The organism is Agarivorans sp. OAG1, assembly GCF_037076485.1.
GTDB classification, from domain to species: domain Bacteria; phylum Pseudomonadota; class Gammaproteobacteria; order Enterobacterales; family Celerinatantimonadaceae; genus Agarivorans; species Agarivorans albus.
In genome coordinates this window covers 320,858-378,528 of record NZ_AP028990.1, presented here as the reverse complement: position 1 = coordinate 378,528, position 57,671 = coordinate 320,858, and the positions used below count along the sequence as shown (strand labels likewise).

Below are 57,671 nucleotides of genomic sequence, written 5' to 3'. Positions count from 1 at the left end.
TTGAATCATTGCCAAACCAATGCATAACATGGTTGTAGTAACGACGAACGTGATAAGTCCACTCACCATAGTTTTCTTCCATCCAAGGAGAGTTAGCAACAATCTCTGGCATTTTCACGCTGTACTGAAGTTCGTCGGGAGACATACCCAAACCAATTGCTTTCTCGGTTTCAGAAATCAGTGCACGAGTTGCAATCAATTGATGCTCAAGTTGCTCTTTAAATATTTCACCTGATACCGGCTTACCATGAACTTTCAGGCTATGCTCTACATCTTTAGACAATAGCCACTCAATTGAAGATTCCATCAACCCAATATCGCGCCAGCGATCACCACGCAAAGTTGAGTAATTGAACAAGCCATGAGCCCAATAAGTATTGTCTACAGTGACCTTCTTCTCTGGAACATAAATGCTGAGGCCATCCATAGTATCGGTGTGCCCCATGTGGGTAACAAACTCCATACCATCAATTATGATAGAGGTCTCTTCATCACCCACTAGCATGGTAGGCGGCGTGTAAGCTTCCATGTCGTAGGCCGTAAAGCTAACTTTTGCCATTCCTGTTTTTGATGGCGAATCAGGTCCTTCCTCAGGAAGAAATGCACCTAACTGAATGCCCGCTCGCACTTGGCGCACTGTTGCCATTGGCGAATCGGTCGACAAAGCAGCACCAAACTCTTCTTTATGATTTTTATGGGCCACCACCACGGTGTCTTCACTTAGGTTCCACTCACCCGCACCCACAATGTAGTGCCAATGGGTATAAATAAGCCCAACTACGGGTTTCTTAGCTATGTTCTCTGGTAGCAGTGAGATGGCTTTTTTGGCATACGCTCGGTTCAATCCACCGTCAAATACAACAATGCCGTTTGCCGTCTCAATAACGTTTACATTGTCCATCCCCATACCAGTTAATGACCATACTCCAGGTGCAACCTGATAAGCACCGTCGGTATATTGAGCATCTTTATTGTTCAGGCTCTCAGCAATTACAGCACCCGAGGCGCTAATAACGCTCTTTTCTTCAACAACTAACGAGCTGTTGGCAAACACCGAACTAGTAGCAAACACTGCAACAAAAGCAGCAACTTTGGAAAACTTAGGCATACAGGATCTCACATGTTTATCGTTGATAAATGATGCCGGCTATCCTAATTGGCGAGAGCGTTTTAAAAATCGCAAGCTGCAACTTTGAGTGAATTTTTCACTGCTATCATTCGCGCGGTATTAAAAACTAAAAGATTAACAACAATGTTGCGTGAGAAAAAATTGTCAGTAATAGCGATTAGCATGATGCTATCGGGCGCAGCTGCTGCTTGCCCCTTACATTTTGGTGCAGAGCAAGGTGAACTAGATTTGCCCGGTGCATCACAACTGCTTATCAACTCGATATTTTTAGAGAAAAGTGATGATCTGCAAGCGCTTAAACCACTGCCACCAGCCGCTACCTTTCAACGTGCATCGTGGTGGTTAAGAATATTCGCAAAGTCCTTACATGAGCATCACATTGAAGACCTGCATATTGTATTAGCTGATATTCCATTGTGGTCACACCTTTTACCCAGTCCTTCACCGATAAGGATCGATGTAGAGAAGCCAGAACCAACCGCTAAGGTGGTGATGTTGACTCAGGTGGGCCTGCAAGCTCTGATTACTCGTTCAATAAGCATGCAACAAGCTCTTTCTCTTGGTTTAGTGCGTTTACATCAAGTAGATGACGAAACAAGATCTAAGCTAGAGCAATTAGCTATCTAAGAGTTTTACTGCGCCGTAGGTGTTAATTATCTTGCTGTCTTTTTCGAGCTCTTTAAGCACCCGATGAACCCGGTGTTTGCTTACGGCTAAATAAGCCGCTAGCTTTTCGGCAGTAATTAATACTTCGTCATCAAGTTGTTTAAGACTTTGTAAGCGCAATAGTACACGCTGTTTAAGTGGCATAAGCAAAGAGGTAGAAAGCAGCTGCTCGCTCATTCTATACAGCGCCGCAGCGCATAAACCGGAAAGCAATTTCGCTTCATGCTCCAAATTAGCTTCACTTCTTAACTTACTGTAAGCCAGAAATAGTACGGTACATTCCGACACCGCAACAACCGTTGCCGGCGAGGTTTTCCCATCAAGAAAAGAAACGGCATTTAGCAGGCTGCCAGAAACAAATTTTTCTGCAATTAACATTTCACCATCTACAGAGAGGATCTCAATCTCTGCTTCTCCTTCGGTTAAATAGCCTAGCCTATCAATCGCTTCATTTTGAAAAACGATAGTGTCGCCAGCCCGAAAAGTTTTACGAACGGCGCTGGTTTGCAAGGCAAGAGCTAAGAGCGGAAATTGTGCTTCGTCAAACAGTTTGTTAAACCCGTTTGCTTGATAATGTGCCGTTTCTTTCAAAGCTATGCTCCAACAGCAGTGGCGTAGTTCTCTCTATTATACTCCAGCATTTAATAGAGAAAACGTTGGCTTATCTATTTGTAGACCCGCGGCTATAACTGGTAGTTGAACTCGATGCGGTGGGCGCTTTCATTAAAGCGCTGATGCTGAGTCCAATTCGCAAAGTAGCGAAGGTTAAATCTTGGGTTAATTTGATAAGACGCCGCAAATTCGTGAGCAAACACCTGAGATTCACCACCAAAAGCACCGCTTTTATAATGGTTAGAACCCGACAGAGTGGTCATCCACATTGGATTGTAATTTAGCCAAATGTTCTCGGTAAGAGTGAGTTTGCTATAAGTACCAACAACCCCAAATGTTCCAGGTACCGAATAGCCACTAATCACTTCGCCGTTGTCTCCCATAATATTGTTGCCAAAGGCAAAACCTGCTCCAGCAAGAGGAAACAACTGTAACGGCCCTAAAGCAGGCAGCGATTGAATAATGCTATAGGAAATAGAACCAGACTCATTCTCAAAATCATAATTGCTATCTATTTGCGAACCACGCCCATTAGTAAGATCGGCCTCAAACTTTCTATAACGTAAACTTTGCACGCTATCTCTAGCGTTTTCATCACTACTCAAAGTGTCACCTAAAATGCCTTTTACCTCGAATACATGCATGCCCATGGTGGTGTCTTCACCAGTATCAAAGGTTTGCCCTAGCTTTAAGTTAAGCCCAGTATTGGTATAGCCAGCACCTACTTGAGTATACACCGCAAGAGGATCCGACATATCCTGCACCGAGTCAGTTTCCCCAGCTTGTGAATAGCCAGACAATAAACAGCTTACCAAGGCCACATTTGTTAACTTACCCATCGTTAGTTCTCTTAAAGGTTCGAAAAATCAACGACGGAAATTAGCAGCCAGCTAGAAAAGATTCTGCACAGAGAGTGCAGAGTAATAAATCAATCCATTTGAATTTCAGGCTATAGATGAACTGAAAAAGTAGCTCAGCAATAGCTATCACCTAGTACGAAATCTCTGAAGGAAGAGCAATAAAGGGCGGCTTTTGTACGATCAAAATCAAATAATTCGTACTTTAAGATAAATAAAAGCCGCTGGCCAATTGCTTAAAAAGTGACTGAGGTATATGCTTAGCCCCTATTAATAATACAATATGATTTACTGGAGTTGAAAATGACAAAACCTGTCATCGGTTTCATCGGCCTTGGTCTTATGGGCGGCAACATGGTTGAAAACCTGCAAAAGCGCGGTTACCAACTAAATGTAATGGACTTAAATAAAGAGGCTGTTGCAACGTGTGTTGCTCGTGGTGCTAAAGAAGCAAGCTCTGCAAAAGAACTAGCTGCAGCTAGTGACATTGTAATGCTTTGTTTAACCACTTCTGCAGTAGTTGAAAAACTTATCTACGCTGACGACGGCATTTTAGCTGGTATTAAAGAAGGCGCGGTATTAGTAGATTTTGGTACTTCTATCCCAGCCTCTACCCGTAAGATTGGTGAAGACCTAGCCGCTAAAGGCGCAGGCATGATTGACGCACCATTAGGTCGTACTCCTGCTCACGCTAAAGATGGTTTGCTAAACATTATGGCAGCTGGCGATATCGATACCTTTAACAAAGTTAAACCGGTATTAGACGAGCAAGGTGAAAATGTATTCCACCTAGGTGCTCTTGGCGCTGGTCACACTACTAAGTTAGTAAATAACTTTATGGGTATGACTACTGTTGTTGCTATGTCGCAAGCATTTGCTGTGGCCGATCGCGCTGGTGTAAACCGCCAACAGTTATTCGACATTATGTCAGCTGGCCCTTCTAACTCACCGTTCATGCAGTTTTGTAAAAATTACGCTGTAGATGGTGTTAGTGACTTAGGTTTCTCTATTGCTAACGCAAACAAAGACCTTGGCTACTTCTTAGAAATGGTTAAAGACTTAGGCACAGAATCTAAAATCGCTGAAGGTTCTTCTGCTAACTTAGCCGCTGCACTAGATGCAGGCCTAGGCAACGGCAATGTACCAGAGATTTTCGATTACTTTCTTAAACTAGAAAAGTAACTCGAGCTCTTAATGACAAGGGTGTAACAGTTAAGCTGTTACACCCTTGTTTGTTTTAAAGCCAGCATTTCTCCAAGCTAGCATCAACAGAATACTGGCAAACAACCCTGCCGACAGCGGCTCACTAACTCTGGTAGCCTCTGCCACAATCAGCACCGGATTAATGTCTATCCAATAGTAATCTTCATCACCTTGCACTAAGGGGCTGTTAAAAATACGCTCAACCTCATCAGGCGTAATCAGGGTTTGATTGTTCAAAGATGGGTTCATCAAAAACGCACCATTCATATGAGGCAAACCTAAATTATGGCCGAGTTCATGTGCTAATAGCTCTCCACCAAAAGATCCTGCAGCATAGGAAGACTCAACCACAAAATCGTTACCAAAGTACTCACCACAACCAACAATCCCCGTAAGCACAAAGCTACCACAGGCACTAATGGTATCGATAAAATAGAAGTTAACTACATTTGCTGGGCCAACGTGCTGATTAAATAACTGGGTAACTTCTGCGCTAGTGGTTATATCAAGCAGTTCAGGAAACACTAACTCGCTGGCCGTACCAATACGAATATCGATGATATTTTGGCCAAAGCTAGCTTGCGAATATATTTCATCCATTGCCGCTTCATTGGTGGTAATAAAAGCCGCCTGAACCATTGATGAAACAAATAGCAATAAGGCGAATACTGAGCTCTTTGTGGGCAGGGTCATAACACATTCCTTAGCGTGGTAAGCCTAATGAAAATTCTTAGCAACATATTATTAACAATAGCATCCACAACTAAATAAACGAATTTTTGCAGCAAGAATAACCTACCCAGAGTAACTCTTGAGCCTTATTTCAGTTATTTATCTAGATCCTGAATTATTTAAGATATTGCATCAAATCAAAGCCAAATTTAGATAAGTCTGCTACCCTATGCCCTGTATCAATTCACCACTATAAGCTCTTGAGATGTTACATTTACCCTCTCCAGTTTTAGCCGTTTTGCGAGCAATAATTGGCTTTTTTACTCGCGGAAAATTTGTCCCAGACAATCCCATCACTGAGTTCAATTTAGATTTAACTCAGCCGATTATTTATGTGATCCCTAGTCATTCATTGGCCGATGTATTAACTCTGCAACTCGCCTGTAAAGAACTTGGCTTACCCGATCCCTTTGAACCGGTAATGTTTGCTGGCGAAGCGCATAAACGGGTAGCTTTTTTAGTTGATGGCAACGGCGAAACCCTAGAGCAAACCATTGAGCAGTTTACCTCTGCCTTGGCCATTCACCGTAGTGACGAAAGTCACAACGCGCAGTTGGTGCCAGTTAAGTTATTTTGGGACCGTTACCCGGGGCGCGAAAGCGTGGATGACTTAATGGGCGGCAAGCCAGAACGCCCAGCCGGGGTGTTAAAGAAAACCTGGCAGGTTATCTTTAAAGGCCGCGAAAACTTAGTCCGTTTTAGTCCACCGGTTTCGCTTAAAGACATGGCACAACGCCAAGGCTCAGACAAACGTATTGGCCACAAACTGGCACGTGTTGCCCGAATTCACTTTAGCCGCATGCAAATGATCGCAACCGGCCCCAAGTTACCAAACCGTCGCCACATGTTTGAGCAGCTACTGGCTTCGGCAACCATTCGTGAAGCGATTAATGAAGAAGCAAAAGCCAAGAACATCGACAAGGCTGCCGCTCGCCAAGCCGCCTTAAAATATTTAGAAGAAATTGCTGCCGACTTCTCCTACCGTAACTTACGCATGGCCGACGCGGTACTCAGTTGGGTTTGGAACAAAATCTATTCAGGCATTGAAGTAAACCACGCAGAAAAAGTGCGTAAACTGGCCCAAGAAGGCCATGAAATAGTTTACGCACCTTGTCATCGTAGCCACATGGACTACCTACTGCTGTCTTATGTTTTATACCACCAAGGCATGGTGCCGCCGCACATTGCAGCTGGGGTAAACTTAAACTTCTGGCCTGCCGGTCCGTTCTTTCGCCGCTCTGGCGCGTTTTTTATTCGCCGCAGTTTCAAAGGTAACAAACTCTACTCCACCGTATTTAGAGAGTACTTAGGGCAGCTATTCAGCCGCGGTTATTCAGTAGAGTACTTTACCGAGGGCGGTCGCAGCCGCACAGGGCGTTTATTGCCACCTAAAACCGGCATGTTAGCCATGACCGTTCAAGCGATGCTAAAAGGCTTAGAGCGTCCGGTAACTATTGTTCCCGTGTACTTTGGTTACGAACACGTAATGGAAGTAGGCACTTACTACAAAGAGTTAAAAGGAAAATCTAAAGATAAAGAATCGTTATTCTCGCTGTTTGGCATGCTGCGTAAATTGCGCAACTTTGGCCACGGCTATGTAAACTTTGGCGAGCCGATTAACGTAAACCAAAGCTTAAACAAACTAGCGCCGGAGTGGCGAGAACACCCAGAAGAAGGTTTAAAACCCAACTGGTTGGTGCCTGCGGTTAACGATATTTCCAACCAATTAATGGTGAATATTAACAGCGCCGCTGCGGTAAATGGTTTGTGTTTAAGCGCCACTATTTTATTGGCTGCCGAGAACCGAGCCCTGCCGCGCAAGCAACTGGTTAAGCAGATAAGTTTATACACATCTTTAATCGAAAATGTGCCTTATAGTGACCATGTAACGCTACCGGAAGTAGATGCAGAAACTCTGCTGGATCAGGCTATTAGCCTCGACAAGTTTGAAATTCGCAGCGACTACTTAGGCGAAATTATTGGCCTAGATGAAAAACAGCAGGTACTGCTTAATTTCTATCGCAATAACATTATCCATTTGCTAATTATTCCAGCCTTTATCGCCACCGCGTTATTGCAACATCGTAGCCTGTGCCGTAGCCAATTGGTCGCCTTACTTGAGCAGCTTTATCCTTTGCTAAAAGGTGAATTGTTCCTGCGTTATCAAGTAAGTGACATGAGCGATCTTGCTGACCGCTACTTAGAAGAATTTGCCACGCTAAAACTAATCAGTGATCAAGGCGATTGCTTTAACATTGACAGCCAACGTCGTGGGCGTTTGTTGCTGCTAGCCCAAGTGGCTCAAGAAAGCTTGCACCGCTACGCCATTGTTGCGGCGTTGTTGGCCAAGCGTCCTCACCTAGAGCGTGCAGAGTTGGAACAGCAAGCATTGGCCGGCGCACAACGTTTAGCGCAATTGCACAATATCGACGCGCCGGAATATTACGACAAACGCATTACCACTAACTTACTCTCACTAATCCGCGAGCAGGGCTTAAGCGACAGTCAATCGGCAGAGGGTTTGTTTAAACAACTCTCGCCACTGCTGGCCGATGGGGTGTACCAATCGATCAGTGAATTGTTAGATTTAGAAGCTTAAGCCGCACTAATAGCCAGCCATGCATAATGGCTGGCTATGCCTATAAACACCGCCAAACCTACATAGTTGTTGTTTAAAAAAGCTTGGAAACACGCTTCTCGCTCACGATACCTAATCAATTTTTGCTGATAGACAAACAATACCGCTGCAGCGAGCAAACCAAGATCAAAGATAAAACCTAATTGCTTCACATGACCTAAAAGCGCCAAGCACAGCAAACTGGCAGCCTGCAACAGCGCCACAATGAGTTTATCGAAACGGCCAAATAAGATGGCGGTAGACTTAATGCCCACTTTTAAGTCGTCATCACGATCAACCATTGCATACTTGGTATCGTAGGCCACTGTCCAACACACATTAGCCACTAATAGCAACCACGCTTCGGCAGGCACAGCGTTGGTTTGCGCCGCGTAAGCCATGGGAATACACCAACTAAAAGCCAAGCCAAGAAACAACTGCGGTAAATGGGTATAGCGTTTCATAAACGGATAAATTGCCGCCAATACAAGGGCTGCAAAAGATAGCAAAATAGTAAGGGTGTTTTGACTTAGTACCAACAGAAACGACAACACCACCAAGCCAAAAAATAGGGTGAGCGCTTCACGCTCGCTGACCACTCCAGTGGCCAACGGACGCTGAGCAGTGCGTTTCACATGGGCATCCACTTTACGATCGGCAAAATCATTGATCACACAGCCAGCCGAGCGCATGAAAAACACCCCTAATACAAACACCAACAAAACAGAAAAATCAGGTAATCCTTCGGCGGCTAACCAAAGTGCCCACAAAGCCGGCCACAGCAACAATAAAGTGCCAATGGGTTTGTCCGCCCGCATTAACTGCCAATAGGGTTTTGCGTTAGCTAGCTGCAACACCACTTTCTCCTTGATAGGCAATACAAGATGGCAAAAAAATCTCAGAAACCAACAATGGTGCCGAGGCTAATAAGAAACGTGAACGTCGCCCCCACAAAGGCTGCGGGTCTGTAACATACTGGTAAATTGCCGAGTTTTGGTCAACTTGGGCTAACTCTAAAGTTTGTCGTTGGCCTTTATCAGTAAACAGTAACTCACCTAGTGGTTTATTAGCGAGTCGGCTCACCTCGGCGGCATCGCCTTCTAAGGAGCTTTTAGGTATCACGCTACGCGCAAATACCCACGGCTCGCCATCACAGCATAGCAGTACTTCACGCACCCAATAGGGTCCTGCGCAGGCCAAGGTCTTAAGCTCATGATTGGCTATCTCGGCGTACCCCTCAAACAACACTTGAATAGAGAACTGCTGGCAATGTTGGCGTAAGCGCGCGGTTAACGAACCTGGGTACTCTAGCCAGTCACGCAACTGTAGTGCTGTCATGCTTAGTTGTTGTGGCAATTGCCACTTACCATCGGCCCCGCAAGGCTGCTGTTGATTTGGTTTCACGCGATCACATTGCAAAGAATTAGACTGGCATTATCCAGTAAACAACGGTTTAAAGTAAACTCTACTTTGCGCGAATGCTTCGCTGATTTGCCTTACATTTATCAGCATAATTTGTGGGGTTAAGCTAAGTTACCAAACTGCTTTACTAGGGGTTTCTGTCTTTCGCGGTTAAATTTTGTTCGAGAGAAAATCGTTTTAAGCGCGGAAGACCTGTGCAGCCTAGCAGGCTAGGTAAACACTAGAGCCGCTACCTTGTATAAACAAGCCATAAATTACTGCAAAATCAGCTGGAAAGGCCAACAGCCCTTAACAAGTCTTGTATTATTTTCCATCACCAGCTTGACCTAGTGCCCGCTAACAGAAACAATAAAGCTAGGACTACCAAGGAAACACACCGCCGCATGAAATTTGTTCACAGCTTGCTGTTATGTTGCAGCTTATTCTTCTCCTCGCTGGCCTACAGCCAAGAAGCAGGAAACTCTAGTTATGCATATTTTGGCTTCGAACCCGATATCATTACTAACTACATTAGCACCGGCAAGAAGCTTGGTTATGTGCGTATTACTGCCGAAGTAATGGTCGAGAACCAAAGTGCTTTAAGCAGCATTGAGCACCACGCACCACTCATTCGCGACGCAATTATCGAGATACTGGGTCATCAACGTGAAGAAGACATTAAGTCTTTAAAAGGCCGCGAAGAAATTCGCATTTTATGCCAAGAAGCGGTCAACGATTTATTAGTACAAGAAACCGGTAAAAAGCTAGTGAGCAAATTGCTGTTCACTAAGTACTTATACCAATAAAGCTCGTTGATAGATTAAACCCAAAAAGCCCATCGTCGATGGGCTTTTTGCTTATTAACAACTGATGTTAATTGGGCTGCTGCTTGTCGAAAAATTTATCTAACAGCGCCTGAGCACAGCCAACAAACAAACCAAATAAGTGGGCCAAGTTAGCAGTAGAAGGCCCCACCACGTCCATAAAACCAATGACCAGCCAGACTAACATAAAGCCAACAATAGCCGGGCTAAGCTGTAAGCCAGCCTGCGGGCGTAACCAGCCGGTAAACCAACAGTACCCCAGTAAGGCGTACACTACCCCCGACAAACCGCCAAAGTAGGGGCCAGTTGCCAGCAGTTGTGCCACGTTAGGTATCACCGCAGCCACAAGGGTAATCAGCAACAATTTAGAGCTACCCAGCTGGCGTTCAATTTCGCCCCCCAACTGCCACCACCACAAGCCGTTAAAGACAATATGGATCACCGAGAAGTGCAGAAAGATAGGTGTTATCACTCGCCAAAACTGATCTGAGGCTAACATACTCAACTGTGGCGTAATGGTAAGGTTGAGCATCAAATAACGCTCAAAACCAATGTTCATAAACAAATAAACCACGGCGGAAATCAGCAAAACCGCCAAAGTAACTGGGCCGGCATGTGCAAAAAAAGCACTTTTAACCAGCCCCTTTCCACCATAAGAGAATTTGGCTTTACGGCTATCGGCCACAGTCCAAGAAGCTGCTAGGTATTTTTCGTCGTTAGGGTTTTCAATAAACTGCTTGAGTTCATATTCAGCTTTATCTAGATGTTGCTCATCAATTAAGAAAACCGCCACACCTTGATCAGCGGGTGCCAATTGGCATTCAATCTTAAGCACCGCCATATAATCTACAAAAGCTTGGGCGACCCGAGGGTTACCCATTACGATTAATTGCTTCACTCAGCATCACCTGATTCAAAAGGAGCAACTTGGCGCCAGGCTTCAAAGCCACCTTGCAGGCTATATACTTCTTCAAAGCCTTGGTGAATCAAATACTGTGCAGCACCTTGGCTAGAAATACCGTGGTAACACATTACGATAAGTGGCGTATCAAACTCGGTTTCCGAAATAAGCTGATTTAAGCTGCCATCGCTTAAGTGAAAGGCATTAACAGGATGAGCTTGAGAAAAAGACTGCGGGTCACGCATATCTAGCAATACCGCGCCTTCTGCAGCGAGCTTTTGCTGAGCGCCATTTACATCAATTTGTTCAAACTGTTCCATCATCTTTTTCACCGCCGTAATTTTTGTTTCACTTTAACTGGTTTAAGGACAAAGAAAAAGCCACAAACCATAAGGAGATTACTAGGGTCTGTTGATCTTTGGTGTTGAAATTTTGTTCAAGATAAGCGGGCTTTAATCGCGGCGAGCACTTAGAAGCCTAGTGGGCTAAGCAAGAAGTGCTTAACAAAGAGTAAAGTTCGCTTATCCGAACCCTTCAGGCAGCATTTCTTAGCCATTTATTCAGCGTTAGCGAGTGATTATTAAGACCACTTAACTGCACACTCACTGCCTTGCCTAAATGGCTAATAAATTGCTGCAAAATCCATCAGCAAAGTTCAACAGACCCTAGCTGTAAGCATAAAAAAAGCAAGCCGAAGCTTGCTTAAATTAGTTCTGGAAAAGGATTTAGGCGCCAAGATAGGCTTTACGCACATCCTCGTTCACTAGCAAGTTATCACCTGTGTCTTCAAGAACAATCCTGCCATTTTCCAGAACATAACCGCGGTCGGCTAAGCGTAACGCTTGGTTAGCATTCTGTTCTACTAAAAACACCGTCATTCCACGTTGGCGCAACTGCTCCACAATATCAAAAATCTGCTGAATGATAATTGGCGCTAAACCAAGCGAAGGTTCATCTAATAGCAGCAAACGAGGGTTGCTCATTAAGGCGCGGCCAATGGCTAACATTTGTTGCTCACCACCAGACATCGTACCCGCACGCTGACTCACCCGTTCTAACAAGCGCGGGAACAAGCTATATACTTCTTCAATGCGCTCGGCGGTTTCTTGCTTCGTCGCAAAAAACGCGCCCATGTGCAGGTTTTCTTCAACGGTTAAACGCGAGAAAATCCGGCGGCCCTCTGGTACCACAGCAATGTCGCCACGCATAATGTCGTGGGTTTGACTATTGGTAATGTCTTTACCGTCAAACAAAACTTGGCCACTGCTGGCTCGCGGGTCGCCACACAAAGTCATTAGCAAAGTGGTTTTACCGGCGCCATTGGCACCAATTAAACTCACAATCTCGCCTTGGTTCACTTTTACACTTACATCGTGTAGAGCTTGAATTGGGCCGTAGTGGGTTGAAACATTTTTTAACTCTAACATTGTTATTTTCTACCTCAGCCTAAAACTCGCCCAAGTAGGCTTTAATCACCTCGGGGTTATTGCGAATTTCTTCTGGCGTACCATTGGCTAAAGGACAGCCTTGGTTAACCACGTATATACGATCTGATATGCCCATCACCAACTTCATATCGTGCTCAATCAGCAATACCGATACATTTTCGTTGTCACGCAAGTCCATAATCAAGCGATCTAGATCGTCGGTTTCCTTAGGGTTTAAACCAGCGGCAGGCTCATCAAGCATCAAAATTTCTGGACGCGTTACCATGCAACGGGCAATCTCTAAACGGCGCTGCTGACCATAAGCCAAATTGCCGGCTTTGCGATTAGCAAACTCTTTTAGATCAACCTTATCAAGCCAATATTCAGCAAAGGCTAAGGCATCTGCCTCACTCTTTTTAAAACTTGGCGTTTTTAGTAAACCCGCTAAGAAGTTGGTATTTAAATGGCGATGCTGTGCTACTAATAGGTTTTCGACCACGCTCATATCTTTAAACAAACGAACATGTTGGAAGGTACGAACAACGCCTTTGCGAGCAATTTGATGACCCGCCAAACCTTGAAGTGCTTCGCCCCGGTAAAGAATTTGCCCGGCGGTAGGTTTATAAAAGCCTGTTAAGCAGTTAAATACCGTGGTTTTACCCGCTCCATTTGGGCCAATTACCGACACCACTTCTTTCTCGTTTAGCTTAAGGGCAACATTGTTTACCGCCAATAAGCCACCAAAACGCATGGTAAGGCCATTTACATCTAATAAAGCACTCATGCCTTGGCCTCCTCTTTTAACTCAATATGAGGACGAGACATTGGCAATAAGCCCTGTGGTCGCCAAACCATCATAAATACCATCATCAAACCAAACATCAACATGCGATATTCATTAAATTCACGCGCCATCTCTGGCAATACCGTCATAATAATTGCCGCTAGAACAACACCAATTTGCGAGCCCATACCACCCAGTACCACAATCGCCAAAATAATTGCCGATTCAATAAAGGTGAAAGATTCGGGGCTAATAAAACCCTGACGTGCAGCAAAAAAGCTACCGGCAAAACCCGCAAACGCAGCACCAATAGTAAAGGCACTCAACTTAACCACAGTAGGGTTTAAGCCTAATGAGCGACAGGCAATTTCGTCCTCACGTAGTGCTTCCCATGCACGGCCAATTGGCATTCTTAATAAACGGTTAATCACAATTACCGTTAGCACCACCAATAACAAGGCCATTAAATACAAGAAAATCACTTTGTATTGCGAGTTGTAGCTAATACCAAAAAAGTTGTGGAAGGTATCAAAACCCTCGCCTTTCAAGCGGCGGTTAAACTCCAAACCAAACAAGGTAGGTTTAGGAATACCACTAATCCCGTTTGGGCCACCGGTAAGGTGAGTTAAGTTATTCAGCAATAGGCGAATAATTTCACCAAAACCTAGCGTTACAATAGCTAAGTAATCACCCCGTAGGCGCAATACTGGGAACCCCAATAAAAAGCCAAACAAGGCCGCCATAGCGCCAGCAATAGGCAAACAAAGCCAAAAACCAAAGCCGTCGGCACTTAGCAGCGCATAAGTGTATGCACCTACCGCATAAAAGCCTACATAACCTAAATCCAGCAAGCCGGCTAAACCAACCACCACATTAAGGCCCAAGCCTAGCATCACGTATATAAGCGTGAGCGTTGCCAAATCCACCGAGCCACGGCTTACCATAAAGGGCCAAATGATTGCGCCAGCTAAGGCAAAAGACACCAGCAAGCGATAAGCCTTTGGGTTTTGCTCAGGACTAGGCAGCTTAAAGTTAAAACCCTTGCTTGGGGCTTTTCCGGCTTTTTTCTTAAATAACAGCGGATGAAGTAACTGGCTAACAAATACTGCCGCCATGCCAATAAATAACCATTTTAGATGACCTTCATCGGCCAAAGCCAAATTTAAACCACTGCTGCTTGGCTCCATACGAATGCCCAATAGCCAGCCGGCCAACAGCATAAAAGTGATGGTAGAAATTAACGCACCAGAGAGATTGAGCTTACTCATACTTTCTCAACCTCCGGCTTACCTAACAAACCTGTAGGCATAAATAACAATACAAAACACAACAAACCAAACGACACTACGTCTTTGTATTCAGTACTAAAGTAACCCGCGGTAATTGCCTCGGTAATGCCTAGCAACAAACCACCTACCACTGCACCAGGAATAGAACCAATACCGCCCAATACCGCTGCAGTAAAGGCTTTTAAGCCTGCCATAAAGCCAATGTAAGGGTTGATTACACCGTAATAAATACCCAAAAGCACACCCGCTACTGCCGCTAATGCAGCACCAATCACAAAGGTGAGAGAGATAACTTTATTGGTATCGATACCCAATAGGTTGGCCATACCGATATCTTCAGAACATGCGCGGCAGGCACGTCCCATACGCGAGTGAGTAATAAAGGTTGTTAGTGCAATCATGGTGACAAAGGTCACTACAAAAATAACTAACTGCATGTAGGAAATAGTTAGGTTAAAGCCGTCTTCTGGACCAAATGTCCAACCGCCAGTAATTAAACTGGGCATGGCAATGTCTCGGCTGCCCTGCGACAGTCGCACCAAGTTCTGCAAGAAGATAGACATACCAATGGCCGAAATGAGCGCAATTAGGCGATTACCGCCGCGCACTGGCCGATAGGCGATCTTTTCAATGGTCCAGCCGTAGGCGCTGGTAATAATGATGCTTATTGCAAACGCACCAAATAACAAAATAGGTAAGGAGTCTAGGCCCATTAAGGCCAATGCAGCTAACACGATAAACGCGACGTAACTACCGATCATATACACTTCACCATGAGCGAAGTTAATCATACCGATAATGCCGTACACCATAGTGTACCCAATGGCGATAAGTGCGTAGGTGCTACCAATGGTTAAACCATTAACTAGCTGCTGAAAGAAATAGAAAAATTGCTCAGACATAACTGCCCCAATCTAGTGGCCAACGCCACCTATACCGGCAAGTAAGTGTATTCAGTGTTGCGGCCCAAACCGCTGATAACCTTGTTACCCAGCTGACTTATCTTGTTTGGTATATTTAGTGTCTTAAAAACAGAAACACCGACTAACTTATCGTTAGCCGGTGTGGTATTACGCGCTTACTTAGCTGCTGAAGAAGAACCGTCAGCGTGCCAAGTGAATACACCAAAGTCGAAGCCTTTAAGGTCGCCTTTAGCGTCCCACTGTAGTGGGCCCATAACCGTTTCAACGGTGTTACCACGTAGGAACTCGGCTACAGCTTCTGGATCATCACCCGCAGCATTTACGCCAGCAACAATACTTTGCATGGCAGCAAAGGCTGTCCATACGAATGGGCCAGTAGGATCGTCGCCATTTTTAACTAGAGCATCTACCACCGGTTTGTTGGCAGGATCTAAGTCGTATTTCTTAGGAAGCGTAACCAATAAACCTTCTGAAGCTGCACCAGCAATCGCAGAAATGTCTTTGTTACCCACACCTTCCGGCCCCATAAAGGTGGCTTTTAAGCCTTTTTCTGAAGATTGACGAAGAATCAAACCTAGCTCTGGGTGGTAACCACCGTAGTAAACAAAATCTACGTTTTCTTTCTTCAATTTAGCAATTAGTGCTGAGAAGTCTTTATCACCGGCTGTTACACCTTCAAAAGCCACAACTTTAGTGCCAGCAGCTTCTAGCTCATTTTTCACAGAAGTAGCAATACCTTCACCGTATTGTTGCTTATCGTGAATCACCGCTACACGCTCAGGTTTAACCTTTTCAATAATATAACGTGCGGCAGTTGGGCCCTGGTCGCTGTCTAGACCAATGGTGCGGAAAATAAGTTGGTAATCACGGGTAGTGATGTCTGGGTTAGTTGAAGCAGGCGTAATCATCAATACACCTTCATCTTCATATACGTCTGACGCTGGCTGAGTTGCACCTGAACAAAGGTGACCAATTACGTATTTAACGCCGTCGTTAATGATTTTGTTGGCTACGGCCACGGCTTGCTTTGGCTCACAAGCGTCATCGTAAACAACTGCTTCAATTTGTTTGCCAGATAGTGCGCCAGCTTGGTTAAGCAATTCTACTGCAATGCCGCCACCAGCAAATTGCATGTCACCGTATTGCGCAACCGGACCAGTTACTGGGCCAGCAATTGCTACTTTAATTGTGTCTGCTGCTTGTGCAAAAGTAGCAGCGCCAAATAGAGCTAGCGATACCGCTACCCCTGAAGCTGATTTTGTCCATTTAGTCATTGATAACTCCATGTTAGCTTTTTGTTATATTGAGTGTGTTTGCAGAAGTGCCGCATTAAACCATAATGCAGATTTCACCCCATTGGCTGTTGTTTTACCCTAAGTTTGCAGTGTTTCACAAGTCGGCCTCCTGAAGCTGGCACTATCACATAGGGTTTTAACAACTTATTTATCTAGACTAAAAACAATACACCGATCACATACAGCAACATATTTCGCACAACTAAACTTTTAAGCTACAAATAGATCTAAATCCAAAATTTAAACCTTATTTATCTCAAATATGCTACTGCTCTGCTGAATTACTAAATTTTGATAAGGTTAAATTAAATTTTACAGGATAAAAATAAAGCCATTTGGCCTAAAGCCATAAGAATAGGCTAAAATCACCAGTAAGTTTTTGAGGTTTTACGCTTAAACAAAGAATAAATATGCAGGGGTTAATAGACGACTATAAGCTTTAGCAGAAACAGCACCGCTGCTGTTTCTGCTCTTTTGATTATGCTTCTAGATCTGCTGGGCTAGGGTTTAAATGAAGAGTACGAGTAGGGAAGGCAAACTCGGCACCGTTAGCTTCCACAATCTCTACGATCTTATTCAACACATCTTGCTTCACTTCGTGATATTTCACCCAGTTGGTGGTTTTAGTAAAGGTGTAGATAAAGAAGTCCAGTGACGAAGCATTAAAGCTATCAAAATTTACCATCAAGGTTTGGCTGGTATCTATCTCGGGATGATTACGTAGCATTTGCTCTACTTCAGCCACCACCTTACTCATCTTGCTCGCGTCATCATAACGAATACCAATGGTTTCTTTGATTCTCCGATGGCTCATTCGACTGGGGTTTTCTACGGCAATGCTAGAAAAAATAGAGTTAGGCACGTACAAAGGGCGTTTGTCGAAGGTGCGAATTTTAGTGACTCGCCAGCCTATGTTTTCAACCGTGCCTTCAATGCTGCGATCGGGCGAGCGGATCCAATCACCCACCTTAAAGGGTTTATCAAAGTAGACCAACAGAGCACCAAAAAAGTTAGCCAACAGATCTTTCGCGGCCATACCAACAATTAATCCGCCCATACCGCCAAAGGCTAATACGCCAGAAATACTAAAGCCTAAAGTTTGAAACACCGCTAACAAAAACAAAATGATTACAGCAGCTCGGCATAACTTAGCCACTGCCTGCACGGTAGTTTTATCTTTACCCACTACTATCAGCTGCTCTTCGGCTCTGCGTACAAAGCGCATGGCCGCCCAAGCAAACATGAACACAACCATCACTTGGCGAATAATTGGGATGTAAGGCTTAAAGTCTGAATCCAAGGCATTAGCAAAGGCAACCGCCACTAATGACAAACCCACTACCGCAATCATCCAGTTAATCGGTTTCCAAAGCGAAAACCAAATAGCGTCATCCCATACGGTTTTGGTTTTCTCGGTTAGGCGGCTCATGCGTGAGGCTAAAATACGCCAAACCAAAAAGGCCACCAGAGTGATGCTTAACACGACAAATACATCGAATAACCAATTAGACGTGGCTAGTTGAGCTTGCTCCTGCTCTAACCACTGGGCAAATTCTTCAAACATTAATCCATCTCTTTATTTGATAACTAGATAAGCTTAACTCAACATCCACCGATTTTGGCTAACAGTTTGGCCAAGTTTACATAAACAAAACGCGGCTTTAGCCGCGTTTTAATTGATCTTTTACCCGCAAAATTAGGCAGCAATGCCAGAGTGACGCAACAGAGCATCAACTTTAGGCTCACGCCCCCTAAAGGCTTTAAACAACTCCATAGGTTCTTGCGAGCCACCTTTCTCAAGAATATTGCTCAAGAAGTGCAGGCCAGTTTCAGGGTTGAAAATGCCCTCGTCCTCAAATTTGGAGAAGGCATCTGCCGACAATACTTCAGCCCATTTGTAGCTGTAGTAGCCTGCACTGTAGCCACCAGCAAAAATATGGCTAAAGCTGTTCTGAAAACGGTTAAAGCTAGGTGGCTTAATTACCGATACCTGTGCACGCACTTCGTTTAATAGATCCAATACACTGCGGCCATTGGCTGGCTCGTGGTGTAAGCGGAAATCAAATAGCGAAAACTCTAATTGGCGCACCATAGTCATCGCCGATTGGAAGTTGCGAGCCGCTAGCATTTTGTCTAACAAAGCTTGTGGCAGTGGCTCACCCGTTTCGTAGTGGCCAGAAATAAAGGCCAAAGCATCACTTTGCCAACACCAGTTTTCTAAAAACTGGCTAGGTAGCTCTACAGCGTCCCAAGCCACACCGTTTATGCCAGAAACCGCCGCTTCATCCACTTTGGTAAGCATATGGTGAATACCGTGGCCAAACTCATGGAACAAGGTAATCACTTCATCATGAGTGAATAGCGCTGGTTTATCACCTACCGGTTTATTGAAGTTACAGGTTAGGTAAGCAACAGGTTTAATCAGTTCACCCTTGGCATCGACACGACGGTCAATACAACCATCCATCCAAGCGCCACCACGTTTATGTTCGCGGGCATACAAATCTAGATAAAACGAGCCGCGCAACTCTCCACTTTGGTCGCTAATTTCAAAAAAGCGTACGTCAGAATGCCAGGTATCTACGTTTTGCTTCTCGCTTACCTCAACCTTAAATAGGCGTTTAACCACTTCGAACAAACCGCCAAGTACCTTGTCTTCTGGGAAGTAAGGGCGTAACTGTTCATCGGAAATAGCGTAAGTATGTTGTTTTAGTTTCTCAGAGTAATAGGCCATATCCCAAGCAGCTAAGTCAGATACCTGATGCTGCTCTTTGGCAAAGGCTTCTAGCTCGGCTAACTCGCGCTCGGCTTGCGGCTTAGAGCGCGCAGCAAGGTCATTTAAAAAACCTAAAACTTGAGAGGGTGACTCTGCCATTTTAGTGGCTAACGATTTATCGGCGTAACTATCAAAACCCAGTAGTTTTGCTAGCTCGCTACGCAGCTCTAGTTCTTCATCAATAATCGCGGTGTTATCGAACTTTTCATCGGTACTTGCTTGCTCAGAGGCGCGGGTGCTAAAAGCGCGGTACATTTCTTCACGCAGCTCACGCTTGTCGGCATAGGTCATCACCGGCAAGTAACTTGGAAACTCTAAGGTTAGTAAGTAGCCATCAAGTTCTTTGGCTTCTGCGGCTTGTTTAGCGGCAGCTAAAGCAGACTCTGGCAGACCGGCGAGATCATTTACATCGGTAATCTGTTTTTGCCAAGCTAAAGTGGCATCCAATACATTATTAGAAAACTGCGAAGATAGCTCAGATAAGCGCTTCACAATCTCACCATAACGGCTTTGCTGCTCGGCTTCTAAACCAATGCCCGACAATTCAAAGTCACGTAATGCGTCACTAATCGATTTTTGCTGGGCTAGATTATAACTGACGAAGGCGTCGCTATCGGCGAGTTGTTTGTAGGCTTGATACAAACCTTTATGTTGGCCAACAAAGGTGCTGTATTCAGACAATAGCGGTAAACAAGCTTCATAAGCTTCGCGCAACTCCTGGCTATTTACCACCGAGTTACAGTGGCTCACTGGTGACCACAAACGGCTTAAGCGATCGTTCACTTCATCCAAAGGCAAGATAAAGTTTTGCCAAGTTGGCGTAGCGTGCTTAAGCACCTCATCAATGGTGGTGCGGCATTCCTCAATCACTTGCTCTACTGCAGGCTGCACATGTTCAGGTTTAATTTTGCTAAACGGAGGTAATCCAGGTAAATCAAGTAAAGGGTTACTCATAGGGGATCCTTAAAGATTGAGAAATGTCAGGGTCTGTTGACCTTTCGCGGTTAAATTTTGTTCGAGATCAAATCGTTTTAGGCGCGGCAAGGCGTGTGTCGCCTAGTTGTTCTAGGTAAATACGCCTTAACAAAGCATAAAACGATTTTAGCCGAACCCTTCGGGCAGCGTTTGTGGATTATTTCTACTGCGTTATCGGCTTCTCCTGTAGGCAAGCTACACATCAAAGCCTCTGCCTTGTATAAATAATCCACAACAGCTGCAAAAATCAGCTCGAAAGATCAACAAACCCTAGCTATGAATAGCTTAATCTGGGGCTAAAAATTTGTAAATCAACCCACGTTTAGTGATTTGGACAGTTTACATAGCTTTGAATTAGACTATGATTTCCTTAGGGATTATTTTGGTTTCTTGGTTTATCAATAACCTAGACCAACAGGACTCATCGATTAATGGACAATAATAACAATACTCCAAGAGTTGAAAACTCAGGGCTGTGGCAAAAACTAGCCTTAAATAAAGGCACTAACAGCCTATCATTACGGATGCTGTCCTACATCCTTATCTGTTCTACCCTGCTTGCTCTTATCATCACTCTTATCCAACTTCGCTACGACTACAAACAAGACGTTCAAGTTATCGAAGAAAGCATTGATCAAATTGAAGTAAGTTTTTTGCAACCCATCGCCGCCAGTTTATGGAACTTAGACGAAGAGCAAGTTGAAGTACAAATTGAGGGCATTATGAATTTGCCCAATATGCAGTATGTGTTGGTAAAAGAAATCTTGGGATCTTCTGAAGTGCCTTTGCTTGCGCGCGGCCGCTCTGCTGATCGTTACGACTTATCCCAAGAATTTGAACTTATCTATCAAGGTGAAATGGTCGGTAAACTGTTTGTGGCCGCCTCACTTGAGCAGGTTTATGAGCGCTTGTGGCAAAAAGCCATGCTGATTTTAATCAGCCAAACCGTGAAAACCTTAGTAGTTTCTATTGGTATTTTGTTCATCATTTATTACGTGATTGTGCGCCACCTAAATACCATTGTGGAGTACACCCGCAACCTTGACCTAGATAACTTAGGCGCACCGTTAAAAATTGATACTGGCAATAAAACGCGTAACGATGAGCTAGGAGAACTGGTTAATACCCTTAACCAAATGACCCAAAAGATCGACCATGAATTTGATCAAAAACTCAAGGCTACTGAACAGCTGGCACATGAGCGCGATTTCTCTGCCACAGTAATTAACGCGAGTAACGCGGTTATTGTCACCCTCGATAATCAGCTAAATGTGCTCACCGCTAACCCTGCTGGGGTAATGCTCACAGGATTCCACCAAGAAGAATTAGAAGGGCAAAATTGGCTAAGCGTATTTATTGATAATGACATGCGCGAGAAAATTGAAACCGATTTACGCCAACTGCGGGTTATTCAAGACCAAGAGTTAACCCTTACGGATCAAGCCAACAATCAATACACCCTGCTGTGGACCTTTGTGCCTTTTTACGAGGGCAACCATGTATCACGAATGATTGCCTTTGGGTACGACGTAACCCCTCTCAAACGCGTTGAGAAAGAGATTAAAGAGCTCAACGATGAGCTTGAGCAAAAAGTGCAATCTCGTACCGAGCGACTAGAAGAAAGTAATCTGCAATTAGCCAGTGCCTTCGACAAGCTTAAAAACGCACAGCAATCTCTGGTTGAAGCCGAAAAAATGGCATCGCTGGGTGGCTTAGTGGCCGGCGTTGCCCACGAGATTAATACGCCAATTGGCATTAGTGTAACAGCCGCCTCTTACTTGCAAGAGCAAGGTAACCAGCTAGAGAAGAATATTGAGAGCGGAAAACTAAGCCGCAAATTTATGGAAGAGTTAATTCAAAACCTCAACCAATCTACCGAATTACTGCTAAACAATTTACGCCGTGCATCCGATCTTATCAGCAGCTTCAAACAAGTGGCGGTAGACCAAAGCTCCGAGGCTTGCTACACCTTTAACCTTAACGAAAATGTTAACCAAGTAATCACTTCTTTAGGCCACAAAATTAGACGTTCGGGTTGTGAGATAGTCGTTGATTGTGATGACGACTTAGAGCTTTACAGTTTCCCTGGGAGCTTTACTCAAATTTATTCCAACTTGATTTTAAACTCGGTTAAACACGGTTTTGAAGGCTGGGAAGGTGATAAACGTATCGACATTTCCATTCACCGAGAAGACGACCAACTGCACATCGACTACCGCGACTCGGGACGCGGCGTAGATAGCAACATTGCTCAAAGAATTTTTGACCCCTTCGTTACCTCAAAACGAGGCCAAGGCGGCAGTGGTTTAGGCACACACATTGTCTACAACCTAGTGGTTCAGCTACTTAAAGGGCACATTGCTTTTGATAGCAAACCTGATGAAGGAGTGCACTTTTCTATCCGCTTACCTTACCAAGCGCAAAAAGCTGATTAACATCTGTCTTTAGTACAGGCTATACTGCTGCAAGTTTTCGGCCCCTATTCGGAGTACCTTAATGAGAGAATTCGACTACCTATGCATTGGTGCAGGCAGTGGCGGTATCGCCTCGGCAAATCGTGCCTCTATGTACGGACAAAAAGTTGCCTTAGTTGAAGCCCGCCACGTTGGCGGCACCTGTGTAAATGTGGGTTGTGTACCCAAAAAAGCCATGTGGTTCGGCGCTCAAGTTGCAGAAGCCATTCACCGCTACGCTCCAGACTATGGCTTTGATGTTCAGGTAAATAAGTTCGAATGGTCAACCCTAGTGGCAAGCCGCGAAGCCTACATTAAGCGTATCCATGGCTCTTACGACCGCGTGTTAGGCAATAATGGCGTGACCGTTATCAACGGCTTTGCCAAGTTTGTCGATGCTAATACTGTTGAAGTAAATGGCGAACAAATCCGCGCAAAACATATTCTTATTGCTACTGGTGGCCGCCCGACGATTCCTAATATTCCTGGCGCCGAGCTGGGCATTGATTCCGACGGTTTCTTTGCTCTGACCGAGCAACCCAAGCGAGTATTGGTGCTAGGTGCTGGTTATATCGCGGTTGAGCTCGCTGGCGTATTGCACTCGCTAGGCAGCGAAACGCATTTAGCCGTTCGCAAGCATGCTCCACTGCGTAACTTTGATCCTATGCTAAGCGAAACCTTAGTAGAGATAATGGCCGAAGACGGGCCAACATTACATACCAATAGCACTCCTAAAGCCATTGAAAAACAAGCTGACGACAGCCTAGTTGTTAGCTTTGAAAATGGTAATAGCTTGCAAGTAGATAGCGTAATTTGGGCAATTGGCCGTGAACCCGCCAATGACAAAATTAACCTAGAAGGCATTGGTGTTGAAACCGATGACTACGGTTACATTAAGGTTGATGAGTACTCAAATACCAACGTTGCTGGTGTTTATGCAGTGGGTGACAACATCGGTAAGGTTGAGTTGACTCCTGTGGCAGTAAAAGCCGGCCGTTTATTGTCTGAGCGGTTATTTAATGGCCAAACTAACGCACAAATGGATTATGACTTAATTCCTACCGTAGTATTCAGTCACCCGGCCATTGGTACCATTGGTTTAACCGAGCCGGAAGCTATTGCTCAATACGGTGAAGATAACGTGAAAGTGTATAACTCTAGCTTTGGAGCCATGTACACCGCCGTTACCCAACACCGCCAAGTAACCAAGATGAAACTAATCTGTGCTGGCGACGAGCAAAAAGTAGTAGGCCTTCACGGCATTGGCTTAGGCATGGATGAGATCTTACAGGGCTTTGGTGTAGCCATGAAAATGGGCGCAACTAAGGCTGATTTTGACGCTTGTGTCGCGATTCACCCCACTAGCGCAGAAGAGTTTGTAACTCTTCGCTAGTACATAAAAGGCTAAGCATAATAATGCTTAGCCTTATTTTTGCCGCTGATTTGTTCTGAACCCTCGCTTTAGCCTTCCGATTTACCTTAATCCTTCAGCAATTGTTAACAATAAAATCCTCACACATAGCAAACCGCCAACTACACTAAATAAATAGGTCGATTTCTTTGTAAGGCTTTGAATGTATGGACACTGTTTATTCAGTTGGAGAACTGGAATCTTTTCTTGTGGCCCTTACCGTATTGTTTATCGGGCGCATTATTTGCCACTATGTGGCCATCCTTAAAAAGTACAACATTCCAGAGCCAATTGTGGGCGGCTTAGTGGTAGCCATTGTAATAACTGTACTTAAAATGCGCGGTATTGAGCTTAGTTTTGCGCTGCCCTTGCAAGACACCCTAATGCTAATGTTCTTCGCAACCATTGGCCTCGCCGCCAACTACAAATTATTGATTAAAGGCGGCAGGAAAGTCTTTGTTTTCTTGGCAATTGCTTCACTGTATATCGTGCTGCAAAACGGCTTAGGTGTAGTACTAGCCACTTTGCTAGGTTTAGAGCCTATGATGGGTTTGTTCGCCGGTTCAATTACGCTCTCAGGCGGGCACGGAACAGGGGCTGCATGGTCCCAGATCTTTGCCGATGAATACAATATTCAAACCTTAGAGTTTGCCATGGCCGCCGCTACATTTGGATTAGTGATGGGCGGAATTATCGGTGGCCCTGTTGGTCAACGGCTAATTAACAAAAAAAACCTAGAGTCCCCCTTTTCTAAGGGAAAAAGCCATCACAAAACCCACCCTGATTTAGTCACTTATAGCCGCAAAGAAGAAGATTTAGTTACCCCAACATCAGTGATCGAAGTGCTATTTTTGTTACTGGTTTGCGTGGTAATGGCCAAGATAGCCAAAGGTCTGGAAACCGAACTTGCCCTCTCTTGGCTGAAAATGCCTGATTTTGTATACGCTTTATTTTTTGGGGTACTGATAGCCAACGCCAGCGAGTTTAGTGGCCGCTATGAAATTAACCACGAATGCGTCGACTTACTTGGCACTCTCTCTTTATCGCTGTTTTTGTCGATGGCTTTAATGAGCTTAAGGCTCTGGGAGATTTTTGATTTAGCCTTACCACTACTGATTATCTTGCTCTGCCAAACCATTATGATCGCGCTGTTTGCTAGCTATGTTAGCTATCGGTTTATGGGAGGAGGTTATGACTCTGCAGTAATTGCTGGCGGGCATTGTGGCTTTGGCTTAGGTGCGACCCCTACGGCAGTGATGAACATGAGTGCGCTAGTGTCTCGCAATGGGCCTTCACCACCAGCATTTATGGTAGTGCCTATTGTCGGCGCTTTCTTCATCGACATTGTGAATCTGATCGTGCTACAAACTTATATTAGCTTTCTTAGCTAAGAAATTAGCCAAACAGGCAATAAAAAGGAGCTCTATTGAGCTCCTTTTTATTTTGATGTTTACTAGCTTGTTTTACGTCTAATCCACGCTAAACCCGCTAATGACAACAACGTAATAAGCAAGGTTTGCGGCTCTGCAACTGTGGCATTAATCACCTGCATGGAAGTACGCGCTAGCACCTCATCTTGCGGCCCAAAAGCGGTTAATACAAAATCAAATATACCTACTTCTGTAGAAACAAAATCGATAGGGGCAAACTCCATGTTCCATGAGTTTTGCGCCAAGTTATACACACTGAGAAAACTAGCGTAATTAGTTGGGTCTACCAAGCCTCCACCATTGCCAGTGCTGTTATCGCCTAAAGCGTTGTCAGAGTTCGATACATTGACCGGATCGAAGCCAATAAAGTTAGTGGCCGCGCTAGGGTCAAAATCAATTTCTAACAAATATGAAAGGCTATCTAAGGTGCCACCGCTACCATCAAAGTTGCTGTTTATCGACCATTCAAAATTCCAAATGGCGGTAGCCAGAGAACCCGGTGCAAAACCAAAGCCTGTAGGAGGTGCAATGTTGTCGAATTGGTAAGTACCATCACCGTTGCTATTAAAAATATTCTGCGGGTTATTAAACTCGTCAAAACGTAGCTTTGCTCTTAAGCCCAACTCGATGCCATTTTGTCGATCAACAGTAAAAGCACCGTTAGCATTACCACTTCCAAATATCACATCGTTAGTTACGTTTTGGTCATACATCACTGTAGCTGTCGCCGTTTGCGTTAAAAGCAAAAGACCGAAGCCAATACTAACCATGCTTGTTTTTATTATTCTCATTTAGCACTCCATGCGGTTTGTTAGATGTTCTGTTACATGAGCTTTGCATGCATAAATTGCTCCCACGAAAGGAACTACATACTTTTCATGGAGTTAGATTTAACGTCATTATTTATTTACAAATCAAACAGTTATATTTGTATAGATATTTGACAAACATTAGATAGATGCTTAGTGAGCTTGCTCACAATTTGATGGCCTATCAATGAACAAAGCCGAGAAAAGATGATTGGTGTGATGATTTATCGCAAGTAAACAGTGTAAAAAAAGCCGACAAGCACCCAGCTACTAGCCAGGTGCTCATAGTCTATTTAAAGCTTGGCTAGAGTTTGCTTTATTGGGAATAATACATCGCAACCTAGCTGCATTGCGCGCTCCGGCGACCAGCCAAAGGCTTCGTCGGGCATGTCGGCATTGTCTTTAAAAGGCATTTCGATGGTGTAAGACAGGGTTTTAAACTGTTCGCCTAACCAAGCCGCCGCAATAGTTAAGTTAGCCTGTCCAGGCTCGTCTTTAGCATAACCATGGGTATCTTGAAAATCAGGAGATATTGCCATAAACGCCTCTTTAAAGGTGTCTTCGAGCAGTTTATGGCGCTCATTGTAAGAAGGAATACCTTCACATCCCGCTACAAAGTTATAGGGTAAATCTTCATCGCCATGAATATCTAAAAACAAGTCTCCACCTAGCTCGAGCATTTTCTCTCTCACTAGAAACACTTCGGGGCTGCGCTCCATAGTAGGATTCTGCCATTCTCGGTTTAGGTTAGCCCCCACAGCGTTGGTTCTTAAATGCCCACGAACCGAACCATCGGGGTTCATATTAGGCACCACATAAAACACGGTGTCTTCTAACAGCTTCATTGCTAGGGGATTGTCTTGGTCCAGCAAATTGCCTAACAAGCCTTCAACAAACCATTCGGCCATGGTTTCACCCGGGTGCTGACGGGCAATCACCCAAACTTTATGTTTAGCGTTCTCAGCATCGCCTACACTAAGCAAACTCATATCTCGGCCATCTAAGGTTTGCCCTAAGGTTGTGAGGTTTACCCGATAATCCTGCTGCATGGTATGCAGTAAATCCTGATGGCGCTCATAACTGTAAGGCGCGAAGTAGGCAAAATAAACGCTAGGCTGCTCCAATAGCAAAGAGAAGTGTAATTGCTCGCCATCAAAGTCGGTATCAATTCTAAACCACTCTTCACGGTCGTAAGAGGCGACAACTTGATAACCTTGCCAGCCTTTAGCGTAGGCAGATTGGCCCGCGTTGAGCAGAGAAAAACGATATTGTTGCTCCAACGGCCCTTCAAAACGAAAGTGAAACCACTGGAAGAACTCAGATTGATTATCGTGCTTTATCTCTAGTTGAATATTTTGAGGATCATTGAGCTCTACAACACGAATATTGCCACTATCAAATTTATCGCTGATATACATACTTGCCCTCACAGCAAAGTTAATCGATTTGCTGGCAGTATAGCGCTTAATAGGCAACAAAAAAGGAGCATTAAGCTCCTCTTATTAACTCGGCCAGCTAACGGCCTATTCTTCAGTCAGTTCAACAATTCTAAAGTAACGAACATCTAAATTTTTATCTAGATTGATAGTGCTTTCCACAGTTAAAGACTCACCTTGCTTCGGAGGCACTTCCCCAAAATCAATAGTATGTTGGAAAACTTGCTGACCAGTTTGATCAATAAGCACTAGTGCTAAAGCCTGCTCAAGGGGGCCTTCGGCCAATAACTGATAACTAATTGCCACTTTTTTACCCATATCGTCAGAGGCTTCAAAAAAAGCCGAGCGTATATTGCTTTGGTCAGTGGCAATCAGCGTATTAAAGGCGAAAATTCGTAGCTCTGGATGATTCTCTTTATTCAAATCAAAGTTATTGCGGCGCTCAATCAACAAAGCTTCCTTGAGCTGGCGATTTTGATCTTCAATGATTTTGAGCTCGGCCAAACTATCGTCATAATCATTTTTTACTTCATTGTAAGTGGGTAACACTGCCATCAAAGAGAATACTGCACTAAAACTCACAATGCCTAAACCAAGGCTAATCCAACGATAGCGGCGAAGGTGTTTGTAGCCTTTTTTATAATGCTTATGACGAGCTTTATGATGCTCATAGCGAGCTTGTAAGCTGATGCCGGAACGATGATTGGCAGATGTTTGCTGCTCCACCGGCTGCTGAAGTTCCAAATCAATATCACTAGGTAGTTCACTGCTAGACATTATCTCTTCCCTAAGATTGTCCTTTTACACTGCTAGCGATAACAAACCAGCAGTTGAATTAATCGATGCTAAAACCATAGCAGCTAGTTGCAAAGAATACTGAAAGATTTTATCTATCCGCTTAATAAATGTACTGAAATAGAGCCATATGAACTAATAGTTCGATCACAAAGCGCTACACTTTAACAATTTAGCAAGTACAATGAGCGCCAATTACGCAGTTGAGGTGGGATAAAATGGCTATTCAATGGTATCCAGGGCATATGCACAAGGCCCAAAAACAAATTAAAGAAGTGATGCCTAAAATCGATTTAATCATCGAAGTATTGGATGCGCGTATTCCCTACAGCAGCGAAAACCCAATGGTAGCTAGCCTGCGTGGCGACAAGCCTTGTATAAAGGTTCTGAATAAAAGCGACTTAGCCGACCCCAAAACTACTGCCCTTTGGCAAGAATACTTTGAACAAGAGCAAGGTGTAAAAGCGATCCCTCTATGCACCATTCAAGGTAATCAAACCCAAGACTTACTTAAGCTGTGCCGAAGCATGTTGCCTAACAAAGGCGGCGTAGATAAACCTATTCACACCATGATATGTGGTATTCCTAACGTTGGTAAGTCTACCTTAATTAATGCCTTAGCCGGCCGCCAAATAGCCAAAACCGGCAACGAGCCAGCTGTAACTAAGGCGCAACAGCGGATCCGCTTAGATGGCAATATTATCCTCTCGGATACACCGGGTATTTTGTGGCCAAAGTTCGATAACGTAGCCAGCGGTTACCGCTTAGCAGCCACCGGTGCAGTTAAAGACACCGCTATGGAATACGATGATGTTGCCGCCTTCGCCTGTGAGTACTTGTTACAAGCCTACCCAGAGCAGCTTAAGGCACGTTATAAACTCGAAGAACTACCTGAATCTGAAGTTGTATTAATGGAAGAGATTGGTCGTAAACGAGGCTGTTTAGTGCGCGGCGGACAAGTTGATTATGTTAAAGCAGCCACCATTATTCTTAATGAATTACGCGATGCCACCATTGGTCGTATCACCCTAGAAACGCCTGAAATGATTGCGGTAGAGAAAGTAGAAACCGCTAAAATTGTGGCAGAAAAAGAAGAGCGTAAAAAGATGGTGGAAGAGTTGCAAAAAGCTAAGAAGCGCCAACGCCGCCGAAAAAACAGTTAAGCACTTAAGCAGCTATCATTTTGCAGTACAAACAAAAACACCACGCAATGCGTGGTGTTTTTTGATTTAAGCGTTCGCTTACTCAATCATGTAAGCAATAGCCGCTTTAATTTCATCTTCGCTACAGTCGCCACAAGTACCTTTTGCTGGCATTGCGTTAAAGCCCTTCCAAGCATGGTCGAACATAGTTTGATCGCCTTGGGCAATACGTGGCGCCCAAGCAGCGCTATCGCCTTTCTTCGGTGCGCCCGCTGCGCCAGTACTGTGACAGGCAGTACAGAAAGTGTTGTATACCGCGTCGCCAGCACGAGGGCCGCTTGAAGCAGCAGGTGCTTTGGCAACTTCTAACTCGCCATCGAGATAAACTTCACCCACTGGCTTAATACGCTCGGCAATCGCCTCATCAGACATATCAGCCGCAAAAGCATTCGGCACAATTGTTAAGCAAATAGATAGTACCAGTGTTTTCCAGTTCAAAAGCTTCACCCTTATCTCTCCTCATCGTGCCTACTGACCGCAGTATTAGGCATCCTTGTCATTATTGGCAAAATTATACCCGCTATTACCTTGAGGTTAAACCATTGTAAAAACGAATATTAGCCAGATGTGTCCGAGTTGTTAGCTAAACGAGTTTAAAGCGGCCAAGGCTTGCTTGTTTAGCTTTGTGCCCACTAACTGGGATTTTTTAATATGTCGCGCCACGGTAATTGTGGATCGCCCAAAGAGATAAAGTTAGGGTTTTCTAAAGATTCTCTTTGGTTGTAGCTTAGCTCGCGTAGATGCAAATCTAACAAGGTACCGCCTGCTTCTTGCAAAATAACCTGCGGGGCACCAGTATCCCACTCGCCGGTTGGCCCTACCCGTATATAACAATCGGCTGCACCTTCCGCCACCATGCAACTTTTTAAACTGGCACTGCCTAGTGGGTACAACTTGTAATGATAGTTACAGTTTAATATTGCCTGCAGTAAAGCTGGACGCTGAACGCGGCTCGTCGCTACTCGAATATGCTCCGGCTTATCAGGGTAATGGCGACTTTTTATTGAAGTACGTGTACCGTTTTGCTCCTTAAAGGCGCCGTGGCCTTTTACCGCAGCATACAAGATTTGCACAATGGGTCCGTACACCACGCCAAGCACTGGTTGGTTATTTTGGACTAAGGCAATCTCGGTGGCAAAATCGCCACTACCAGAAACAAACTCTTGAGTACCATCAAGCGGGTCAACTAACCAATAACATTGCCAAGCTTCTCTGTCCGCTAAGCTAATATCGGCTTGTTCTTCAGATAAAATCGGGATCTCTGGGGTAAGCTTGCTAAGTGCGTCCATAATGAAATGATGCGCAGCATAATCCGCCGAGGTTACCGGCGTAGCATCATCTTTTACTTCGCTAACAAAATCACCTTCTTCATAGATTTTACGAATAATTTCGCCAGCACCACGAGCAATTTCAATCACCTCTGACAACACACTAGCAGGGTCTATCATCCTATATACTTCTCACCTTGTTCTGCTTTAACCATTTCTCAAGGAGTAGCAATGACGCAACACTACGCGCTTCAGAAAAGGCCGGATTTGCGTACAAATTATCTATCTCATCAAGTGGTAGCTTTATCACTTCTAAGGGTTCTGGCTCATCGCCTTCCAACACACTGGGCTGCAAACCCTGCGCTACATACACCGACATATGACTAGAGAAATATCCCGGTGCTACCGATAACTCGGTGAGTAGTTGCAAATCTTGTGCTTTAAATCCCACTTCTTCTTGTAATTCACGATTAGCGGCATCAATAGCAGCTTCACCACGATCGACCAAGCCTTTAACAAAGCCTAGTTCATAACGCTCTGTTCCGGCGGCATATTCACTAATTAGCAGCAGTTCATTTTGTTCGGTAATTGGCAATACCATTACCGCACCCTGCCCTGATCCCACTAAGCGTTCATAAATCCGTCGTTCGCCGTTGCTAAACTCGAGGTGTAATTCTTCAATTTTGAAGAAACGACTTTCGGCAGCAATGGCGCTGTCTAATAATCGAGGCGGATGATGCTTGCTCATCTATCTTCCTGCTATCATTAACTTAATGTCATTGTTACATTGCTGTTAGAAGCACTCAAGGATTAGCGACTAAGAATGTTTGACTGGACTAAAATCGATACCGTTTTATTAGATATGGATGGCACTTTATTAGATCTGCATTACGATAATTACTTCTGGATGCACTATCTGCCTATCTCCTTCGCTCACCAAAATAACCTGAGTTTAGACGAGGCGCGCGAGCGTTTGTTCGCCGACTACGAAACCGTATCCGGCACTCTAGATTGGTATTGCTTCGATTATTGGAGCAATAAAACCAATATTGATATTCGCAACTTGAAAACAGAAGTTGAGCATAAAATTCAGTGGCGAGACGATGTAAAACCCTTTTTAGAAGCACTAGCTACAACTGGAAAAAAACGGATATTGCTAACTAACTGTCACCCCGACGGACTAACTACCAAAATTAAAGTAACCGGCCTAGACCAATACCTTGATACCTTGTTTAGTGCCCACCAGTTTGGTTATCCCAAAGAAGATCCCAAGCTTTGGCAGGCTTTAATAGAGCACCACCCCTTTGACCCAGAACGTACTTTGTTTATTGACGACAACGAGACCGTGCTCGATCAAGCCAGCAAGTTTGGCATTAAATATCTGTTGGGGATCAATAATCCAGACTCGAAGCAAGCCAGTAAAGAATTTACCCACTTTCCGTCTATTGATGACTACCATCACTTTACTAAAGAGCTATTAGGCTAGCAGGATTAAGCAAACAAAAAAGCTAGCTCTAAGAGCTAGCTTTTACTTTAGCGAGGCAGGCGGCCTTGTTGCTTAAAGCGATAAAAGCCTTGGGGGTCTGGGCGGCCTATGTACTTAAGGTTACCACTCATGGTTTGGGGCATTTCCGCACCCGCTTTAATTTTGCCTTCGGCCAACCAATTAGGCTGTCCAACAGAGGCTAGCAATTCCAGCTCAAGCTGAGGGTCGCTATGGTTGAGCTGAATAGTAGGTTGCCCTTCATTACAGCTTAGTTCTGCATTTGCGTTATCTAAGCGTAATTCACCTAATGGGGTACCAATTAACGGCCCTAGCCAAAACAGTTGCCCTGCTAATTGCTCACACCAGGGGCTGCCTTGGCTAGCTTCGGCAAGGTTTAATTGAATATCACCTTCAATAGATAAGGGCAGCGGCATTGGCACCTGTTCAACCACCCAACTGGCAGGGGCTTCTAATTGCCAATCTTTGGCATACCAACCGGAAAAGCTCAAACCTACTTGCCCTTCTCCATGTAGCTCTTGGCCATTACCAAGCTGCACGTCAGCAGCAATTCGCCCCAACAACAAGGCGCTTGGTTTCAACTGCCAATTTACTTGGTTTAGGCTTAAGTTTGGCGTATCAACACTGATTAACTTGCCATTCCATATGCTACCGCTGGGGTGGTTAAGCGCAATGCCCTTTGGTAACGGTGCATAATTTAGTACCACAGCCAGGGGCGTGGTAGCTACCAAACTAACCAAATACACCAATATAAGTAATAGCGCTAAAGCGAGGTACTTCTTCATTCAGCTTTTCCTAAACGTAAACGTCGAACACCAACAATGCCCTCTTGTTTACCTTCATCTAAATCTACGTTTTCAACAATAATGCCATAGCGTTGGCTCAGCATTTTTAACCAAGTCATTAATTGATTAAACGGCACACTTTCAATCCACACCTCTACCTCATCACCTTTAGGTTGAATGCGGCTGATAGTAATGCGCTGCTGGCGAGCCGAACTACTCACGGCCTGGCTTACTTTTACTTCACTGCTAGTTTGTTGAGGACGACCATTAGCAATAATCACGGAGCCTTGCTGCTGGGCCCACTCTAAAGTTTGCTGCTGGCTAGCCAAGCGCTGTTTAGCTTGAGCATTAGCACCGGCTATTGGTGACCAAATGCCCCAATACAAAACGGCTATCGCCACTAATACCGCGGCAGCCGTAACCAGGTTTTGTTCACGCTTATTTAAACTTTGCCACCACTGCTTCATGACGCGTTCCTTATGACTAAAGTGCCGACCACCGCACCCGCTTTGTTGCTCAAGGTACCTTGCTCACTCTCAAAAGGTTTAACCGACTGACGAAACTGCTCAAAGGTTTGGAAGTTTTTAGCTTGCGCCTGCAAGCGTATTTCACCCTTTTTATGGTCATAGCGCAGGCTAATCGGATTAAGATCTTTGTTTTTATCAAAAGCAGTAGACAGATGAATCATCATCTTCAAAAAGTCTTGCTCTGGGGCCTCGCCAATTCCTGCAAGTGCTTTACGAAAGTCACTACGGATACGGCTATCACGAACGCGTGAAACCTCAGGAAATACCCTTTTGTAAACGGTTCGAATGTTTTCATCTACACTGGCTATTTGTTGTTCTGTTTTGTGGGTATCAATAAGCTGATAGGCCAAGGCCAATACAAAACACACTCCTGCAGCAATGGCCACTTTTCGCCATTGCAACCAAAGTTGAGCAAGAGGGTTAGCCGCAGCATACGGCCCTTGTAACAAATTAAGCTTGGCTTTTTTAGCACCATCACTTAATAGCTTCATCGGCAGTTCCGGTGCTCGAGCCTGCCATTCAACGGTATCATTTTCGAGCTTAGCAGCCGGGCTGTAATGCTGAATGACAAGTTCGGGATACTGCTTTGCAATAAGTGGGAAAGCAGTGGCGAACCACGCTTCATCTATGCTCATTACTCGGCCATCAAAGAAGCGCAACAACCATTGTTGGTTAAGCTGAATGGCTGTTGCTTGGCCTTCTTCGGCTTCAGGTAAACATAGAGCATCAACACACCAGGTTTGGCTTTCTATGCCAGCAGTTTCAAGCATGTCTAGCCAGCTTTCCATTTGCTGATGGCTTACGCAGGCAACATCAATGCTATCTTTGCCTTTTTCGAGCAAGCAAATATGTAGACTGTCGGGATCTTGTGCCAACTGCTCTTCGAGCATAAAAGGCGCAACCTGCTGCCATGAGCGCTGTGCCGACTTAGGTAAATCTAAGCGGTGCTGGCTAATATCACTGGCCGGAATTAATACGATAACTCGGCGCTGTTCGGCCTTTTCCTGAAGTAAACCTAACTCGGCGCTACTGGCCAATTCACCGGCAGCAATAAGCTCCTGCTCGCTGTCGGACCAAACCATCCAGTTGATAACTTCTTTGCCGGTGCTCGGCAGGCGAATGATGAGTTGTTCGTTCACAGTTGGTCTCCGTAAGAGCGTCTAATCACTTTAAGATCAGAAGTACCACTGCGCTGAATAACACTGGTCATTTGTGCTTGTCCTTGTTCATTTTCCACTAACAATTGCGCCTTAAAGTAGTTCGATTGCAAGGCCAATGTTTGCTGTAAACCCGGCTGGGTAAGCGGGATCCCCGCTAACGCTGGATGAGTCATCATCTCATCCAAGGTACGATACCCCTCATCGGGACGGTCATTCAAGACCTGCAGTGCGCCGGTGTTATCCAGATCAGGATAAAATAGCGCTTCTAAAAGTTGCGGCTGGTCGGCAGCTACAGTATTCACATTTACCGCTAACCCAGTTTCAGGTATCGCACAGATAAAAGGTGCAACCCGGCGATATATTCCTGCAGTAACACCATAAACCGCTCTAAACTCACTTTTATCTACCATCGGCATATTCGCTGGCAGGTAAGACGGGTTTAAACCTTCATATACACCGTCTTCTGCACCTTGTGGCAGCGGTATAGTATCTGCGTCAATCCAATCCCTAGTTGCATCAGTTATTTGCTCGGCGCTATAGGCATCAACACCAACTGCCACCAACAAGCCAATAAACTGATCAGCCACTTTAGGCGGTTGCCCGTCAGTTTTATTCGGTTGCCCTAGAGCATTTAGATTAAAACAGGCCTGCATATCAACAATGTGACCTTTAATCACCGAATCTTCAACCGGGAACACCATGCCTTCGGTGGCCCAATATTGGCCAAGGTGCACCCGATCATCATCTTCTAAATCTTGCTTTATCACCTTTAAGGCAAAAGCTTCGGCGCCTGATAGCATCCAGTTTGAGCGCAGCGAATGCTGCAAGTTAGTCGCTCTAGCTAAATCGAGTTGTAGGCGCTGACTAAACTGCGCAGCCACCACAACCATTACCGCCAAAATTAGCATTACGGTAAGCAGTGCTACGCCACGTTGGCGCTGAGGGCAAGCATGAATACTCTGCATCATGAGCCGTCCGGATCAGGTTGGCTGCCAGAGTTATTGTTGCCATTATTGGTGCCCGAATCACTACCACCTTGGTTGGTGTTACGATTGGCGTCTTCTTGAGCCTGACTGGCAACCGCCGCGCGGCTGCCTTCTGGGCTTAAAAACACCCTGCGTAATTCACCATAATCTTTATGCCGCAAGGTCACTTCTACCGCACGCGGCAGTTGGTTGCTATCTGACACCTGCTGGCTCCAACCACTGGAACCATGAAAACGGAAATTGAGTTCTTCAACATCGCTAAGCAACACCATCTCGCGTGGTTCGTAACCCACAACGGCATCTGGATGGTTGTAAAAGCGTTTAATCAGTTTTTCGTCTTTTAGTAAATAAGCTACGCGTTGCAGTTGCGAACGACGAATCACCGACTGCGGATTACGCCAGCCTAACACCAGCATTTCTATGCCCATGTCATCGCTTTCTAACAAATACTTCTCAGCTATGATTAAGGGGCGCTGTTCTTCGGTTTCATCTCTCACCGAACGCGGTGCCAGCTGAGTAAAATCGCGCTGCATAAAAAACATCGCGCGTTGCAAGGCTTGTAGGCTCTCGCCATGGCGCTGCGAAATCTCATCGCTACGCATAACCCCTTGCAAAACTTGGTAAGCAGCCATAGTAAGCAAAGCAAAAATAACAATTGCCACCAGCATTTCTAATAAAGTAAAACCGCGCTGCTTCATCAACGGCTCACATAACTGGTTATTTCGGCCAAGGCAGCTTTTTCCTCGGCATTGCGATAAACCGAAATAGTCACTGCCACAAAATTAGGATCGCCAGTGGCTACCCCTTGAGAGCGCCAATGCCAATCAGTATCGCCAAATTTGGTGGTTCCTTTTCGACTAGACGTGCCGGGCCAGGTCTTACTGAGCTTAAGCTCGGCCATTTGATTGTCGGCAATCCATAGGGCAAAGGTTTTATCTTGAATGTAAGATAAACTGCGCAAGTTTTCTGAGGCACTTTTCATAACAGCCGTACCAGCAATGGCTAGCACCGCTAAGGCCACCATCACTTCTAGTAAGGTCATACCCCGTTGCTTGTTCATTGCTCTTGATCTCGAGCGATGGTGAGCTGACCTAAATCATCACTGCTTACTTGCCAGCGATTAAGGCTATCTTCATAAGCAAACACCAGTTTAAAGGGCGTCACTTCACCACTACTTAACAGCAGTACTTGCGGCACTATGGTTTGTTCAACTTCCTCGGTGATGAAGTCTTTTTCAAACAAACCATCACCTTCAAAACCTAAGGTTCCACTGCCATAACCTTGTTCTTCGAGCTCCACATTTTCTAGGCTTAACTCTAGAAAATACGGTTCTTCAAATACTTTTTCTTTAAATATTCGGTCATTAAGTTTTACCCAGCGTTGTTTCTCCATCCGCACAAACTGGTACTTTTCGGCATCACTGTAAACGCCATAATCATAGCCAGTAAGCAGCGCCTGCTCTTGGGCATATTGAACAAGAGCGGCTAAACGCTTGGCTTGCTGCTCTACAATTTTTTGCTCGCTCGAACCCGATACTGACATAACAACCGAATAGATACCCATCGACATTAATAGCAATACCAAAATAACCTCCAGCAAAGTAAAACCTTGCTGGCGATTGTGATGAGTTAAGCGAGGCCTCATCAATTTACTGATCTAAGTTCCAGTTACCAATATCGTCATTGGTACCTTCTTCACCGTCTAAGCCGGCGCTGAAAATATCAATACGGCCCTTTTCGCCTGGGCTAATTAGAATGTAGTCATTACCCCATGGGTCTTTTTGTAGACGACGTAAGTAGCCATCTTCTGGGTAGTTACGTGGCTCTGGGCTAGAGCTTGGTTTAGTCACCAAGGCTTCTAGGCCTTGCTCTGTAGTGGGGTAACGCGAGTTATCCAAGCGGTACATGTCTAAGGCATTTTCTAGAGCGATAATATCGGTTTTTGCCTTTTGAATATCGGCTTTTTCTTTGTTACCTAATAAGTTAGGAACAACTAAACCGGCCAAAATACCTAGAATTACAATCACCACCATCACTTCTAGCAAGGTAAAACCTCGGCTAGTTGCTTGAGTGTGCATCGACTTTTGCATGTTACTTACTCCGAAATACCGGTAGGTGCTATAGCCCCACCATGTTATTAAGTTCCAAAATCGGCAATAGAATTGCCATTACGATAAATAGCACGATACCCGCCATGGTGACGATCAAGGCAGGCTCGAATATCCCTAATGCTATGTTCACTTGCGTTTCGAACTGACGGTCTTGGTTGTCGGCCGCGCGTTCTAACATTCCTTCCAATTCCCCAGAACGCTCACCACTGGCGATCATATGTAGCATCATCGGTGGGAACAATTTGGTGGCTTCGAGTGAAGAGTGCAAACTGCCGCCTTCGCGTACTTTAGAGGCGGCATCCAATACTTGGGCACGTGCATAATCATTGGTGAGTACTTCACCGGCAATGCCCATACCTTCTAACAAAGGCACGGCACTGGCATTCAAAATACTTAAGGTTCTAGCAAAGCGCGCGGTATTAAGCCCTTTGCTCACTTTACCAACCACTGGCATGCCTAAAATTCGCTGGTGCCATTTCATTCTTATGCTGTCTTTCTGTAACAAACGCTGCCAAACCACCATCGCCAGCATGCCGCCAATTAAGAAGAACAGCCCATAATCACTCACTAGTTCACTTACATAAATCAAAAACTTGGTGGCGTTAGGCAACTCTTGCCCCATATGTTCAAACTGAGCCACTACCTTAGGTACTACCGACACCAACAAAATCGCAATAACACCTAAACACACAAAGGTAAGCACTGCTGGGTAGATTAAGGCTTGCATGGTTTTCATGCGCATCGCTTGGCGCTGCTCGGTGTAATCAGCTAAGCGATCAAGCACTTTGTCTAGGTGGCCTGATTTTTCGCCTGCAGCCACCATGGCGCAATACAGTTTTTCGAATACGTCGGGGAATTCGGCCATGCTATCGGCCAAGCTGTAACCTTCTACAACTTTGGAGCGCACGCCAAGAATAATGCTTTTGAGTTTAGGTTTATCACACTGCTGAGCTACCGCCTTAAGCGACTCTTCAATGGGCATAGCTGCTGCAACTAAGGTTGCTAGCTGGCGAGTTAATAGGGCTAAATCTGAGGTGCTCACTTTGCTTCGTAAGCGAAAACCAGCGCTGGCTTTTTGCGCACGCTCCGCCACTTGTTCAATTTTAAGTGGCGTTAAGCCTTGCTCACGCAGATGAGCGCGAACCTGACGCGCCGATTCCGCTTCATGAACTCCGTTAGATTTTTTGCCCTTTTTATTAAAGGCTTGATACTCAAATGCCGGCATTACACTAACTATCCTTCGCGGGTGACTCGCAATACTTCTTCTAGGCTAGTAATGCCCTTCAGCACTTTATTTACCCCATCTTGTCGGATGCTTGGGCAACTAGAGCGCACTGCATTCTCAATTTCTTGTTCGCTGCTACCAGAATGAATCATATCGCGCACTTCATCGGTAACCGGCAATAACTCATGAATACCGGTTCGGCCACGATAGCCAGTATTGTTGCAGCTTTCACAGCCTACAGGGCGATACACCGTAGCATCTTTAGCAATGCCTAATAGCTGGTGTTCGTGCTCACTTACCAGATGAGCTTCGCAGCAATCTTGGCATAAAGTACGTACTAAACGCTGCGCTAACACCGCCAATAAACTCGATGATAATAAAAACGGTTCAACCCCCATATCGCGCAAACGGGTTACCGATCCTATCGCAGTATTGGTGTGCAGAGTAGATAATACTAAGTGACCGGTTAAACTGGCTTGCACCGCAATTTGTGCGGTTTCTAAGTCACGGATCTCACCAATCATTACTACGTCGGGGTCTTGGCGAAGAATCGCCCGCAGGCCGCGCGCAAAAGTCATATCAACTTTGGTATTAACTTGGGTTTGACCGATGCCTTCAATATTAAATTCCACCGGATCTTCTACAGTGAGAATGTTCCGATCTTTAGTATTAATGTCGTTAAGGCCTGCATACAAGGTAGTACTTTTACCCGAGCCAGTCGGTCCGGTAACTAAGATAATACCGTGTGGTTTTTTCAGAAGTTCGCTAATCACTTCGCGGTAGTTTTCTGCCAAACCTAGACTTTCGAGCTTCAAGCGAGAATTGTTTTTATCTAATAAACGCAGTACAACCCGCTCGCCATGACTTGATGGCATAGTTGAAACCCGCACATCTACAGCACGGCCGGCAATACGCAAGGAAATACGACCATCTTGCGGTACCCGTTTCTCAGCAATATCCAAACGCGCCATTACTTTAATACGCGAAACTAACAAAGCGGCAAGCTTGCGGTGCGGGCGTAAAATTTCACGCAATACGCCGTCAATACGAAAACGAATCACTAAGGCCGCTTCAAAGGTTTCAATGTGAATATCACTGGCCCCTTCTTTAATTGCTTCACCTAACATGGCGTTAATCAATTTAATGATTGGCGCATCGTCTTCGGTTTCTAATAAGTCTTCGTTTTCTGGGAGCTCTTCGGCCAAGGTATAGAAGTCCATATCGTTGCCGATATCTTCCATTAACTGACGAGCTTGCGATGAATCTCGCTGATAACCTTCGGTAAGGCGCTGTTCAAACTCTTCATCAGACAGTTCTTCGCAAGAGAATGTTTGCTGTAGTACTCGACGAATTTCTAATAAGGCTTCTAACTCCACCTTAGAGTTATGATAGACCTGCCAAGCGTCTTGCTTTTTCTCTAGCATTACGCCGTAAGTTTTGGCAAACATGTAAGGTAACTGCCAACCTTCTACCCCTTCCATGTGCGGGGTGTCAGACACTAAGGCCTTCTCATCTTCTAATACGTTTAGCTCAGCATCTAAGTCCATTACTCGGCACTCACTTGCTCTTTATTGGCAGCTGCCGCTTCGGCTTCTTTTGCCGCTTTTTCAGCTTCTTCTTTCTTTAAGCGTTCATTCTTTTCTTTTAGGTAATCGATGTACTCTTGAACTTCAGGCGATACATCGTCTACCGAGTTGAACTCTGGCAATACTGGCACTTTAGTATCTGGCATTAATACAACGCCTAACTCTTCACGCAACAGTTGCTGAGCACGGATTTGGCTGTACTTACGCGAGCTCACGCTTTGCATGGTTACCGAGTCACGAATAATGGTGGGGCGAATGAAGATCATCAAATTACGTTTAACTTTCTTCGAATTGGTCGAACGGAACAAATGCCCTAATACCGGGATGTCGCCTAGTAGCGGTACTTTAGATTCACTCTCTTCAATTTGATCGTCTAACAAACCGCCTAAAATAATAGTATCGCCGCTGTCTACTAACACCGTGGTTTGCAATTGGCGCTTAGCAAATACAACGTCTACCGACGTTTGACCTTGTACCTTAGACACTTCTTGTTCGATGGTTAGCTGAACTGCATCACCCTCGTTAATTTGTGGTGTTACTTTTAGCTTGATACCCACTTCTTTACGGTCAACCGTAGTAAATGGATTATCGTTGCTGCTACTCGATGCTGAGCCAGTTAGTACCGGTACTTCTTCACCTACAGTAAAGAAGGCTTCTTTATTATCAAGAGTGGTGATAGACGGTGTTGCTAATAAGTTTGAGCGAGAGTCATTAGCCGCAGCCTGCACCAACACGCCCCAATCAGCACCATAAAAACCAAAAGCGGCACCAGAAATCTTAGCCAAAGCGCTGGCTAAACCAGAGATATCGCCCGGGGTGTCTGGGTTTTGTACTGATGACCCGTCGGTGTTGGTAACCAACGAACCTTCGGTGGGTTGAGCATCGTAGATACCTGCACCAATCTCACTAATTGATACACCGGCATCGTTAAACTGCGTACCACCAGCCTTAGTGGCCCACTGAACGCCTAGGCTAATACCGTCACCTTCGGCCACTTCAACAATGATCGCTTCCACGTTTACTTGGGCACGGCGAATATCTAGTTGGTTAATTACCCCTTCTAAGGTGCGCATATTGTCTGGCTGAGCAGTAATTACCAAGGTATTGGTGTCTTCGTGGGCTTCAATAGAGAAGTTACCACGTGAGTTGCTAGTATTGGTTTTCTTACTACCACCAGCGGCTTCTGCCGCTACCGTTTCGCTTACACCTTTAAGTACATCAACTAAGTCACCTGCTTTGGCATACTTTAGGTAGAAAACACGGGTATTGCCGTAGGTTTCTAATTCACTATCAAGTTTTGCAACCAAGCGAACAATTCGCGCTCGAGCGCTAGGTTCACCCGATACCACGATACTATTGGTACGCTCATCGGCAACCACTTTAGGAATTAACAAACTGGCTGCCGCACCTTTACCACCCGTACTGGCGGTAAGCGATTCAATAATTCGCACCAATTCACCAGCTGAAGCAAATTTAAGGCGAATAATATCTACCTCTTGGTCACCGGCTTTATCCACTCGGCGGATAATTTCGACCAAACGATTCACCACTGCAGCGCGACCAGTAAGCATAATTACGTTTGATGGATCATAGTGCACTACGTTACCGCCACCGGCATTATCATTTAGCTGGCGTAACAAAGGCGCTAGTTCACGTACCGATACGTTTAGTACGGGAACCACTCGGGTAACCATTTCATCGCCAAAGGCTTGCTCATCGCGGTCCACCACCGGAATGGCTCCTGCTTTCGCATCTTTAGCGCGAACAACTTTAGTTACACCGTTTGGCATATCAATAACCGCAAAGCCGTAAACATCTAACACACTTAAGAAGAACTGATAGTACTGCTCTTCGGTAAGCAAATCGTAACTACGCACATTAACTTTACCGCGCACTGCGGGGTCTACGATGATAGTTTTATTGAGATTACGACCAACCGTGGTGATGAACTCACTAATGTCAGCACCTTTAAAATTGGCTGAAAACTCGGTGGCACTCACGACTCCACAAAGGCCTAATCCAATTAGGCCAACAAGGCTGTGGCGAACCAAGCGTAAGGCTTGCAACTTCATGTTAAATAAATCTCCGGTACTATTCATCTGGCAGGCTGAACAACACATCCTGCAACTGGCCATTGCGCTCAACGGTAACTGTAATATCCGTTAGCTCTGCCATCTCTTGCATCACTTGCATTGCTTGCGCGTTGTCGCGCAGGTCATATCCATTAAGAGCTACAGCTAAGTCATTAGCTTTCAAGCCCACTTGTTTAAATAAGGCGGCGTTTTTACCGGGGTTAATCCGATAACCACTTAAGGCTCCATCTTTACGAACCGGCGAAATACGAATGTAATCGGTTAGTTTTGAAGGGTCTTTTAATACTTCTTTTACGTCTACTTGAGCCGAACGGCTATTACTAGACGCTTGGGTATTGCGCTTAGCAGTATTTGAACTCGCCCGAGACTGTGAGTTTTTGTCTTCTGGGTCTAGCAATAAGCTTTCGTAAACACCGCGATGCAATAAAATCACCCGGTCAGTTTGAATCTCTTTTATGACAGCTTGAGTACCATTAATCGATTCATCTACACCGTAGGTTTGTTGCTTGCCTCGGTGTTCGATAATGGCCAATGCTTTCGTTTGGTCACTACTCGCTACCAAACCAGACAGAGTTAGCTTTAATGAGGTTTTCGGTGCATCAGTTGACGAAGGCGCTTGAACAACTGGTTTAGCCTTTTTGGCTTGATACTCACCGAACAAATGCAGTTTGGTAAGGCTAGATAAATCAACTTGAGCCGCTTTATTACTAGATTGCACCTGCTGGGGAACCCAGCGAAAAGCTTGTGAAGGCGTTGGCACTAATAACCAAGTAATAGACGCCAACTGATAAGCGGCAAAACACATCAATAGTAATGTGATTAATACGCTGCTCTTTTGCGAAGGAACGTAACGAGCAAGTTGAGTAGAAAAAGATTTAATATCCATTTATTCGTTATAATACATCTGTCATCGTTAACCGATTCTCGATCATCCTTATGAAAAAACTATGGCAAAGCGCCTCATATAGAGGGTTCTTCATTCTAAAGGGACTTAGGCGTAGAACAAGAGCTGCAAGTGTAAATTTTGCATTTAATTGGACTTTTATCAGTTTTCTGCTGGATAACGCACTAATCCAGGCCATAGCTAGCACGCATAAAACTGATATAATTTAATAGATAATATATAAGCCAGCCAAGACTTAGCATGAATTCACAAAACTCTAACAACTCTGCACCACGCATTGACAAGTGGTTGTGGGCAGCACGATTTTATAAAACCCGCGGCTTAGCTCGAGATATGGTTATGGGCGGTAAAGTGCACTATAACCAGCAGCGTTGTAAGCCAAGTAGAAATGTAGAAGTGGGTGCTACTATTAGTTTGTGGCAAGGCCAACAACAAATAGAAGTGGTTGTGCAGCAGCTAAGTGATAAACGAGGCCCTGCACCTCAAGCACAACTACTATACCAAGAGACAGAACAAAGCCTTAAAAAGCGCGAGCAATACGCAATGCAACGCAAGCTCATGGCACAAAGCGCCAGCCCAGAACGTCGACCCGATAAAAAGCAACGTCGGCAAATTATTCAGTTTAAACAACAATAGTCAGGCCTAAACATGAAGCAAGACATTCTAAATCGTTACTTATTCGAAGATTACAATCTACGGGGCGAGTTGGTGCAATTGCAGCAAAGCTACCAAGAGATCATCGATCAACAAAATTACCCTGCGCCTGTACAAACCTTGCTGGGCGAAATGCTAGCAGCAACCTGTTTGCTTACTGCAACCTTAAAGTTTGAAGGCGACATTACTGTGCAGCTGCAAGGTAATGGCCCACTAAGTGTGGTGGCGGTAAGTGGTACCGACCAACAGCAGATGCGCGGCATTGCGCGTTACGAAGGCGCTATTGATCCTAATATCGACTTTGCTGAACTGGTGGGTCAAGGCCACATAGTCATTACCATTACGCCTACTCAAGGCGAGCGTTACCAAGGCATAGTAGAGATCAATCCACAAGGCGTTGCTGCCAGCATCGAAGCCTACTTCCAGCAATCTGAGCAACTAAATACCAAACTATGGTTATTCACAGGCATGTTTGAAGGTCGCCCCCACGCCAGCGGCTTATTCTTACAAGCATTACCTGCCAGTAAAGATGAGGACGCGGAACATTTTGAGTTGATCTCCACCTTAAGTGAAACAACCACCGCTCAAGAGAGTTTTGAGTTAGACGCTGAACAACTGCTATTTCGTTTGTATCACGAACATAAAGTGCGTGTTTACGAGCCACAAGAAGTTTGCTTTAAATGTACTTGCTCGAAAGAACGTTGTGAAACCGCCTTAGCCAATATCGACCACAAAGAATTGCTCGAAATTTGCCACGAGAGAGGCCATATTTCGATGCATTGTGACTACTGTGGACACGACTATAAATTTAACGAAGCCGACGTTGAAAACATTTTCACGCGTAATATATCGACAAACCCTGCCAAAATTCATTAAACTGACCTCAGGAAATGCGGTGCGAATCGCATTTCCTAGATAGACCCCTAATAACCATAAAAAAAGTGCTGGTAATTTGACACCCCTCTCTTTTTGGTACCACTAAAGGGATAGAATCAGAGCCAACACCAAATAAAAAAACAATATAAATCTTACCTCTCTACCTACAGGAGACTGCTATGCTTGACGTTGCAGAAAAAGATCAGGTTATCGACCTGGCTCAATACGGCATCAAAGATGTGTCGGACGTGGTGTACAACCCCTCATACGAAGAACTATTCAAGGAAGAAACTCGACCAGAGCTCACGGGCTACGAACGCGGCATTGTTACCAAAACCGGTGCTGTTGCAGTAGATACTGGGATCTTCACCGGGCGTTCGCCAAAAGATAAATACATCGTTCTTGACGATACCACCCGCGACAGCATGTGGTGGACCTCTGAACAAGCTAAAAACGACAACAAGCCAATAGACCCCGCGGTTTGGACCGACCTTAAGAAAACCGTGACCGACCAACTATCTGGCAAACGTTTATTTGTGGTAGACACCTACTGTGGTGCCAACCCTGATACCCGTTTAAAAGTCCGCTTCATTGTTGAAGTGGCATGGCAGGCTCACTTTGTGACCAATATGTTCATTCGCCCAAGTGCTGCGGAGCTGGAAGACTACGAGCCAGACTTTGTAGTAATGAACGGCTCTAAAACCACCAACAAAAAGTGGAAAGAACACGGCCTAAATTCTGAAAACTTCACTGTATTTAACATGACAGAGAAAATGCAGGTGATTGGCGGAACATGGTACGGCGGCGAAATGAAGAAAGGCATGTTCGCCATGATGAACTACTACCTACCACTTAATGGTATGGCGTCGATGCACTGTTCTGCCAATGTTGGCGAAGAGGGTGACACCGCTATTTTCTTCGGTTTGTCTGGTACCGGCAAAACCACCCTATCTACCGATCCTAAACGCCAGTTGATTGGTGATGACGAGCACGGTTGGGATGATGAAGGTGTATTTAACTTTGAAGGTGGCTGCTACGCTAAAACCATTAAGTTAAGTAAAGAAGCCGAGCCCGATATCTACAACGCCATCAAACGAGATGCCTTGTTAGAGAACGTGACTGTGCGTAACGATGGTAGCGTAAACTACGATGACGGCTCTAAAACCGAAAATACGCGGGTTTCTTACCCCATTCATCACATCGAAAATATCGTTAAGCCAGTGTCTAAAGCAGGCCATGCTAAGAAAGTTATTTTCTTAACCGCTGATGCTTTTGGTGTATTACCGCCAGTAGCGAAGCTTACTCCAGAGCAAACTAAGTACCATTTTTTATCTGGCTTTACTGCCAAATTAGCGGGTACAGAGCGCGGCATCACTGAGCCAACACCTACCTTCTCGGCATGTTTTGGCGCAGCCTTCCTTACATTACACCCAACTAAATACGCCGAAGTATTAGTTAAACGTATGGAAGCCGCAGGTGCAGAAGCTTACTTAGTAAATACCGGATGGAATGGCACAGGCAAGCGTATTTCAATTCAAGATACTCGTGCAATTATCGACGCTATTTTAGATGGCTCGATTGAAAAGCAAGAAACCAAGCAATTGCCAATCTTTAATCTAGAAGTACCTACAGCGCTTCCTGGTGCCGATAGCGAGATCCTCGATCCTCGCGATACTTACCAAGATCCATTGCAGTGGGAAAGCAAAGCCGAAGATTTAGCTCAGCGCTTTATCAAAAACTTTGCCAAGTACACCGACAATGCCGAAGGCCAAGCACTAGTAGCAGCTGGACCACAACTGGACTAGTTAAACACTAAGCACTATAAAACCAGCCCGCGGGCTGGTTTTTTTATATCCGAATCTTGGTTTAACGACCCGATTTAAATTTGGTCCACAAACGGGTACGAGTACGCTCAACTTTTGGCGGAATACTCACAAAACCAAACAAGTGCTCAGAGGCTTCTTCGGTCGGGTAAATACCTTCATGGCCAGCAATTTCTGGGTCAATTAAAGCAGTCGCTTTAATATTAGGGTTGGCATACCAAACGTAATCGGTCACCTTGGCAATCACTTCTGGGCGTAATACATAGTTAATAAAGGCATGTGCATTTTCTGGGTGCTTGGCATCTTTAGGAATGGCAAACATATCAAACCACACACCTGCGCCTTCTTTAGGAATGATGTATTCAAGCTCTACGCCATTGTTTGCTTCCGCAGCACGGTCGCCAGCCATTAGCACATCGCCAGACCAACCAATAGCTACACAAATGTCGCCACTGGCTAAATCGTTAATGTACTGCGAAGAGTGGAAGTATCGAATGCTCGGGCGCAGTTGCTCCATTAAGCTTTCAATCTCACCTTTGTAATCGGCCGATTTACTGCTGTTTGGCTCTTTGCCCATGTAGTTGAGCATAGACGCCACTACTTCACTTGGCGCATCTAAATAAGCAATACCACACTGGCTTAACTTAGCGGCAATTTCAGGGTCAAACACTAAAGACCAAGAATCTAGCTCTGCATCTTCGCCTAAAATTTCTTTCACCTTATTCACGTTGTAACCAATGCCGGTGGTACCCCACATATAAGGAATACCATATAGGTTACCCGGATCGTAAGCTTCTAAGGTAGCGAGCAATTTAGGATCAAGGTTGTCCCAATTGCTTAGCAGGCTGCGATCTAGCTTTTGATAAACCCCTGCCGTAATTTGACGAGCATAAAAATCGTGCGACGGTGAAACAATATCAAAGCCAGTACTACCAGATAGTAACTTAGCTTCTAATACTTCATTGGAATCAAATACGTCATACACAACTTTAATACCGGTTTCTTTTTCAAACTCGGCAATAGTGTCTTCGGCAATATAATCAGTCCAATTATAAACATTTAGTACTTTCTCTTCTTGAGCAATTACTCCGCCAGCATTAATAGCCAACAGGCTTACCAGCAACATGTTTAGTTTATTCACTCATGCAATCCTCGTGGTGGTGTGATAGCAAATCACGCAATAGTTAATTTAGTGTAGTAAAGCTTTCACCTCAGGCAAAACCAGTTAGATTTAGCCCGTAATGAAATCTCGCGAGATAGTAACGGTAAATTTATCTAAACCCAAGTGCTGGCTGGCTAACAATTATCCAAAAAAGCGCTTTGAAAAGGCTTTACACACCGCTAAAATTAACGATTAACTAAATTTTTGAGTTAACTGCGTGCATACAGGACTAAGTCGCGCTTAACACATATAGGAAGGAAGACTTTCAAAACAATGATTAGCGACCAACAAATAGAGACTATTCGTCTGCAACTCGTCGAGCAATTGAACGAAACTGAACAACGTCTTGAGCAAGACAGTCAGTTATTTAAAGACAAAGAAGATTCTGGTGATGACGTAGATCGCGCCAACCAGGAAGAGTCTCAACAACTTCAGTTGAACCGTCGCCAACACGACCTTGCCCACGTTAAAAGCATTAAAGACGCATTACGTCGGATTGAAGAACAAGACTACGGATTTTGTGAAGGCTGCGGCGAAGACATTAGTGTTGCCCGTTTAAATGCCCGTCCAGAGTCTCGCTACTGCATCGATTGCCAAGATTATCGCGAACGAAAGAACAGCCAATACGCTTAATTGAGCCATTTAGCTAAATAATCTTAGTATTCCTCATTAAGATCATATTCACTGACTCTGCTCGCTGTTATAATTCTGTTCCGATTTCACATCGGATTAGGATCTGCGAGCATGAACAACCCGCTTTATCAGAAGCATATTATCTCCATCCCTGATTTATCCCGTCAGGAACTCGAATTAATCGTCGACACCGCCCAAAGTATTAAGCAACAACCCCGTCCCGAATTACTAAAAAACAAAGTTGTTGCTAGCTGTTTTTTTGAAGCCTCAACCCGTACTCGCTTGTCATTTGAGACCGCAGTTCAGCGCTTAGGTGGCAGTGTGATTGGTTTTGCCGATGGCGGAAATACCTCACTGGGTAAAAAAGGCGAAACCTTAGTGGATTCGGTAAAAGTGATTTCTTCGTACAGTGACGCGTTTTTTATGCGCCATCCACAAGAAGGCGCAGCGCGTTTAGCTAGCGAATTCTCTAGCGTACCGGTTGTGAATGGCGGAGACGGCTCAAACCAGCATCCTACTCAAACCTTGCTCGACTTATTTACCATTTACGAAACCCAAGGCTCACTTGAGGGCTTAAAAGTCGCATTTGTTGGTGACTTAAAATATGGGCGCACGGTGCACTCTCTCACTCAAGCCCTGTCACTATTTGGTTGCGAGTTCTACTTTATTGCGCCTAAAGCACTGGCAATGCCTGATTACATTATCGAAGAGCTGAATGAACGTGAAATCACATACAGCCTGCACGACAGTATTGAAGAAGTAGTCAACGAGCTAGATATTCTTTACATGACACGGGTGCAAAAAGAACGCTTCGACGAAACCGAATACCAGCACATGAAATCGAGCTTCATTTTACGCGCTAACATGCTTGAGCAAGTAAAAGATAATTTGAAAATTTTGCACCCATTACCACGGGTAGACGAAATTACTACCGATGTAGATATCACACCTTATGCCTATTACTTCGAACAAGCAGAAAATGGTGTCTACGCTCGCCAAGCCTTACTCGCATTAATCATGACCAATGAATTTGGAGCGCAATAATGAAGAAGAAGCTGCAAGTAGAAGCCATTGCGCATGGCACCGTAATTGACCACGTTCCTGCTGGTCAAGGCATCAAAATTCTTAAGTTCTTTCAACTCTCGGCTGCGCAAGAGCGAATCACAGTAGGCCTTAACTTACCTAGTGGCGAGCAACAGCAAAAAGACTTAATTAAAGTTGAGAACACGGTGTTTGACGAGAACCAAGCTAACCAATTAGCTTTATTTGCGCCCAATGCCACCATTAATGTGATTGAAGATTTTGAGGTAGTACGTAAGTTTCATGTGTCTACCCCAGAACAAGTAAAAGCAGTGTTTGCCTGTCCAAATAGTAACTGCATTAGCCATAACGAACCTATCGACAGTAACTTTTATGTGCGCCACCAGCAGCAAGACATCAAGCTAAAGTGCCACTACTGCGAAAAAACCTTTGATCGCGGCTTATTCTCAGAGCTTGACTAAACCCTGCTATTCAAAAAAACAGAGCGCTAGCCGCTCTGTTTTTTTCGCCTTTAAATCAACTATAAAAACTTCCAGCCAAGCAGGTTTATTCTATAGTTAAAGCAGCTAAGCTTTTTAATAACAATCCAGTCATTTAAAGCTGATAAAACCAAGCTATTGCTCCCAAGTGATACCGAGCTTGGTTGCTAGCTAAGCACGCAAACTTGCTGAGTAGAGAGTATTAGGCGAAGTAATAAGTTCAACAAAATTGTGCTTACAAAATGGCTAGCTTAAGTTAAGGTAAAGCTATAAATGTATTGATCTATTTAAGTTTTCTTAACGTAAACAGTGTAATCCAAGCTAATGATTTAACTCAGATTACCTGATACAAGGATGTGACTAATGTTTAAACGAGTAAGTTCGCTACTCTGTTGCAGTATGCTATTTAGTTTCACTGCCGACGCCCGCCCTTTAGCAGAAGCGCCGGGCTGGTCTGCCACTATTAACTTGAACGTAGGTTATGTAAGCGGCCAGAATCAGTTTTCTACTGATGACGATAACCAAATTACCGACGATCTAAATAACAATGGCAAAAGCTCTAGCTCAGCGATTGTTTACCCCTTATTGCGAGTAGACTACACAACTCAAGACTTAAAGAATCAGTTCTTCTTGGGTAACAGCCGCGAAAACTTAGGTCGAGCACAGTTTCAATACGAACTGGGTTATACCCGCGCAATTAGTGACCGCAGTAAAATTACCGCAGCATACTTCCCTGAGCTCCCTTTACTTAACGACACATGGGCAGATCCGTACTTGGTTGGCAGCGCTCGGCAAAAGACCGATGAGAATTATCAAGGTGGCCGTTTACGGTTTGAATCCATTGCAGACAGCCCGCTAACTCTGGAATATGTTTACGCCAATCGCACTGTAGACAACGAACAGAGCGGTGTAAGCATTGCGGGTCTAAGCCAAAGTGACATCGAGTCACTACGAAGAGACGCCAACTTACATCGTTTAATTGCCGAAACCTTTGTGCCTTTATCCCGAAAATGGTTCTTAGCGCCCGCAGTGGCTTATACCACCGCTAAAGCCGATGGCAGCGCCAACGACTTCGACCAATATACTTTACGTTTAACCAGCATTTACCGCTCGGGTCCGCACGTGTTCACACTGAATACGGAATATGGTCAAACCAAATACTCAGGTAGCAACCCCGTATTTGATATGCAAACTCAAAAAGACGACAAGATATCGCTATTTGGCATTTATGTATTTAACGAACCCTTTGGTTGGAAAAACACCATGTTTAACGTTTTGGGTGGCTACAACAATACTGATTCCAACATTACCTTTTACGATAGCAAGGGTGGCATTGCAGCCCTTGGCTTTGGTTACACATTTAAATAACCTAAGCTCGGGATAGTAATGCACAAAAAAGGCAGCCTTGGCTGCCTTTATCTTTTCAATCAACTCATGGCCACTCTGTCAATCTTGGCTCAAGTCTAACTCCGCAAAGTAAATAGCAGTTTTCTCTTCGTGGCTAGAGTAGTAACTGCAATACACCTTATTGCCTCGCTGCACTAAACCGGGATAACTGGTATCACCGTCTGAGGGCAGCACTTGAAACTCTTTTAGCTGAGCCTTATCAGCATCTAACCAGCACAAGCTGGTGCGCACCGGTTGATATAAACGCACTGCACAGAGCAAACGGCCATCATCAAGTTTGATCATTGCTGGGCCGCCAATTTGCTGTTGTAAATCTTGCCATTGCCAATCTAGATAAGGTGGCTTGGCATAACCCAGTTGCCCGGTACCGGTATCTTTATCACGACGTAATAAACACAATGCAGAGCCATCATCCAATAAACACAAGTCATGCTCATTGGGGTAAGCCAAACCATTTTGTTGCAAGCTAAACAAAGGATCCAAGTGCAACTGATAATTACCCTGCGAGTCCATTCGATAAAGATTTACTTTATCTAAGCTGTAGTTATAAGCCACTGCGTAGGCGCTATCGGCTAAATAACGGCTGCGCCATAACCACATGCCAGCATCGCCTTGAGCACTTAAATCGCTCCAGTTTTCACCATCGTCCGACCATGCTATATAGCTTTGTAAATCAAACTTCTCGCTGCTGCGATTTACCCCTGCGCAGGTTAGTAGCAGCCGCCCGTCCGGGCTTTCAACTAACTTGGGGTCACGTAAATCAATACCTGGTAGGTGAATTAACGCTGCCGATTCAAAGCGAGTGTCATCTGCAGCACGACGTAAAATACGAATATCGCCCTCATCACTAACATGGCCCTCAGCTTCGCGAAAACACAACCACAGTGCGCTTTTATACTCGCACAAGTCTGTGAACGCGTTATGCTCTCCGTCATCCCATACCCGCTCAACTGAGCATAACTTCATAAACCCTTTCTCCTTTACAACCTTCGGCGCCAGCATAAACGAATGATTTAGCTAGCAAACTAGCCTACACAGCCCACTGAGTAAAAGCTTAGCAACTTAGTACCCTTATCGACTATTATCAATTAAGCTGAATAAGAGATTCTCTTAATCGCAAAAATATCCCAAGGAGGGACCATGTTTTTGGATTTTTTCGCTTTAGGACTACTGTTCTTTGTAGGCTTAACCTTGTTCTACGGCATCATTGCCATTCACGATATTCCTTACGAAATATCAAAACATCGCAATCACCCTCACCAAGATGCCATCCATGTGGCCGGATGGATAAGTTTATTCACCCTCCATGCTATTTGGCCCTTTTTATGGATATGGGCCACTTTATACCGGGAAGATCGAGGTTGGGGTTTTAAGCAGTTACAACAGCAAGAACAAGAGCTCGAACAAAAAGAGCAACAACTGGAAGATCAGAACGAAGAGTTAAGTGCAGAAATTACTAAGCTAAAACGTCAAGTAGCGATCATTAGCAAACATGTGCAGCAGCTCGAGCAACAACAGGGGAATCAATAATGGATTTATTGCTTATTCTCACTTACGCCGGGATCTGCATCGCGGTATTCAAAATTTTTAATATTCCACTAACTAAATGGACCGTGCCCACTGCAGTACTAGGTGGCATTGTAATCATTGGGGTTTTAATGATCCTCATGAACTACAACCACCCCTTTACTGCTAATGCTCGGCAGGTGTATACCTCTGTGCCCATCATGCCCTTGGTGCGCGGAAAAGTCATAGAGGTTCCAGTTAGACCTAATCAGTTGATTAAAGCTGGTGATGTATTGTTTAAACTCGACCCCGAGCCGTTTGAAGCGGTGGTAGAGCAGCGCGAAGCAGAAGTAGCGGCAGCCCAGCAACAAGTACCACAGTTGCTAGCCCAATTGGCCAGCGCCCAGGCCACCACCAATGCAGCGAAAGCCGAGCGAGACCGCACTCAAAAAGCTTATCAACGTTATGCCGAAGGGCGTAAAAAAGGCGGTAAAAATAGCCCCTTTACAGAACTAGAAGTAGAAAACCGCCAACAAGCTTATTTAGCAGCAGAAGCCCAGCTGCAAGTTGCTCAGGCTAACCAAACCAATGCTCAACTGGCTTACGACTCTCAAATAAACGGAGTGAATACCAACGTTGCTCGTTTACAAAGCCAGTTAGATAAAGCCTTATTCGACCTTGAGCAAACCGTGGTGCACGCACCTACCGATGGCTATGTCACTCAATTAGGCCTACGTAAAGGAATGGTGGCGGTGCCTATGCCCTTGCGCCCAGTTATGACCTTTATACCTAAAGAAGAAAGCATTTTTGTTGGCGCCTTTTGGGAAAATTCCATCAAGCGTTTAAAAGAAGGCGACGAAGCGGAATTTATTGTAACGGCTCAACCAGGCATTGTTTTTAAAGGCACGGTAGTTCAGGTAATGCCAACCATTGCCGAAGGTGAATTCCAAGCGAACGGCAGCCTACGTGGTGCAGAAGCTTTCTTTGTACATAGCCGCAGTTTGGTGATTATTGACCCCGAACCGCGCTTTGATGAATTTGATTTCCCTATGGGCATCAGTGGTCAAGTCGCCATTTACACCGAGCACTTCCATCATGTATCGATGATTAGAAAAGTACTGTTACGCATGCAAGGTTGGGTGAACTACATCTTCCCCTTCCACTAACATTGATAATCTTTACCACTAAAAAGGCCAGCAAGTTGCTGGCCTTTTTTACTATTGCTCTAATTGCTTAACCCGCTGTTTTAAATCGGCCAGTTCTTGACGCAATGCATTAATTTGTTGCTGTAATTCAGCATTTTGCTGAGTGGCCACCGGAGCGCTAGCCTCTACATGACTTGCTGCTGGCAAAGCCGGCTCACCCGAAAATAAATGAGCATAACGTGACTCTCGCTTGCCCGGCTCTCGCTCAAGCTTAAGCACCAGCTTACCTGCATCATGCTCGGCTAACTCAAGCAAGCTTTGCTCTACTTCTTGCACACTGGCAAAGTTGGCAAGGCGCTGGCTACGGGTACGCAGCTCACCAGGAGTTTGTGGCCCACGCAAAAACAGCAAACAGATAATAGCTCGTTGTCCTTCAGTTAACTGCAAACCACCAAATTGGCTATTGCAGAAACGGTGTTGATAACGCACCACTCGGCCTGCCATTGGTGCTTCGGTAACAATGCGTAAGTCTTGCAGTTGCACCAATACATCTTGAACTTCTGCCTCACTCAATGCCATAACCGGCTCGCGATTACTCTTTTGATTACACGCTAAAGTGAGAGCGTTAAGTGATAGAGGGTATTGATCTGGGGTAGTTGTTTCTTTTTCTAGCAGCGCGCCAATAACACGGGTTTGCTCTAAGCTTAAATTCTGTTCCACTCTTCACCTCTTTAAAACAACAACGAAACGTAAGTTTTCTCATTTATCGTTTAAGAATACGTTAATCTCACAACAGAAGCAGCTGCTTGTCACACGTTTCTGAAAGCTGCGCTATTCAATATTCTAAGCCCTCACTTTGTCGACTAAATTTTATGCAATAAACACTCTTATTTGAGCTTTTTTTGATGTAGATTAGTTCTACTGGTCTGATAACTCGTTAAGGTGGGCGTCCACTCAAACGGGTCATTACAGCGCAATACCCATGAGTAGCAATTAACTAGGCACAGCTGGACGCAACATAGTATGGAATCATTTCGTTGGACATCAGATTTTGAAACAGGGATCTCTGTTGTTGACGAGCAGCATCGCCACTTAATTGATCTCATTAATCAAATTGGTGAACAGCTCACCGACAGCCATCCCTTGCAACACGCCGCGATCGAGTCGCTTAGCCAAGAGCTAAATAATTACGTTAAAGAACACTTTCGTGAAGAAGAATTGCTTATGGCCACACACAAAGTGGATCCGCGCCATTGCCAAGCTCACGTAAAGGCTCACAAAGAATTTTTAGGCGAAGTGGCGAAGCTAAGCCAATTCAACAACGACAATAAACAAAGCAAAATTAAGCATCTGCTCGATTATCTCATTCAATGGTTGGCTTATCATATTCTGGGCATCGACCAAGTGCTCACCAAGCAGCTGCATTTCATAGAAGCGGGTGACAGCCCAGCATCTGCCTATAGCAAAATTGAGCAACCCAACGATCTTGCCACCGAGCCTCTAATTACCGCCTTGCGTGGTTTATTTCACCAAGTTAGCGTGCGTAACAACGAGCTGCTAGAACTCAATCAAAACCTTGAGCAAAAAGTACAAGAGCGCACTCTAGCGCTGCAAAAAACCAATCAGCATTTACAATCTTTAGCACATACCGATGTGCTCACGGGATTGCCTAACCGCCGCCATGCAATGATTCAACTTATGGAGCTTTGGAAGCAATCGCTTGAAAACAACAGTCCATTAGCTTGCATGATGATAGATGCTGATCACTTTAAACAAATTAATGACCGAAATGGTCACGATGCAGGCGATGCGGTGTTAATGCTACTGGCGCGCGCATTGCGCGAATCGGTGCGTAACGACGACGTAGTAGCCCGTTTAGGCGGCGATGAGTTTTTATTAATTTGCCCCAATACTAGCTCAGAAGGTGCATTAAACCTAGGGCACAGCATTCGCGAACGTATTGCTAATATGCAACTCAACCATCAGCGCTATAGCGTTACGGTAAGTGTAGGTATTGCAAGTCGTAGCAAAGACATGCAGCACCACGAAGCGATTATGAAAGCAGCCGATAAAGCGGTTTATAAAGCCAAGGCTGAGGGTAAAAACTGCGTACGCAGCTATGAAGATGTATCCAAGCAACAAGCCTGCTAAGCACTAAGGGCTGTTTATCTTTCGCGGTTAGATTTTGTTTGCGAAGAAATCAACTCGAAGGATACATAGCCCCTAACCTTTTCTAACAAGACAGAAAAATCCACTCAGGTTACACTCATTATTCTAAGCCCCTTGGATTAGCGCTTGTTATAGGAAATCTGCCCATGACCATAGATATTAGCTGGCCAGCACTTGCCGCCTTTTCGCTAATTCTGTTGATTCCGATTGGGCTTAATTGGCGCTTTAAACTTAGCCTAGGTAAAGACATAGCCAGCAGTTTAGTGCGAATGCTGCTGCAGCTTGTATTGCTCGGCTTGTATCTGCAGTTTTTGTTTGATTTAAACAGCTTGTGGGTCAACCTACTTTGGTTGGTCGTTATGCTTGTGGTGGGTGCTAGCGCCATTCTTGGCAAAGCCAAATTACCTAAAAGAAACTTGTTTATACCAGTCTTGTTGGGGCTGGTGCTGGGCTTAAGTCCTTTACTGATACTGCTGCTACTTACCTTACTAAAGCCGAGCCCTAGCTATAGCGCTCAGTACCTCATTCCCCTAGCAGGTATGCTTTTAGGAAACAGCCTTAGTGGAAACATTGTGGCTTTACAGCGCCTATTTAGCGCACTGGATGAAAAAACCGCCGAATACCACGCTTATTTAGCACTTGGCGCTAATCGACTACAAGCAACTCAAGGCTTTGTGCATA

At 44.8% G+C, this 57,671-nt stretch carries 56 protein-coding genes (2 of these 56 running past the window's edge); 20 read left to right on the top strand and 36 right to left on the bottom strand.

What is annotated here, in order from left to right:
- Nucleotides 1-1,108, bottom strand: partial view of an alkyl sulfatase dimerization domain-containing protein gene (locus OAG1_RS01755; RefSeq protein WP_338623445.1) — the 5' portion only. 305 nt of this gene lie to the left of the window's left edge; only the first 1,108 of its 1,413 coding nucleotides appear in the window; its start codon is at nt 1,106-1,108; the stop codon falls past the left edge of the window.
- A gap of 144 nt (nt 1,109-1,252) precedes the next feature.
- Here OAG1_RS01755 and OAG1_RS01750 point away from each other — a divergent pair, with 144 nt between their 5' ends.
- Nucleotides 1,253-1,756 carry a hypothetical protein gene (locus tag OAG1_RS01750; RefSeq protein WP_338623443.1) on the top strand — a complete coding sequence of 168 codons (504 nt, stop codon included), beginning with the start codon at nt 1,253-1,255 and terminating at the stop codon, nt 1,754-1,756.
- Here the strand turns inward: OAG1_RS01750 and OAG1_RS01745 are convergent.
- Nucleotides 1,745-2,386 carry a Crp/Fnr family transcriptional regulator gene (locus OAG1_RS01745; protein ID WP_338623441.1) on the bottom strand — a complete coding sequence of 214 codons (642 nt, stop codon included), beginning with the start codon at nt 2,384-2,386 and terminating at the stop codon, nt 1,745-1,747. The genes OAG1_RS01750 and OAG1_RS01745 overlap by 12 nt on opposite strands.
- Nucleotides 2,387-2,478: 92 nt before the next feature.
- Complete coding sequence (locus OAG1_RS01740; RefSeq protein WP_338623439.1) at nt 2,479-3,246, bottom strand: hypothetical protein; 768 nt, start codon at nt 3,244-3,246, stop codon at nt 2,479-2,481.
- A gap of 321 nt (nt 3,247-3,567) precedes the next feature.
- Between OAG1_RS01740 and OAG1_RS01735 the strand changes: the two genes are divergently transcribed.
- The gene (locus tag OAG1_RS01735) at nt 3,568-4,446 is read left to right on the top strand and encodes an NAD(P)-dependent oxidoreductase (RefSeq protein WP_016399745.1); all 879 of its coding nucleotides are present in this window, start codon (nt 3,568-3,570) and stop codon (nt 4,444-4,446) included.
- A 30-nt stretch (nt 4,447-4,476) separates the two neighbouring features.
- Here the strand turns inward: OAG1_RS01735 and OAG1_RS01730 are convergent, their stop codons facing one another.
- Entirely contained in the window at nt 4,477-5,160 is a 684-nt protein-coding gene (locus OAG1_RS01730) for a PEP-CTERM sorting domain-containing protein (protein WP_152783588.1), read from the bottom strand.
- 244 nt (nt 5,161-5,404) lie between these two features.
- Here OAG1_RS01730 and plsB point away from each other — a divergent pair, with 244 nt between their 5' ends.
- On the top strand, nt 5,405-7,798 hold the full coding sequence (plsB, locus tag OAG1_RS01725; protein WP_338623436.1) for a glycerol-3-phosphate 1-O-acyltransferase PlsB: 2,394 nt from the start codon (nt 5,405-5,407) through the stop codon (nt 7,796-7,798).
- On the opposite strand, the gene ubiA is transcribed toward plsB, so the two are convergent.
- Together ubiA and OAG1_RS01715 are read right to left on the bottom strand one after the other, a co-directional pair.
- A complete protein-coding gene (gene ubiA, locus OAG1_RS01720) occupies nt 7,795-8,670 on the bottom strand; it encodes a 4-hydroxybenzoate octaprenyltransferase (protein ID WP_338626410.1) in 876 nt (291 codons plus the stop codon). The two genes, plsB and ubiA, sit on opposite strands and share 4 nt — an antisense overlap.
- Nucleotides 8,657-9,220 (bottom strand): chorismate lyase, encoded by a 564-nt coding sequence (locus OAG1_RS01715; protein ID WP_338623434.1) that lies wholly within the window; start codon nt 9,218-9,220, stop codon nt 8,657-8,659. The genes ubiA and OAG1_RS01715 overlap by 14 nt, the downstream gene beginning before the upstream one ends.
- A gap of 401 nt (nt 9,221-9,621) precedes the next feature.
- Between OAG1_RS01715 and OAG1_RS01710 the strand changes: the two genes are divergently transcribed.
- Nucleotides 9,622-10,023 (top strand): flagellar basal body-associated protein FliL, encoded by a 402-nt coding sequence (locus tag OAG1_RS01710; protein WP_016399751.1) that lies wholly within the window; start codon nt 9,622-9,624, stop codon nt 10,021-10,023.
- A gap of 67 nt (nt 10,024-10,090) precedes the next feature.
- Here OAG1_RS01710 and glpG read toward each other — a convergent pair whose 3' ends face one another.
- The 9 genes from glpG to prlC all read right to left on the bottom strand — a co-directional run bounded on the left by glpG (nt 10,091) and on the right by prlC (nt 20,390).
- Nucleotides 10,091-10,939 carry a rhomboid family intramembrane serine protease GlpG gene (gene glpG / locus OAG1_RS01705; RefSeq protein WP_040306577.1) on the bottom strand — a complete coding sequence of 283 codons (849 nt, stop codon included), beginning with the start codon at nt 10,937-10,939 and terminating at the stop codon, nt 10,091-10,093.
- The gene (glpE, locus tag OAG1_RS01700) at nt 10,936-11,262 is read right to left on the bottom strand and encodes a thiosulfate sulfurtransferase GlpE (protein ID WP_338626409.1); all 327 of its coding nucleotides are present in this window, start codon (nt 11,260-11,262) and stop codon (nt 10,936-10,938) included. Before glpE ends, glpG begins: the two co-directional genes overlap by 4 nt.
- Before the next feature lie 405 nt (nt 11,263-11,667).
- Nucleotides 11,668-12,369: an ATP-binding cassette domain-containing protein gene (locus tag OAG1_RS01695; protein ID WP_016399754.1), complete on the bottom strand. Its 702-nt coding sequence runs from the start codon at nt 12,367-12,369 to the stop codon at nt 11,668-11,670.
- Between the two features lie 19 nt (nt 12,370-12,388).
- Nucleotides 12,389-13,153 carry a high-affinity branched-chain amino acid ABC transporter ATP-binding protein LivG gene (livG, locus tag OAG1_RS01690; protein WP_016399755.1) on the bottom strand — a complete coding sequence of 255 codons (765 nt, stop codon included), beginning with the start codon at nt 13,151-13,153 and terminating at the stop codon, nt 12,389-12,391.
- A complete protein-coding gene (locus OAG1_RS01685) occupies nt 13,150-14,421 on the bottom strand; it encodes a high-affinity branched-chain amino acid ABC transporter permease LivM (protein ID WP_338623429.1) in 1,272 nt (423 codons plus the stop codon). Before OAG1_RS01685 ends, livG begins: the two co-directional genes overlap by 4 nt.
- Nucleotides 14,418-15,344 carry a high-affinity branched-chain amino acid ABC transporter permease LivH gene (livH, locus tag OAG1_RS01680; RefSeq protein WP_016399757.1) on the bottom strand — a complete coding sequence of 309 codons (927 nt, stop codon included), beginning with the start codon at nt 15,342-15,344 and terminating at the stop codon, nt 14,418-14,420. The genes OAG1_RS01685 and livH overlap by 4 nt, the downstream gene beginning before the upstream one ends.
- A 176-nt stretch (nt 15,345-15,520) precedes the next feature.
- Nucleotides 15,521-16,639 (bottom strand): branched-chain amino acid ABC transporter substrate-binding protein, encoded by a 1,119-nt coding sequence (locus OAG1_RS01675; protein ID WP_338623426.1) that lies wholly within the window; start codon nt 16,637-16,639, stop codon nt 15,521-15,523.
- Nucleotides 16,640-17,138: 499 nt separating this feature from the next.
- Complete coding sequence (locus OAG1_RS01670; RefSeq protein WP_338623424.1) at nt 17,139-18,224, bottom strand: mechanosensitive ion channel family protein; 1,086 nt, start codon at nt 18,222-18,224, stop codon at nt 17,139-17,141.
- Nucleotides 18,225-18,356: 132 nt separating this feature from the next.
- The gene (prlC, locus tag OAG1_RS01665) at nt 18,357-20,390 is read right to left on the bottom strand and encodes an oligopeptidase A (protein WP_338623422.1); all 2,034 of its coding nucleotides are present in this window, start codon (nt 20,388-20,390) and stop codon (nt 18,357-18,359) included.
- A gap of 452 nt (nt 20,391-20,842) precedes the next feature.
- Between prlC and OAG1_RS01660 the strand changes: the two genes are divergently transcribed.
- From OAG1_RS01660 to gltS, 3 genes are all read left to right on the top strand, one after another.
- The gene (locus tag OAG1_RS01660) at nt 20,843-22,846 is read left to right on the top strand and encodes an ATP-binding protein (RefSeq protein ID WP_016399761.1); all 2,004 of its coding nucleotides are present in this window, start codon (nt 20,843-20,845) and stop codon (nt 22,844-22,846) included.
- Nucleotides 22,847-22,907: 61 nt separating this feature from the next.
- Nucleotides 22,908-24,257, top strand: coding sequence for a glutathione-disulfide reductase (gene gorA, locus OAG1_RS01655; RefSeq protein WP_338623419.1), 1,350 nt, complete (start codon nt 22,908-22,910; stop codon nt 24,255-24,257).
- Nucleotides 24,258-24,442: 185 nt separating this feature from the next.
- Nucleotides 24,443-25,666 carry a sodium/glutamate symporter gene (gene gltS / locus OAG1_RS01650; protein ID WP_221075715.1) on the top strand — a complete coding sequence of 408 codons (1,224 nt, stop codon included), beginning with the start codon at nt 24,443-24,445 and terminating at the stop codon, nt 25,664-25,666.
- A gap of 62 nt (nt 25,667-25,728) precedes the next feature.
- Here gltS and OAG1_RS01645 read toward each other — a convergent pair whose 3' ends face one another.
- From OAG1_RS01645 to OAG1_RS01635, 3 genes are all read right to left on the bottom strand, one after another.
- A complete protein-coding gene (locus tag OAG1_RS01645) occupies nt 25,729-26,496 on the bottom strand; it encodes a hypothetical protein (protein ID WP_152783604.1) in 768 nt (255 codons plus the stop codon).
- A gap of 311 nt (nt 26,497-26,807) precedes the next feature.
- Nucleotides 26,808-27,932 carry a M14-type cytosolic carboxypeptidase gene (locus OAG1_RS01640; RefSeq protein WP_338623414.1) on the bottom strand — a complete coding sequence of 375 codons (1,125 nt, stop codon included), beginning with the start codon at nt 27,930-27,932 and terminating at the stop codon, nt 26,808-26,810.
- Between the two features lie 105 nt (nt 27,933-28,037).
- On the bottom strand, nt 28,038-28,727 hold the full coding sequence (locus OAG1_RS01635; protein WP_338623412.1) for a hypothetical protein: 690 nt from the start codon (nt 28,725-28,727) through the stop codon (nt 28,038-28,040).
- Between the two features lie 236 nt (nt 28,728-28,963).
- Between OAG1_RS01635 and ylqF the strand changes: the two genes are divergently transcribed.
- Nucleotides 28,964-29,908: a ribosome biogenesis GTPase YlqF gene (gene ylqF, locus OAG1_RS01630; protein ID WP_338623410.1), complete on the top strand. Its 945-nt coding sequence runs from the start codon at nt 28,964-28,966 to the stop codon at nt 29,906-29,908.
- A gap of 78 nt (nt 29,909-29,986) precedes the next feature.
- Here the strand turns inward: ylqF and OAG1_RS01625 are convergent, their stop codons facing one another.
- From OAG1_RS01625 to nudE, 3 genes are all read right to left on the bottom strand, one after another.
- Entirely contained in the window at nt 29,987-30,385 is a 399-nt protein-coding gene (locus OAG1_RS01625) for a cytochrome c5 family protein (RefSeq protein WP_246612307.1), read from the bottom strand.
- 194 nt (nt 30,386-30,579) lie between these two features.
- Entirely contained in the window at nt 30,580-31,392 is an 813-nt protein-coding gene (gene cysQ / locus OAG1_RS01620; protein ID WP_338626408.1) for a 3'(2'),5'-bisphosphate nucleotidase CysQ, read from the bottom strand.
- A 4-nt stretch (nt 31,393-31,396) separates the two neighbouring features.
- Entirely contained in the window at nt 31,397-31,963 is a 567-nt protein-coding gene (gene nudE, locus OAG1_RS01615) for an ADP compounds hydrolase NudE (protein WP_016399771.1), read from the bottom strand.
- Between the two features lie 75 nt (nt 31,964-32,038).
- Here nudE and yrfG point away from each other — a divergent pair, with 75 nt between their 5' ends.
- Nucleotides 32,039-32,701 carry a GMP/IMP nucleotidase gene (gene yrfG / locus OAG1_RS01610; protein WP_338623405.1) on the top strand — a complete coding sequence of 221 codons (663 nt, stop codon included), beginning with the start codon at nt 32,039-32,041 and terminating at the stop codon, nt 32,699-32,701.
- A gap of 47 nt (nt 32,702-32,748) precedes the next feature.
- On the opposite strand, the gene OAG1_RS01605 is transcribed toward yrfG, so the two are convergent.
- The 12 genes from OAG1_RS01605 to gspC form a co-directional block, all read right to left on the bottom strand.
- Entirely contained in the window at nt 32,749-33,504 is a 756-nt protein-coding gene (locus OAG1_RS01605) for a type II secretion system protein N (RefSeq protein WP_338623403.1), read from the bottom strand.
- Nucleotides 33,501-33,971: a type II secretion system protein M gene (locus OAG1_RS01600; protein ID WP_152783621.1), complete on the bottom strand. Its 471-nt coding sequence runs from the start codon at nt 33,969-33,971 to the stop codon at nt 33,501-33,503. Before OAG1_RS01600 ends, OAG1_RS01605 begins: the two co-directional genes overlap by 4 nt.
- Nucleotides 33,968-35,170 (bottom strand): type II secretion system protein GspL, encoded by a 1,203-nt coding sequence (gene gspL / locus OAG1_RS01595; protein WP_338623400.1) that lies wholly within the window; start codon nt 35,168-35,170, stop codon nt 33,968-33,970. Before gspL ends, OAG1_RS01600 begins: the two co-directional genes overlap by 4 nt.
- Nucleotides 35,167-36,159, bottom strand: a complete 993-nt coding sequence (gene gspK, locus OAG1_RS01590; RefSeq protein WP_338623398.1) for a type II secretion system minor pseudopilin GspK — start codon at nt 36,157-36,159, stop codon at nt 35,167-35,169. Before gspK ends, gspL begins: the two co-directional genes overlap by 4 nt.
- The gene (gene gspJ, locus OAG1_RS01585; RefSeq protein ID WP_016399777.1) at nt 36,156-36,875 is read right to left on the bottom strand and encodes a type II secretion system minor pseudopilin GspJ; all 720 of its coding nucleotides are present in this window, start codon (nt 36,873-36,875) and stop codon (nt 36,156-36,158) included. Before gspJ ends, gspK begins: the two co-directional genes overlap by 4 nt.
- Nucleotides 36,875-37,237: a type II secretion system minor pseudopilin GspI gene (gene gspI, locus OAG1_RS01580; protein ID WP_040306579.1), complete on the bottom strand. Its 363-nt coding sequence runs from the start codon at nt 37,235-37,237 to the stop codon at nt 36,875-36,877. Before gspI ends, gspJ begins: the two co-directional genes overlap by 1 nt.
- A complete protein-coding gene (gene gspH / locus OAG1_RS01575) occupies nt 37,234-37,821 on the bottom strand; it encodes a type II secretion system minor pseudopilin GspH (protein WP_338623393.1) in 588 nt (195 codons plus the stop codon). The genes gspI and gspH overlap by 4 nt, the downstream gene beginning before the upstream one ends.
- Nucleotides 37,822-37,825: 4 nt before the next feature.
- Nucleotides 37,826-38,266, bottom strand: coding sequence for a type II secretion system major pseudopilin GspG (gene gspG / locus OAG1_RS01570; RefSeq protein WP_016399780.1), 441 nt, complete (start codon nt 38,264-38,266; stop codon nt 37,826-37,828).
- 28 nt (nt 38,267-38,294) lie between these two features.
- Nucleotides 38,295-39,512, bottom strand: coding sequence for a type II secretion system inner membrane protein GspF (gene gspF, locus OAG1_RS01565; RefSeq protein WP_016399781.1), 1,218 nt, complete (start codon nt 39,510-39,512; stop codon nt 38,295-38,297).
- A gap of 8 nt (nt 39,513-39,520) precedes the next feature.
- The gene (gspE, locus tag OAG1_RS01560; protein ID WP_040306654.1) at nt 39,521-40,993 is read right to left on the bottom strand and encodes a type II secretion system ATPase GspE; all 1,473 of its coding nucleotides are present in this window, start codon (nt 40,991-40,993) and stop codon (nt 39,521-39,523) included.
- A gap of 65 nt (nt 40,994-41,058) precedes the next feature.
- A complete protein-coding gene (gene gspD / locus OAG1_RS01555) occupies nt 41,059-43,197 on the bottom strand; it encodes a type II secretion system secretin GspD (RefSeq protein ID WP_338623390.1) in 2,139 nt (712 codons plus the stop codon).
- Nucleotides 43,190-44,077 carry a type II secretion system protein GspC gene (gspC, locus tag OAG1_RS01550; RefSeq protein WP_016399784.1) on the bottom strand — a complete coding sequence of 296 codons (888 nt, stop codon included), beginning with the start codon at nt 44,075-44,077 and terminating at the stop codon, nt 43,190-43,192. The genes gspD and gspC overlap by 8 nt, the downstream gene beginning before the upstream one ends.
- Nucleotides 44,078-44,335: 258 nt before the next feature.
- On the opposite strand from gspC, the gene hslR reads away from it, so the two are divergent.
- From hslR to pckA, 3 genes are all read left to right on the top strand, one after another.
- Nucleotides 44,336-44,731, top strand: a complete 396-nt coding sequence (gene hslR / locus OAG1_RS01545) for a ribosome-associated heat shock protein Hsp15 (RefSeq protein WP_016399785.1) — start codon at nt 44,336-44,338, stop codon at nt 44,729-44,731.
- A 12-nt stretch (nt 44,732-44,743) separates the two neighbouring features.
- Nucleotides 44,744-45,625: an Hsp33 family molecular chaperone HslO gene (gene hslO, locus OAG1_RS01540; protein ID WP_016399786.1), complete on the top strand. Its 882-nt coding sequence runs from the start codon at nt 44,744-44,746 to the stop codon at nt 45,623-45,625.
- A 179-nt stretch (nt 45,626-45,804) separates the two neighbouring features.
- The gene (pckA, locus tag OAG1_RS01535) at nt 45,805-47,430 is read left to right on the top strand and encodes a phosphoenolpyruvate carboxykinase (ATP) (protein ID WP_016399787.1); all 1,626 of its coding nucleotides are present in this window, start codon (nt 45,805-45,807) and stop codon (nt 47,428-47,430) included.
- A gap of 61 nt (nt 47,431-47,491) precedes the next feature.
- Here the strand turns inward: pckA and OAG1_RS01530 are convergent, their stop codons facing one another.
- A complete protein-coding gene (locus tag OAG1_RS01530; protein WP_305883199.1) occupies nt 47,492-48,589 on the bottom strand; it encodes an extracellular solute-binding protein in 1,098 nt (365 codons plus the stop codon).
- Nucleotides 48,590-48,883: 294 nt separating this feature from the next.
- On the opposite strand from OAG1_RS01530, the gene OAG1_RS01525 reads away from it, so the two are divergent.
- From OAG1_RS01525 to OAG1_RS01510, 4 genes are all read left to right on the top strand, one after another.
- Entirely contained in the window at nt 48,884-49,243 is a 360-nt protein-coding gene (locus OAG1_RS01525) for a TraR/DksA family transcriptional regulator (RefSeq protein ID WP_016399790.1), read from the top strand.
- Between the two features lie 111 nt (nt 49,244-49,354).
- A complete protein-coding gene (gene pyrB / locus OAG1_RS01520; protein ID WP_016399791.1) occupies nt 49,355-50,287 on the top strand; it encodes an aspartate carbamoyltransferase in 933 nt (310 codons plus the stop codon).
- A complete protein-coding gene (gene pyrI, locus OAG1_RS01515; RefSeq protein ID WP_152783633.1) occupies nt 50,287-50,745 on the top strand; it encodes an aspartate carbamoyltransferase regulatory subunit in 459 nt (152 codons plus the stop codon). The genes pyrB and pyrI overlap by 1 nt, the downstream gene beginning before the upstream one ends.
- Nucleotides 50,746-51,126: 381 nt before the next feature.
- Nucleotides 51,127-52,131 carry a DUF2860 domain-containing protein gene (locus OAG1_RS01510; RefSeq protein ID WP_338623382.1) on the top strand — a complete coding sequence of 335 codons (1,005 nt, stop codon included), beginning with the start codon at nt 51,127-51,129 and terminating at the stop codon, nt 52,129-52,131.
- Between the two features lie 78 nt (nt 52,132-52,209).
- Here the strand turns inward: OAG1_RS01510 and OAG1_RS01505 are convergent, their stop codons facing one another.
- A complete protein-coding gene (locus OAG1_RS01505; RefSeq protein WP_338623380.1) occupies nt 52,210-53,136 on the bottom strand; it encodes an exo-alpha-sialidase in 927 nt (308 codons plus the stop codon).
- A gap of 174 nt (nt 53,137-53,310) precedes the next feature.
- Between OAG1_RS01505 and OAG1_RS01500 the strand changes: the two genes are divergently transcribed.
- On the top strand, nt 53,311-53,700 hold the full coding sequence (locus OAG1_RS01500) for a DUF3302 domain-containing protein (protein ID WP_152783639.1): 390 nt from the start codon (nt 53,311-53,313) through the stop codon (nt 53,698-53,700).
- Nucleotides 53,700-54,842 (top strand): HlyD family secretion protein, encoded by a 1,143-nt coding sequence (locus tag OAG1_RS01495; protein WP_338623377.1) that lies wholly within the window; start codon nt 53,700-53,702, stop codon nt 54,840-54,842. The genes OAG1_RS01500 and OAG1_RS01495 overlap by 1 nt, the downstream gene beginning before the upstream one ends.
- 51 nt (nt 54,843-54,893) lie before the next feature.
- Here OAG1_RS01495 and OAG1_RS01490 read toward each other — a convergent pair whose 3' ends face one another.
- On the bottom strand, nt 54,894-55,541 hold the full coding sequence (locus OAG1_RS01490) for a DUF480 domain-containing protein (RefSeq protein WP_338623375.1): 648 nt from the start codon (nt 55,539-55,541) through the stop codon (nt 54,894-54,896).
- A gap of 303 nt (nt 55,542-55,844) precedes the next feature.
- Here OAG1_RS01490 and OAG1_RS01485 point away from each other — a divergent pair, with 303 nt between their 5' ends.
- Together OAG1_RS01485 and OAG1_RS01480 are read left to right on the top strand one after the other, a co-directional pair.
- Nucleotides 55,845-56,972 carry a diguanylate cyclase gene (locus tag OAG1_RS01485; RefSeq protein ID WP_338623373.1) on the top strand — a complete coding sequence of 376 codons (1,128 nt, stop codon included), beginning with the start codon at nt 55,845-55,847 and terminating at the stop codon, nt 56,970-56,972.
- A gap of 164 nt (nt 56,973-57,136) precedes the next feature.
- Nucleotides 57,137-57,671: the 5' portion of an ABC transporter permease gene (locus tag OAG1_RS01480; RefSeq protein WP_338623371.1), read on the top strand. The gene runs 245 nt beyond the window's last position; 535 of the gene's 780 nt are visible here — the first part of the coding sequence; it begins with the start codon at nt 57,137-57,139; the stop codon falls past the right edge of the window.

Coding starts and splice junctions, on each gene's coding strand:
- OAG1_RS01675 (WP_338623426.1), bottom strand. CDS start 16,639: ATGACTAAATGGACAAAATCAGCTTCAGGGGTAGCGGTATCGCTAGCT.
- OAG1_RS01640 (WP_338623414.1), bottom strand. CDS start 27,932: ATGTATATCAGCGATAAATTTGATAGTGGCAATATTCGTGTTGTAGAG.
- gspC (WP_016399784.1), bottom strand. CDS start 44,077: ATGGATATTAAATCTTTTTCTACTCAACTTGCTCGTTACGTTCCTTCG.
- ylqF (WP_338623410.1), top strand. CDS start 28,964: ATGGCTATTCAATGGTATCCAGGGCATATGCACAAGGCCCAAAAACAA.
- OAG1_RS01695 (WP_016399754.1), bottom strand. CDS start 12,369: ATGTTAGAGTTAAAAAATGTTTCAACCCACTACGGCCCAATTCAAGCT.
- OAG1_RS01485 (WP_338623373.1), top strand. CDS start 55,845: ATGGAATCATTTCGTTGGACATCAGATTTTGAAACAGGGATCTCTGTT.
- pckA (WP_016399787.1), top strand. CDS start 45,805: ATGCTTGACGTTGCAGAAAAAGATCAGGTTATCGACCTGGCTCAATAC.
- livH (WP_016399757.1), bottom strand. CDS start 15,344: ATGTCTGAGCAATTTTTCTATTTCTTTCAGCAGCTAGTTAATGGTTTA.
- gspI (WP_040306579.1), bottom strand. CDS start 37,237: ATGAACAAGCAACGGGGTATGACCTTACTAGAAGTGATGGTGGCCTTA.
- OAG1_RS01510 (WP_338623382.1), top strand. CDS start 51,127: ATGTTTAAACGAGTAAGTTCGCTACTCTGTTGCAGTATGCTATTTAGT.
- OAG1_RS01730 (WP_152783588.1), bottom strand. CDS start 5,160: ATGACCCTGCCCACAAAGAGCTCAGTATTCGCCTTATTGCTATTTGTT.
- pyrB (WP_016399791.1), top strand. CDS start 49,355: ATGAACAACCCGCTTTATCAGAAGCATATTATCTCCATCCCTGATTTA.
- OAG1_RS01600 (WP_152783621.1), bottom strand. CDS start 33,971: ATGAAGCAGTGGTGGCAAAGTTTAAATAAGCGTGAACAAAACCTGGTT.
- OAG1_RS01735 (WP_016399745.1), top strand. CDS start 3,568: ATGACAAAACCTGTCATCGGTTTCATCGGCCTTGGTCTTATGGGCGGC.
- OAG1_RS01505 (WP_338623380.1), bottom strand. CDS start 53,136: ATGAAGTTATGCTCAGTTGAGCGGGTATGGGATGACGGAGAGCATAAC.
- OAG1_RS01660 (WP_016399761.1), top strand. CDS start 20,843: ATGGACAATAATAACAATACTCCAAGAGTTGAAAACTCAGGGCTGTGG.
- gspK (WP_338623398.1), bottom strand. CDS start 36,159: ATGATGCAGAGTATTCATGCTTGCCCTCAGCGCCAACGTGGCGTAGCA.
- gspH (WP_338623393.1), bottom strand. CDS start 37,821: ATGAGGCCTCGCTTAACTCATCACAATCGCCAGCAAGGTTTTACTTTG.
- hslR (WP_016399785.1), top strand. CDS start 44,336: ATGAATTCACAAAACTCTAACAACTCTGCACCACGCATTGACAAGTGG.
- gltS (WP_221075715.1), top strand. CDS start 24,443: ATGGACACTGTTTATTCAGTTGGAGAACTGGAATCTTTTCTTGTGGCC.
- livG (WP_016399755.1), bottom strand. CDS start 13,153: ATGAGTGCTTTATTAGATGTAAATGGCCTTACCATGCGTTTTGGTGGC.
- gspD (WP_338623390.1), bottom strand. CDS start 43,197: ATGAATAGTACCGGAGATTTATTTAACATGAAGTTGCAAGCCTTACGC.
- prlC (WP_338623422.1), bottom strand. CDS start 20,390: ATGAGTAACCCTTTACTTGATTTACCTGGATTACCTCCGTTTAGCAAA.
- gspJ (WP_016399777.1), bottom strand. CDS start 36,875: ATGAAGCAGCGCGGTTTTACTTTATTAGAAATGCTGGTGGCAATTGTT.
- OAG1_RS01605 (WP_338623403.1), bottom strand. CDS start 33,504: ATGAAGAAGTACCTCGCTTTAGCGCTATTACTTATATTGGTGTATTTG.
- OAG1_RS01500 (WP_152783639.1), top strand. CDS start 53,311: ATGTTTTTGGATTTTTTCGCTTTAGGACTACTGTTCTTTGTAGGCTTA.
- OAG1_RS01525 (WP_016399790.1), top strand. CDS start 48,884: ATGATTAGCGACCAACAAATAGAGACTATTCGTCTGCAACTCGTCGAG.
- OAG1_RS01740 (WP_338623439.1), bottom strand. CDS start 3,246: ATGGGTAAGTTAACAAATGTGGCCTTGGTAAGCTGTTTATTGTCTGGC.
- OAG1_RS01670 (WP_338623424.1), bottom strand. CDS start 18,224: ATGTTTGAAGAATTTGCCCAGTGGTTAGAGCAGGAGCAAGCTCAACTA.
- gspF (WP_016399781.1), bottom strand. CDS start 39,512: ATGCCGGCATTTGAGTATCAAGCCTTTAATAAAAAGGGCAAAAAATCT.
- gspE (WP_040306654.1), bottom strand. CDS start 40,993: ATGGAAGGGGTAGAAGGTTGGCAGTTACCTTACATGTTTGCCAAAACT.
- gorA (WP_338623419.1), top strand. CDS start 22,908: ATGAGAGAATTCGACTACCTATGCATTGGTGCAGGCAGTGGCGGTATC.
- nudE (WP_016399771.1), bottom strand. CDS start 31,963: ATGAGCAAGCATCATCCGCCTCGATTATTAGACAGCGCCATTGCTGCC.
- plsB (WP_338623436.1), top strand. CDS start 5,405: ATGTTACATTTACCCTCTCCAGTTTTAGCCGTTTTGCGAGCAATAATT.
- yrfG (WP_338623405.1), top strand. CDS start 32,039: ATGTTTGACTGGACTAAAATCGATACCGTTTTATTAGATATGGATGGC.
- OAG1_RS01685 (WP_338623429.1), bottom strand. CDS start 14,421: ATGAGTAAGCTCAATCTCTCTGGTGCGTTAATTTCTACCATCACTTTT.
- OAG1_RS01750 (WP_338623443.1), top strand. CDS start 1,253: ATGTTGCGTGAGAAAAAATTGTCAGTAATAGCGATTAGCATGATGCTA.
- OAG1_RS01645 (WP_152783604.1), bottom strand. CDS start 26,496: ATGAGAATAATAAAAACAAGCATGGTTAGTATTGGCTTCGGTCTTTTG.
- OAG1_RS01710 (WP_016399751.1), top strand. CDS start 9,622: ATGAAATTTGTTCACAGCTTGCTGTTATGTTGCAGCTTATTCTTCTCC.
- pyrI (WP_152783633.1), top strand. CDS start 50,287: ATGAAGAAGAAGCTGCAAGTAGAAGCCATTGCGCATGGCACCGTAATT.
- OAG1_RS01635 (WP_338623412.1), bottom strand. CDS start 28,727: ATGTCTAGCAGTGAACTACCTAGTGATATTGATTTGGAACTTCAGCAG.
- OAG1_RS01495 (WP_338623377.1), top strand. CDS start 53,700: ATGGATTTATTGCTTATTCTCACTTACGCCGGGATCTGCATCGCGGTA.
- gspG (WP_016399780.1), bottom strand. CDS start 38,266: ATGCAAAAGTCGATGCACACTCAAGCAACTAGCCGAGGTTTTACCTTG.
- glpE (WP_338626409.1), bottom strand. CDS start 11,262: ATGGAACAGTTTGAACAAATTGATGTAAATGGCGCTCAGCAAAAGCTC.
- hslO (WP_016399786.1), top strand. CDS start 44,744: ATGAAGCAAGACATTCTAAATCGTTACTTATTCGAAGATTACAATCTA.